Source organism: Exiguobacterium sp. KKT215 (assembly GCF_055635335.1).
Genome location: NZ_CM145756.1, coordinates 92,501 through 145,000 on the forward strand (window position 1 = coordinate 92,501; position 52,500 = coordinate 145,000).

Below are 52,500 nucleotides of genomic sequence, written 5' to 3' on the forward strand. Positions count from 1 at the left end.
AGACACCCTTGGGATACCACCCTTTGCGTATAGAGTCTCTAACTCGCAGCCGTGATCCGGCTGGAGGACCGTGTCAGGTGGGTAGTTTGACTGGGGCGGTCGCCTCCTAAACAGTAACGGAGGCGCCCAAAGGTTCCCTCAGAATGGTTGGAAATCATTCGAAGAGTGCAAAGGCAGAAGGGAGCTTGACTGCGAGACCTACAAGTCGAGCAGGGACGAAAGTCGGGCTTAGTGATCCGGTGGTTCCGCATGGAAGGGCCATCGCTCAACGGATAAAAGCTACCCTGGGGATAACAGGCTGATCTCCCCCAAGAGTCCACATCGACGGGGAGGTTTGGCACCTCGATGTCGGCTCATCGCATCCTGGGGCTGGAGTAGGTCCCAAGGGTTGGGCTGTTCGCCCATTAAAGCGGTACGCGAGCTGGGTTCAGAACGTCGTGAGACAGTTCGGTCCCTATCCGTCGTGGGCGCAGGAAATTTGAGGAGAGCTGTCCTTAGTACGAGAGGACCGGGATGGACGCACCGCTGGTGTACCAGTTGTTCCGCCAGGAGCATCGCTGGGTAGCTACGTGCGGACGGGATAAGTGCTGAAAGCATCTAAGCATGAAGCCCCCTCCGAGATGAGATTTCCCTTTGAGCAATCAAGAAAGACCCCTCAGAGACGATGAGGTAGATAGGTCATGGGTGGAAGCACGGCGACGTGTGGAGCTGAATGATACTAATCGGTCGAGGCTTTGATCTAGTCTAATGGTTTGTGTGAATTGATGAGTCTTCAGTTTTGAGAGAACAATCTCTCTATGTCTGGTGGCGATAGCGAAGCGGCCACACCCGTTCCCATGCCGAACACGGAAGTTAAGCGCTTCAGCGCCGAAAGTAGTTGGGGGTCTCCCCCTGTGAGGATAGGACGTTGCCAGGCCAACGCGAAAGACGATCGAGCATCCGCTCGGTCGTCTTTTTTCTGTTTAAAGCGGTGTCGCAGTTGCGACATCGCTTTTCGTTTGCCTTTTTTTGAATCAATGATAGAATATAGTCAAAAGTCAAAGATGGTCAGAGGGTGGTGGAGATGAGAAACATATCGGATGTAATCGAACAGTATTTAAAACAAGTGCTGAAGGAGAGCCAGGCCGAAGCAATCGAGATTAAACGGCAAGATATTGCCAAGCGTTTCGAATGTGTTCCGTCTCAAATCAACTACGTCATTAATACGCGCTTTACGGTCGAGAAGGGCTATCTTGTCGAAAGTAAGCGTGGGGGCGGGGGATATATTCGCATTCGCCGCGTAATTTTACATGAAAAGCAAGACGTGTTGGTCAGCTTGATGGATATTTTACAAGACCATCCTCGTCTTTCCGAACAGCTTGTCGAGAACATCTTGATTCGCTTATTTGAAGAAGGGATGTTGAGTGAGCGGGAAGTGCGCTTGTTGTATCATTTATTGTCTGATGAAGCGCTTGGGTTACACGCTGACGATCGTCACTTGATTCGAAGACAACAGTTACTCGCATTAATGAAGTTACTTAGTTACCATTGACCGACGGAGGCATAAAGAGATGTTATGCGAACGATGCAAACGGCGACCTGCCATCAATGAGATCCAAGTAGTCGAGAACGGGATACCGGTGACGAGACGACTATGTCGTCAATGTACAGTTGAACTGATGGCAGGTTACGTACCAGCTGTGAAACGGTGCCCGGGCTGTCAATTGACACAAACTGAATTAGCTCATCTTCGAAAAGCGGGCTGTACCACTTGTTATACCGTCTTTCGCGAAGAATTGATTAAAATCACACGTCAGTATCAACAAGGCCATGATGAACATGTAGGTTCGATGCCAGATGCGTTACGGACTCCCGACGAGCGAATCGAAGAGCGACTTGCAAAGTTAGCAGGGGAGTTGGAACGAGCCGTCGAACAAGAAGATTATGAACGCGCAGCCAGGCTGAAAAAAGAGATCAATCAATTGAAAGGGCGAGGTGAGGCGTGATGGAGTCTTATCTTAAACATCCACTTGGTCCTAAAATGAGAGAGCGAGCCAAGTTAGATGATTTGGTCATCTCGACTCGCATTCGTCTAGCGCGCAATTTAAAAGACACCGTCTTTTCTCCTGTATTATCGGAGGAAGGACAGCAACAACTTTGTGAACGGATTGAAGCGTCACTTGGAGGATTGCAAGGTTTTGAGTATTTGCATATGGGTGCTTATGATCAGGTGACCCGACAAGCGCTCGTTGAAAAGCATTTGATTAGCCCTACGATTGCCGCGAAAGAACAAAGTGCCGTCTTTTTAAGTGATGATGAGACGATCAGCGTACTCATCAATGAAGAAGACCATTTACGAATTCAAACTCTACTCCCAGGTTATCAAGTAGAAGAGGCTTTCGAACTGGCAAGACGTGTCGATGCTCTCTGTGGGGAGTCCCTTCCTTACGCATTTGATGAACAGCTAGGTTATTTGACAACATGTCCGAGTAATATCGGGACGGGTTTACGAGCCTCGGTGATGCTTCATCTGCCAGGATTGACGTTGACCGGACGGATAACTCCTATTCTAAAAGAACTTCGGAAGCTCGGATATACGATTCGGGGACGTTACGGGGAAGGCAGTGATGCGGCGGGGCGACTGTTCCAATTATCGAACCAACGCACGTTAGGGAGCCATGAAACCCAACTGTTAACCGACTTCATGGAGATTACGGAACAAGTCATTCAGGCAGAGCGACAAGCCCGCGAAGAGTTATTGGCTCGCAACCAGGACGAGTTAGAAGATCAGTTTTATCGCTCGTATGGGATTTTACGCTATGCAAAACTGCTATCGTCAACAGAAGCTGTCGAACGCCTATCCGATCTTCACTTGGCGAGTGACCTGGGTATTTTATCGGATTGGAGTCCACCTCAGTTTCACGAATTGATTGTAAAGCTTCAATCAGGTTTCCTACAAAAGCATTTCGGGAAAACATTATCTACGAAAGAACGAGATCGCGAACGTGCGACGCTCGTTCGTCGAACGTTAGATCATGGGTTAGTTTGATCCAACTTTAAGGAGGTTTTGTCAATGATGTTTGGTCGATTTACAGAACGAGCTCAGCGCGTATTAGCTTTAGCACAAGAGGAAGCAGTACGGCTTGGCCATCATAATATCGGTACGGAGCACATTTTACTCGGACTTGTTCGCGAGGGAGAAGGGATTGCCGCTAAGGCACTGTTCGCTCTCGGACTTACGTCTGAAAAGATTCAGCAAGAAGTGGAGGCACTCATCGGACGAGGTTCAGAAAACGGATCGACGATTCACTATACGCCACGTGCGAAAAAAGTGATTGAGCTATCGATGGATGAAGCACGGAAACTTGGTCACTCTTATGTCGGGACTGAACACATTCTCCTCGGCGTCATTCGTGAAGGAGAAGGGGTGGCAGCCCGAGTCTTGAACAACCTTGGGATCAGCTTGACGAAGGCGCGTCAGCAAGTGCTCCAGCTCTTAGGAAACACTGAGTCGTCAGCTAATGCATCACAACCAGGTACAAGTGCTGCTACACCGACGCTTGACGGCTTAGCTCGTGACTTGACACAGCAAGCGCGAGAATCCCGTCTTGATCCGGTCATCGGTCGCTCAGGCGAAATTCAACGTGTCATCGAAGTGTTATCACGCCGGACGAAAAACAACCCGGTCCTCATCGGGGAACCAGGGGTCGGGAAGACGGCAGTCGTCGAAGGACTCGCCCAACAGATCATCAACAATGAAGTACCGGAAACACTTCGGAATAAGCGCGTCATGGTGCTCGATATGGGTACACTCGTCGCTGGAACGAAGTACCGCGGTGAATTTGAAGATCGTTTGAAAAAAGTGATGGATGAGATTCGCCAAGCTGGGAACGTCATTCTTTTCATTGACGAGTTGCATACGTTAATTGGTGCTGGGGGTGCAGAAGGCGCCATCGATGCATCGAATATCTTGAAACCGTCACTCGCACGTGGCGAACTTCAATGTATCGGTGCGACGACACTCGATGAGTATCGTAAATATATCGAAAAGGATGCCGCGCTCGAACGTCGCTTCCAACCAATTCAAGTCAATGAACCGACGACGGATGAGGCAGAACAAATTCTCTTCGGGTTACGTGACCGTTACGAAGCGCACCATCGCGTCACAATCACAGATGAAGCGATTCATGAGGCCGTTGTTCTCTCGGACCGCTACATCTCGGACCGCTTCCTTCCAGATAAAGCGATCGACCTCGTCGATGAGGCTGCTTCGAAAGTAAGACTTCGCTCATTCACGGCACCGCCGAACTTGAAAGAACTCGAGGCTCGTCTTGAGTCGATTCGCAAAGAAAAAGATTCGGCTGTACAGAGTCAAGAGTTCGAGAAGGCTGCCTCACTACGCGATACCGAACAGAAACTTCGAGATGAACTCGAACAGCTCAAATCGGAATGGCAGAATAAGCAAGGGAACGAAAAACTCGAAGTAACGAAAGAAGACATCGCGCAAGTCGTCGCCAACTGGACAGGAGTACCTGTGACGAAGATTGCTGAAGAAGAGACAGACCGTCTCCTCAAACTCGAATCAATTCTCCACGGCCGAGTCATCGGTCAAGATGAAGCCGTTAAATCGATTTCGCGGGCGATTCGCCGAGCACGTGCTGGATTGAAAGATCCGAAACGTCCGATTGGTTCGTTCGTCTTCCTCGGACCAACTGGTGTCGGGAAAACCGAGCTGGCTCGTGCTGTAGCTGAAGCGTTGTTCGGTGACGAAGACGCCATCATCCGAATCGACATGTCGGAGTACATGGAGAAACACGCGACGAGTCGTCTCGTTGGATCGCCTCCAGGTTACGTCGGTTATGAAGAGGGCGGTCAATTGACAGAGAAAGTTCGCCGCAAACCATATTCGGTCATCTTGCTTGATGAGATTGAAAAGGCTCACCCTGAAGTGTTCAACATCTTGCTCCAAGTGCTCGATGACGGTCGCTTGACCGACTCGAAAGGGCGTACGGTCGACTTCCGGAACACGGTCATCATCATGACGTCAAACGTCGGTGCGGCAGCGCTCAAACGGAACAAGTACGTCGGGTTCACGGTTGAAGATGACGTGAAGCGTGAATATACGGAAATGAAAGATAAAGTTATGGAAGAGTTGAAGAAGGCGTTCCGTCCTGAGTTCTTGAACCGGATTGACGAAATCACCGTCTTCCACTCGCTCCAAAAAGAACACATCCAAGAAATCGTCAAACTTATGGCCGAGACACTTACAAAACGTCTCGGGGAACAAGGGATTGATTTCAGCTTGACGGAATCGGCGCTCGAGAAAATCGCCGAAGTCGGGTACGATCCGGAATACGGGGCTCGTCCACTCCGCCGTGCGCTCCAGCGTGAGGTTGAGGACCGACTCTCAGAAGCGATGCTCAGTGGCAGCATCACAAAAGGCAGCAAAGTGGCGCTCGATGTACAAGATGGCGAATTCGTCGTCCGTAATGAAGGTGTCGTTCAGTAACTACAAGGCTCCCTCTCTCGTGTGAGGGGGCTTTTTTAGACGGAAAGGAACATCATGGCAAAAATTAAAACGAAGTACGTATGTCAGTCATGCGGATACGAATCCGCAAAATGGATGGGACGTTGCCCAGGTTGTAACGAGTGGAATACGCTCGTCGAAGAATTTGTCGAAGAGAAAAAGGCGAAGCGGGGGGCCGCATTCGTCCATAGCTCCTCGAGACAGTTGAAGCCAGAACGTCTGTCGGACGTCGTATCGCAAGAAGAGACGCGCGTCCATACGAATAGTCAAGAGTTTGACCGTGTGCTTGGGGGCGGGATTGTCCCGGGCTCGCTCGTCCTCGTCGGTGGGGACCCGGGAATCGGGAAGTCGACGATTCTGCTTCAAGTGAGTGCCCATTTGGCACATAGTGGACGGAAAGTGCTCTATATTTCCGGGGAAGAATCGCTCAAACAGACGAAACTCCGAGCCGAACGGCTCGGTCTGCCGACTGAAGACTTATATGTCCTCGCAGAGACGGACATGTTGATGATTGAACGAGTCATCGATGAAGAAGAACCGGGGTTCGTCATCATCGACTCGATTCAAACCGTTTATATGGATGAAATTCAATCAGCGCCAGGTAGTGTCGCTCAAGTCCGAGAATGTACAGCGGCGCTCATGAAAATCGCTAAAACGCGAGGAGTGGCCGTCTTTATCGTCGGTCACGTGACGAAACAAGGTTCGATTGCCGGTCCTCGTCTGCTCGAGCACATGGTGGATGCGGTCCTTTACTTCGAAGGGGAGCGTCACCATACATTCCGAATTTTACGGGCCGTCAAAAATCGGTTCGGTTCGACGAACGAGATTGGCATCTTTGAAATGAAAGAAGGCGGGCTCGAAGAAGTGCTCAATCCGTCTGAAATCTTCCTGGAAGAACGAACTGCTGGCGTCTCGGGCTCCACCGTCGTCGCATCGATGGAAGGGACGCGGACCGTGCTCGTCGAGTTACAGGCGCTCATCTCGCCGACCTCGTTCGGGAACCCGCGCCGGATGGCGACCGGGATTGACCAGAACCGGGTCGCCCTTCTCATGGCTGTGCTCGAGAAGCGTTCGGGTCTCTTGCTCCAAACGCAAGACGCTTATTTGAAGGCGGCCGGGGGCGTTAAATTGGACGAACCGGCCATCGACTTGGCCATTTGTATTTCGATCGCATCAAGCTTCCGGGACCGTCCGACCCGTCCGACGGATGTATGTATCGGCGAAGTCGGATTGACCGGTGAGGTACGGCGGGTGTCACGGATTGAGCAACGTGTCGCTGAAGCGGCCAAGCTTGGTTTCACCCGGGCCATCATTCCGAAAAACAACCTCGGGGGCTGGACAGCCCCGCCTGGTATCGATGTCGTCGGTGTCAGTACTGTCGATGAAGCGCTCCAACTCGCTATCCCGTTCTGACGGGGCGCTTCCGGCAGTTTTTAACGCTTTGTAACGAACGCTTTCAAAAGAACCGTGTTACAATGAAAGTGTTAATTTCTTGAAATTTTAATTCATAATGAAGGAGGTGGAATGAGTGAAGATTGCTGTACGAATCGGATTTATATTGATCGGACTCGTCGTCGGTTGGTTTGGAATTATCGAAGCGATGTTGCTATTAGGCGACCTTGGTGTGAGTGTACCGGCTTGGTTGACGATTCCTTACGTTGCTAGTTTGATTGGTGGACTTATCTTCTTCATTCTTAGTTTGTTCTTGACCGATGGGGTCGTTAAATTTATCCGTTTTATCGAAGAACGGCTTGTCCGTTTGCCGGTCGGCGATATTTTGTTTGGCTCGATCGGATTGATTATTGGTTTGTTGATCGCCTTTTTGATCAGCGTCTCGTTAGAAGTGACGAATATCTTCTTGCTCAGCAAGATTGTGCCGATTTTTGTGACCGCTCTGTTCGGTTACTTCGGCTTTGCCGTCGGTTACCGGAAGCGGAATGAATGGATTAAACTGTTCGTCAAAAGTGAACGAGAGAAGCCGGCCGCGGAACCATTGCGCCGCTCTAACGATAAAATTTTGGATACGAGCGTCATCATCGATGGTCGAATCGCTGATATCTCGAAGACCGGTTTCATCGAAGGGACACTCATCGTGCCGCAGTTCGTCATCGGTGAGCTTCAATATATTGCGGACTCGTCGGATACGCTGAAGCGTAACCGGGGCCGTCGCGGTCTTGATATTTTAAAAGAGTTACAAGACAACGATCGGATCGAAGTGGAAATCTATGATGGGGATTTTGAAGACGTCGCCGAAGTGGATATCAAATTGATCAAGTTGGCCGAATTGAAAAAAGGCATCGTCGTCACGAACGACTACAACTTGAACAAAGTGTGTGAAGTTCGGAACGTCCCAGTATTGAACATTAACGATTTGGCCAACTCGGTCAAACAGATCGTCATTCCAGGAGAAGAGATGGTCGTGACGGTCATTAAAGAAGGAAAAGAACAAAATCAAGGTGTCGCCTATCTCGAAGATGGCACGATGGTCGTCGTTGAAGGTGGGCGCAAGCTGATCTCGAAGACGTTACCCGTTGTCGTCACGAGCGTGCTTCAGACGTCGGCTGGCCGCATGATTTTTGCTCGTCCTGAATAAATAAGTGGAAAAAGAGACGCATCGGCGCTCTCTTTTTTCGCGAAAAGGGGTGAATGGAATGGTACGCTATACGGTTGTCATTCCGGCCGCAGGAAAAGGAAAGCGGATGGGAGCCGATGAGAATAAGTTGATGCTGACGCTGCAAGGAAAACCGATTATCGTCTGGACCGTGTCAGCGTTCGCGAGAGATGCATGGTGCGCGCGCATCGTGCTCGCGGTGCGTCCTGAGGAGCAAGCGTGGTTCGAGCAGCAGTTGCGTCATGTCCAAACCCCGATTACATATGTGACGGGTGGGGAAGAACGACAACAGAGCGTTCGAGCCGGATTGCAAGTCGTCAATCCCGAAGATGTCGTCTTGATTCATGACGGGGCACGGCCATTTGTGCGCCTTGACCAACTTCATGCCATCGCCGAAGCGGCCAAGACGGCAGGGGCGATTCTCGCTGTTCCGGTCAAAGATACGGTGAAACAAGTGACGGACGGACACATCACGCAGACGGTGCCGCGTGAGGCACTATGGTTGGCGCAGACGCCCCAAGCGTTTCCGGCAGGCGCCATTCAAGCCGCCCATGAGCGGGCAGAAGCTGCTCGTTTTATCGGGACGGATGATGCCAGTCTATTCGAATGGACCGGGCAACGGGTGATGATTATCCCGGGGGATTACCACAACATTAAAATGACGACCCCGGAAGATTTATTATTTGGTGAAGCGATTTTAACGAAGGAGGACTATCGATGAGAATCGGACAAGGATTTGATGTACATGCGTTCGCCGAAGGGCGTCCGCTCATTTTAGGGGGAATCGAGATTCCACACGACCGCGGCCTGCTTGGCCACTCGGATGCGGACGTCTTGTTGCATACGATTGCCGATGCAGCGCTCGGAGCGATTGCGGCGGGGGATATCGGCAAGCATTTCCCGGATACGGACCCGGAATTTAAGGACGCGGACTCGAAAGTGTTGTTGCAGCACGTCTGGCAACTCGTCAAAGCGGAAGGCTATGTGCTCGGCAACGTCGATGCGACAGTGATGGCGGAGCGGCCAAAGCTTCGCACGTACATCGACGATATGCGAGCGGTCATCGCCGAGTTGCTCGAGGCAGACATCAGCCAAGTGAACGTCAAAGCGACGACGACTGAAAAGCTAGGCTTCACCGGACGTGAAGAAGGAATTGCCGCCCAGGCGGTCATCCTGCTCAACCGCGCTTGACAAAAGTGGTATACTATTTGGGCAGAAGAGAAGAAAGGTGGAAATATTATGAGTGAAGTGCGCGTACGCTATGCGCCGAGTCCGACGGGTCACCTTCATATTGGGAACGCCCGGACCGCGCTATTTAACTATTTGTATGCTCGCCATGCCGGCGGGAAGATGATTCTCCGAATCGAGGACACGGACCAAAAGCGGAACGTGGAAAACGGTGTCGAGAGTCAGATGAAGTATTTGGAATGGCTCGGAATCGATTGGGATGAAGGTCCAGGTCGCGGCGGCGATCATGGTCCTTACTTCCAAATGGAACGACTCGACCTTTACAATAAATACGTGAACGAGTTGATGGACAACGGACTCGCCTATAAATGCTATATGACGTCTGAAGAACTCGAGGCGGAGCGTGAGGCTCAAATCGCACGCGGCGAGGCACCGCGGTATTCGGGTGCACATCGTAACTTGAGCGACGAAGAGCAAGCTGCGTTCGAAGCCGAAGGACGTAAACCGTCGATTCGGATTCGTGTACCAGAGTCGGTCACATACAAGTGGACCGATGTCGTCAAAGGCGACGTCTCGTTCGAGTCGAAAGACTTCGGCGACTGGGTCATCGTCAAACAGGACGGCATCCCGACGTACAACTTCGCTGTCGTCGTCGACGATCACTTGATGAAAATCAGCCACGTCTTGCGCGGGGATGATCATATCGCCAACACACCGAAACAGATGATGGTCTATGACGCACTCGGTTGGGACTATCCGGCGTTTGGTCATATGACATTGATTTATAACGAGAACCATAAGAAGTTATCGAAGCGTGATGAGTCGATCATTCAGTTTATCGAGCAGTACGCTGATCTCGGATACCTTCCAGGGGCACTCTTTAACTTCATCTCGCTCCTCGGTTGGTCGCCGGTCGGAGAAGAGGAGATCTTCACGAAAGAAGCGTTCATCGAGATGTTTGATGCGGGTCGTTTGTCGAAGAGCCCGGCCGTCTTTGACCAACAGAAGCTTGCTTGGATCAACAGCGTCTATATGAAACAGGCTTCGCTTGACGAAGTGGTGGCACTCAGTTTACCATTCTTACAAGAAGCAGGACGTTTACCGAACGCCTTGTCGATGGAACAAGCCGATTGGGCGACAGCGTTGATCGCCCTCTATAAAGAACAAATGACACACGGTGCTGAAATCGTGACGTTGACGGACCTGTTCTTTAAAGACGAGGTCGAATACGACGAAGAGGCCAATGCGGTCCTCGCTGGAGAAACGGTACCGGCTGTCCTCGCCGAATTCAAGGCTCAACTTGAAGCAATCGAAGACTTCACACCGGAAGCCGTCAAAGCAGCGACGAAAGCGACACAAAAGGCGACTGGCCAAAAAGGAAAGAACTTGTTCATGCCGATCCGGGTCGCGACGACCGGGCAGACGCACGGACCAGAGCTTCCGAACGCCATTTCACTAATTGGCAAAGAGCGTGTCTTGGCACGTCTCACAACATTATTAGCTTAAAGGCAACGATGAGGAAAGTAAGCGGTATGACACTTAACAGAGACTAGAACCTAGGCTGGAAGTTCTAGAAGCGTCCCCCGTCGAAGTGCACCTCGGAGCCGTTCCGGCGATACGTAGTCGGGACCGCGACTCGGCGTTAACGAGACATGAGAGGGGAACTTTCCCAAACAGAGTGGAACCGCGCTTACGGCGTCTCTGTGCCTTGGCACAGGGGCGTCTTTGTTTTTGATATGGAAAAGGAGAACAATTATGGGATTTTGGAAAAGTGTGAGCGCCGATATACGAAACGTGCTCGAACTCGACCCGGCCGCAAGATCAAAAATAGAGGTCGTCTTGACCTATCCAGGGTTACACGCCCTGTGGGCACATCGAATCGCGCACGGTCTATGGACGCGCAAAGTCAAGTTAATGGCGAAGTTAATCGCGCAGACGAGCCGTTGGTTGACGGGAATTGAGATTCATCCCGGTGCGGTCATCGGTGAACGTCTCTTTATCGATCACGGGTTTGGCATCGTCATTGGTGAGACGGCGATTATCGGTAACAATGTAACGATTTATCAGGGCGTGACGCTCGGCGGAACGGGAAAAGAGAAAGGGAAACGTCACCCGACGATCGGGAATGATGTCCTCATCTCTGCCGGGGCGAAAGTGCTCGGCAATATCACGATTGGCGATTGCGTCAAAATCGGGGCGAGTTCTGTCGTTTTAAAAGACGTCCCATCCGACTCGACGGTCGTCGGGATTCCAGGCCGGGTCGTCATCCGGAACGGCGAACGGGTTAAGCAGCATGATCTCGATCACCGCTTCCCCGACCCGGACCGCGAGTGCCAAGAGCGGCTGGAACGTGCCGTCGCTCAGCTAGAAGACAAACTTGCTTCATTAGAGAAACGGATGGAGGAGAATACACATGATTCAGTTTTACAACAGCCTCACGAATAAAAAAGAGCCGTTTGTACCAATCGTACCTGGGAAAGTGTCGATGTATGTATGTGGACCGACCGTTTACAATTACATTCACGTCGGCAATGCTCGTCCAGCGATTGCCTTTGATACGGTCCGCCGCTACTTGACGTATCGAGGCTATGACGTCAAATACGTCCTCAACTTTACAGATGTCGACGATAAAATCATTCGGACCGCCAATGAGCTCGGAGAAGACGTCGGTACGTTGACGAATCGGTATATCGACGCGTATTTGGCAGATACGGGTGCCTTGAACGTATTGCCGGCGGACGTCCATCCACGTGTCACGGACACGATGGAAGAGATTATCACATTCATCCGCGAACTCGAGACGCAAGACTTTGCGTATGAAGCAGGCGGGGACGTCTATTTCCGGACGCGTAAGTTTGAGACGTATGGAAAATTGAGCCAGCAGTCGATTGAAGATTTGCGCGCGGGATCACGTGTCGACGTCGGGGAAAAGAAAGAAGACCCGCTCGATTTCGTCTTGTGGAAAGCCGCGAAACCAGGTGAGCCGGCATGGGAGAGTCCATGGGGACAAGGTCGTCCAGGCTGGCACATCGAGTGTTCAGCGATGGCGAAAAAACACCTTGGCACGACGATCGACATTCACGCCGGGGGCCATGACTTGAAGTTCCCGCACCACGAGAACGAGATTGCCCAATCGGAGGCGTGCAACCATACGAAGTTCGCCAACTATTGGCTGCATAACGGATTCATCAATATCGAGAACGAGAAGATGTCCAAATCGCTCGGCAACTTCCTACTCGTCCATGAGGCGTTGAAAGAAGTCGATGCGATGGTGCTCCGCTTCTTCATGTTGTCGGTCCATTATCGCCATCCGATCAACTACAGTCGTGAGTTGATTGAACAAGCGGCGAACGGATGGGATCGCATCAAGGAAGCATACCAAAACGTCGCGTACCGCCTGTCGGTCACAGCTGGTCTTGAAGAACCGAGTGAAGCGATGGAACGCAAGCTCGCGACAATTAAAACCACGTTCATCGAAGCGATGGATGATGATATTAATACGGCGAACGCGGTGACGGTCTTATTCGACTTGGCGCGTGAAGCCAATATCTACGCAAAGGCGGACCACGTCTCGAAAACGACGTTGGAACACGTGATCGCTCTGTTCGAAGAGTTGACGGGCGTGCTCGGTTTAACGATTGCGAACGAAGTGGAACTGCTTGACGCGGAAATCGATCAATTGATTCAAGAGCGGAACACGGCCCGGGCGGAGCGAAACTTCGCGCGTGCCGATGAGATTCGTGACCTCTTGAAAGACCAGAACATTCAACTCGAAGATACGGCCCAAGGGGTGCGGTGGAAGCGGTTATGAAGCAACAGGCTCCTCAACTGAACGCTCTCGCCCTCGCCTATATGGGGGACGCCGTCTATGAGATGGCGGTACGCAAACGACTGCTCGGACAAGGGATGACGAAGCCGAACGATCTTCACCGCGGCGCCATCCGCTACGTAAATGCGGGCGCCCAGGCTGGGGTCGTGACCCACTGGCTCGAGACAGGCGTCTTGAGCGAAGATGAAACGGCCATCGTCCGCCGCGGGAAGAACGCGAAATCTGGTTCAATCCCAAAGCGGACAGATGTTCATACGTATCGCTACTCGACCGCGTTCGAAGCATTGATTGGTTACACATATCTAATGGAAAGAAGGGATCGTCTTGAAGAACTCATCGAACAAGCGTTCACATGGCTCGAAACCGAGTCATTCGAAACGACATGACGGAGCAAGGGAGCAACGCTCATTCGATCGTCCACGCGGCGAACGGAATGACCGCCCACGTGGTGAACGGAACGACCGTCCGCAACGTCAGAAACTAGAACGTCCGGACTACCAAGAAGTCGATGTGATGGAAGAAGGAATCGATTTTTTATACGGGCGCAACCCGGTCATGGAAGCACTCCGGAGCGGACGTGACATGAACAAGGTCTTCATCATGGAAGGCCAACAGAAAGGGCCACTCGCCCAAATCATCGGGATGGCTAACGAGGCGTCGGTCCAAATCTCATTCGTCCCGAAGACGAAACTCGAGAAGATGGCCGGCAGTGAACATCACCAAGGCGTTGTCGCCGCGGTCGCCGCTTACGAATATAAGTCGGTTGAAGACATGTTCGCACTCGCTGAGTCGAAAGGTGAAACGCCGCTCTTCATCTTGCTCGATGAGCTCGAAGACCCGCACAACCTCGGTTCGATTCTTCGGACGGCGGATGCGGTCGGAGCCCACGGAATCATCATTCCGAAGCGCCGCTCGGTTGGATTGACGCAGACGGTGGCGAAAGCCTCGACGGGTGCGATTGAGTATATCCCGGTCGCACGCGTCACGAACTTGACGCGGACGCTTGAAGAGTTGAAAGAGAAAGGACTATGGGTCGTCGGGACGGACGCGAGCGAGAGCCAAGATTATCGCCGCCTCGATGGGAACATGCCGCTCGTCGTTGTCATCGGTAGTGAGGGCAAAGGGATGAGCCGCCTCGTGCGGGAGTCGTGTGACTTCCTCGTCCATATGCCGATGGTTGGTCATGTCACATCGCTGAACGCCTCGGTCGCGGCCGCGCTTCTATTGTATGAAGTGCACCGCTCACGTAACCCATTGTCATGAGTATCAAGAAACGGGAACTGCTCCTCGTGGATGGGTATAACATCATTGGCGCTTGGCCACACCTTCGCAAACTGCGCGACATCGATTTTGAGAAGGCACGTACCGACTTGATTGAAGCGATGGCCGAGTATCAGGCGGTCACAGGTCGTGAAGTGACGATTGTCTTCGATGCGCATATGCGTTATGGACGAGAGTCGAAAGCGAAACAGAGTCGGATCGCGGTCATCTACACGAAAGAGAACGAGACCGCGGACGAATGGATTGAGCGGCGGGCCCATGAACTCGTCGATGATCGTCTCGTCACGTTATTCGTCGCGACGAACGATTTCACCGAGCAATGGGTCATCTTCGGTCAAGGCGCCCTCCGCGTGCCCGCGGCCGAACTGCTCAAAGATTGGAAACAAGCGCAGCAGTTAATCGACCAAGAGCGGTCGGCGCTTGAGCAGGACCGATCCAACCGAAAAACAATCGACCTCACGCCAGATGTGTGGGCCCGATTGGAAGAAATTCGTCGTCGTAAATGAAGCGGTGACGAAACTCACGGACGAGTTCATGAAATGGACTCGTCTTTGTTTTTAATTTGACATTTTTTTGGAAAGAAATGTTGTATACTATTACATGTATGAGTTACACGAATTGTAATTGACGGAATTTTTAGAATTTTATTTGACGGTCGTTTTAAACGGCGCCTATAATGAGAGCACAAACTTACATAAGTTCATCAATCGCCGGGGGGTAGGAAACATGAACGGATGGCCATACGAGCAGTTTGAAAACATGTCCGACGAAGAGCTCGTCTTTCTTGCGCGTAACGAAGGGGATAGCGACGCTCTTGAGTTTTTGATTGAACGTTACCGATATTTCGTTCGGGCGAAGGCACGGTCTTATTTTTTAATCGGTGCCGACCATGAGGATATCGTCCAAGAAGGGATGATCGGTCTGTATAAAGGGGTTCGGGACTATCGGGACGAACGGCTCGCTTCGTTCAAAAGTTTTGCTGAGATGTGCATCACGCGTCAAATGATCACCGCCATTAAAACGGCGACGCGTCAAAAACATATTCCGCTCAACTCTTACGTCTCGCTCGATAAGCCGATTTTTGACGACGAGTCGGACCGGACGCTTCTTGATGTGATTTTGCCGCCGCATCCGACAGACCCGCAAGATTTGCTCGTCACGCGTGAAGAGCAACTGTTCATGGAAGAAAAGATGGAAGAGCTCCTGAGTGACTTGGAACGAAAAGTGTTACGTCTTTATTTGGACGGCCGTTCGTATCAAGAAATCTCAGACGACCTCGACCGTCACGTGAAGTCGATTGATAACGCGCTACAGCGCGTGAAGAAAAAGTTTGAGCGGCATGTCGACGTCAAAACGCTGACGAGCTAACCGATATTGACCGCAAGCCTCCTATGTGATACTTTTAAGGCAGCGCCTTGTCCGTAGACGCCATTTACAGGAGGCGTTTTTTTTTTCGCTCTTTTTTAGTGGGAGAGCTGTCGAAAGGGGCGCTTATGAATGGCAAAGAAAGTAAGTCTCGCGTGTTCGGATTGCGGGTCGAACGGTTATTCGACCGTCAAGCAAGACGACGTGACGACGCGGCTCGAACTGAAAAAGTTCTGTCGTCGTTGCAATGCACATACGACACATCGAGAATCAAAGTAACGTAGATTGGCATTCAACGTAGGAGGAAGCTATCATGAACTTTTTGCGCGATGTATGGAAAGAGTTAAAGAAAACGAGTTGGCCGACTCGTAAAGAGCTCACAAAATATACCATCACGGTCATCGCGACGGTCGTCGTGGTCGGCCTGTTCGTGTTCGGCGTAGATACTGGTGTCAGTTATCTCGTCAACCTATTGATTAACTAAGGAAAGAGGTGAAAGCCGTGGAGAAACAATGGTTTGTTGTCCAGACGTATTCTGGATTTGAAAACAACGTCAAAGAAAACCTAGAACGTCGAATCGGTTCGATGAACATGGAAGATAAAATTTTCCGCGTCCTCGTTCCGACTGAAACAACGCAAGAAGAAGTCACTCTCAAGAGTGGCGAGAAGAAGATTAAAGAAAAAGAAGTGAAAAGCTTCCCAGGTTACGTCTTCGTCGAAATGATCATGACGGATGATTCATGGTATGTCGTTCGGAACACGCCGAACGTCACCGGCTTCCTCGGTTCGACGGGGGGCGGCGCTAAGCCGATTCCGCTTCAACCGGACGAAGTGACGAACGTATTGTCACAGATGGGTCTCATCGAGAAGAAAGATCGTTACAACTACGAACTCGGCGACCTCGTCCGTGTCAAAGAAGGCGCATTTGAGAACTTTGAAGGTACGATTGATGAAATCGAAACCGAGAAAGAGAAGCTCAAAGTTGTCGTTGACATGTTCGGCCGTGAAACAAAAATTGAACTTGATTTCGAACAAGTTCAGAAAATTAACTAAACCCACTTGCCATTCTCGGGAACGGATGGTACAATCGGAAATGTTTGATGTTGTGCTTTATTTCGGTACAAACTCGACCTAATAGATTGAGTGGGAGGGCGCACAACGTCCAAGAAACCACATTTTAGACTTAAGGAGGTGTGTCTCGTGGCGAAAAAAGTTACTAAACTCGTTAAACTTCAAATCCCAGCTGGTAAAGCTAACCCAGCACCACCAGTAGGACCAGCACTTGGTCAAGCAGGTGTTAACATCATGGGATTCTGTAAAGAGTTCAACGCTCGTACACAAGACCAAGCCGGATTGATTATTCCTGTAGTCATTACGGTATACGAAGATCGTTCGTTTACATTCATTACGAAAACTCCACCAGCTGCAGTTCTTTTGAAGAAAGCTGCTGGTATCGAGAGCGGTTCTGGTGAACCAAACCGTAAGAAGGTAGCAACGGTTAAGCGTGATAAAGTTCGCGAAATCGCTGAACTTAAAATGCCTGACCTTAACGCTTCGTCTGTTGAAACAGCGATGCTTATGGTTGAAGGTACTGCGCGTAGTATGGGTATTGTAATCGAAGACTAATTTATTAGTCTCTGGGATTGTCGGTGAATATTATGCTCACCTTCAATCCCTTCATTATGTGGGAGGAAATTCCGCTAACCACAAGGAGGAAAAGAATCATGGGTAAAAAACACCAAGAAGCAGCTAAGCTTGTTGATCGCATGAAGTCATACGAACTCACTGAGGCCGTAGAACTCGTTCAAAAAACAGCTACTGCTAAATTCGATGAAACAATCGAAGTTGCTGTCCGTCTCGGCGTAGATCCGAAGAAAGCGGACCAACAAATCCGCGGTGCCGTCGTACTTCCACACGGTACTGGTAAAACACAAAAAGTTCTCGTCTTCGCAAAAGGCGAAAAAGTTAAAGAAGCTGAAGCGGCTGGCGCTGACTACGTCGGTGACTCTGAGTTCATCACTAAAATCCAACAAGGATGGTTCGACTTCGATGTTATCGTTGCGACACCTGACATGATGGGCGAAGTTGGTAAACTTGGTCGCGTTCTCGGACCAAAAGGCCTCATGCCTAACCCGAAAACAGGCACAGTTACGTTCGACGTGACGAAAGCAATCGCGGACATCAAAGCTGGTAAAGTAGAGTACCGCGTTGATAAAGCCGGTAACATTCACGTACCAGTTGGTAAGAAATCGTTTGAAGCAACTAAACTTACTGAGAACATCGAGACAATCATCGAGACGCTCATGAAAGTGAAGCCTGCTACTGCAAAAGGAACTTACCTTAAAAACATCGCGCTTTCTTCGACAATGGGTCCTGGGATCCGTGTCGCGACTGCCGACTTCATCAAGTAATCTACTTGAAATAAACTGTTGACAACGTGTGATACCGCTGTTAAAGTAATACACGTTCAACCGAATATGTTGGATTACCGTAGACAGAAGGTGGACATCGGTCCGTAAACCCTTCCGAGGTGTCTTTGCTCGAACTTGAGCCTGTTGTCACAGGTTTACTTTCAAACAATTACGCCCTCGTATGTCTTCATACGAGGGATTTCTTTTTGAAGAGCAGCCTCTCGTCCGGTATAAGAATTGACTAGGAGGTGCAAACACATGGCAAGCGAAAAAATCGTATCTCAGAAATCGGCACTCGTCGATGAAATCGCTGAGAAAATGCAAGCAAGCGTTGGGACAATCGTTGTTGACTACCGTGGACTTACAGTTGAAGAAGTGACTACACTCCGTAAATCACTCCGTGACGCTGGAATCGAGTTCAAAGTATACAAAAACGGTCTCCTTCGCCGCGCAGCAGTTCAGTCGAACTTCGAAGGTCTTGACGAAGTCTTCACTGGCCCTACAGCAATCGCGTTCTCGAACGAAGACGTTGTAGCTCCAGCGAAGATCTTGAACGACTTCTCGAAAGAGCACAAAGCGCTCGAATTGAAAGGCGGAATCATCGAAGGCAAAGTTTCTTCACTTGAAGAAGTTAAAGCCCTTGCAGAACTTCCATCACGCGAAGGTCTTCTCTCGATGCTTCTCAGCGTACTTCAAGCTCCAATCCGTGGGCTCGCAGTCGCAACAAACGCAATCGCAGAACAAAAAGAAGAGCAAACTGCTTAATTTTTGTCTCGTAGCGTAACAAAAACCAATCTTTACAACATCAAAGGAGGAAAACCATAATGGCTTTCAACAAAGAGCAATTCATCGAAGACCTCAAATCAATGACGGTTCTCGAACTTAACGAACTCGTAAAAACAATCGAAGAAGAATTCGGCGTATCAGCAGCAGCTCCAGTAGCAGTTGCAGGTGCAGGCGCAGCAGTAGCTGAAGAGCAAACTGAATTCGACGTAATCCTCACAAACGCTGGCGCTGGTAAAATCAACGTCATCAAAGCGGTACGTGAACTTACAGGCCTCGGTCTTAAAGAAGCGAAAGCACTCGTTGACGGAACTCCAGCTCCAGTCAAAGAAGGCGTTTCTAAAGAAGATGCAGACGCAGTCAAAGCTAAGCTTGAAGAAGCTGGCGCAACTGTCGAAGTTAAGTAATCTAACTTTTACTTCTACAACCTATAGAAGCTCGCTATGGCGAGCTTCTTTTATTTCCTTGAAGAGTGGGTTAGGAGGTTCAATGCATGGGAGATCATTACTATACGAACGACCCTAGTTCGAAAAGTGCCCCTGAGACATGGACGTTTGAGTTGCGAGGGAAGACATATCGCTTCACCTCGGACCGCGGCGTGTTCTCGAAAGGATCGGTCGATTTTGGGTCACGTCTCTTAATCGAATCATTTGAAGTGCCTGATGTTGAAGGACGCATTTTAGATGTGGGCTGCGGCTACGGTCCGATGGGGATCTCGCTTGCCGACGCCTCTGGGCGTGAAGCACTCCTCGTCGACGTGAACGAGCGAGCGCTTGCCTTGTCAGAGCAAAACGCCGCCCAAAATGGGGTGACGATTGAGACGCGACTCAGCCACGCTTATGACGGAGTCGGTGATGAACAGTTCGCCGCAATCGTGACCAATCCGCCGATTCGGGCCGGGAAGCAAGTGGTCCACACGATTTTGCGCGATGCGTATACACACCTTGTCGTAGGTGGAGCGCTCTACGTCGTTATTCAAAAGAAACAAGGAGCGCCTTCTGCCAAGAAGTTGCTTGAAGATGTGTTCGGTCAAGTCGAGACGGTTGCGAAAGAAAAGGGCTATTTCATTTTCCGGGCAATTCGCTCTTGACAAACGGTGAAGTCTTGTTGACTCGCTATAACGTATATGCTAACATTATAAAATGCCATTGGAATGGAATTCGCTTTGAACTGCCGCGTTTGCCGCTTTTTAGACGCGGAAAAGAGGCGACATTCAATGACAATGTTCGATTATTACGCCCGAAAAATTCGATAGAGAATTGGGGGTCTGAGAGGTGAATCAGTTGACTGGTCAACTTGTTCAGTACGGTCGTCACCGTCAGAGAAGAAGCTTTGCCCGTATCAGTGAGGTATTAGAGCTTCCGAATTTGATTGAAATTCAAACTGCTTCTTACGAGTGGTTCTTGCGTGAAGGATTGAAAGAGATGTTTACGGACATTTCGCCAATCTCCGACTTCACCGGAAACCTCGTGCTCGAGTTCATCGACTATTCGCTCAGTGAGCCGAAGTATTCGATCGATGAGTCGAAGGAGCGAGACGTAACTTACTCTGCGCCATTGCGCGTAAAAGTACGTTTGCAAAACAAAGAGACAGGTGAGCTCAAAGAACAAGAAGTGTTCATGGGGGATTTCCCGCTCATGACAGAATCGGGAACGTTTATCATTAACGGTGCAGAACGCGTTATCGTTTCCCAGCTCGTTCGTTCACCAAGCGTTTATTACAACGCGAAACTCGATAAAAACGGTAAGCGTGGCTTCGGAGCGACTGTTATTCCGAACCGTGGTGCATGGCTCGAACTTGAGACAGATGCCAAAGATATCGTTTACGTTCGTATTGACCGTACCCGCAAAATCCCGGTAACGGTGTTGTTGCGTGCCCTCGGTTTCGGTACGGACCAAGAGATTATCGACCTTCTCGGGGATGACGAGTATCTTCGTAACACCCTTGAAAAAGATAATACAGAATCAACAGAAAAAGCGTTAATCGAAATTTACGAGCGTCTCCGCCCTGGTGAACCACCAACGGTTGAGAACGCGAAGTCACTTCTCGTTTCTCGTTTCTTCGACCCAAAACGTTACGACCTTGCAAACGTCGGTCGCTATAAGATGAACAAAAAACTTCATCTTAAAAACCGTCTCTTCGGTCAAAAATTGGCCGAGACGCTCGTTGACCCAGAAACAGGTGAAGTCATCGCCGAAGCTGGAACTGTCCTCGATCGTCGCAACCTTGACCGCGTTCTTCCACACTTGGAGAACGGCCTTGGTTATATGGATGCTGAGCCGACAGGCGGCGTCGCTGAAGGTGAACCGTTCGGTCTTCAATCGATCAAAGTAATCTCACCAGATGACCCAGATGGAGAGCGTATCTTGAACATTATCGGTAACGGCAATATCGACCGTAGCGTGAAACACATCACACCGGCTGATATCATCGCATCGATCAACTACTTCTTTAACTTATTACACGAAGTCGGAACAACAGATGACATTGACCACTTAGGAAACCGTCGTCTTCGTTCAGTCGGAGAACTTCTCCAAAACCAATTCCGGATCGGGCTTTCTCGTATGGAACGTGTCGTTAAAGAACGGATGTCGATTCAAGATCAAAACGCGATCACACCACAGGCGTTAATCAACATTCGCCCAGTTATCGCGTCGCTAAAAGAGTTCTTCGGTAGTTCGCAGTTGTCACAGTTCATGGACCAAACAAACCCGCTCGCAGAGCTCACGCACAAGCGTCGTCTCTCTGCACTTGGACCGGGTGGTTTGACACGTGAGCGTGCCGGTTTCGAAGTTCGAGACGTTCACTATTCGCACTACGGTCGGATGTGTCCAATCGAAACGCCGGAGGGACCAAACATCGGTCTCATCAACTCGCTTTCGTCTTATGCGAAAGTAAACGAGTACGGCTTCATTGAAGCTCCGTACCGTCGAGTCGACCCTGAAACAGGTCTCGTCACGAGCGAGATTCAATATATGACGGCGGATGAAGAAGATCTCTACGTCGTCGCTCAGGCGAACATGCCGCTCACAGAAGAAGGCGGGTTCGCCAACGAACAAGTCCTTTGCCGTTTCCGCGGACAAAACTTGTCAGTTGAGCCGAACCGAGTCGATTACATGGACGTCTCGCCGAAACAGGTTGTTTCTGCCGCGACGGCATGTATCCCGTTCCTTGAGAACGATGACTCGAACCGTGCCCTCATGGGAGCGAACATGCAACGTCAAGCTGTACCACTTCTTCAACCAGATTCACCGATTATCGGTACTGGGATGGAGTACGTGTCAGCGAAAGACTCTGGGGCCGCGATTATCGCGAAATTCCCAGGTGTCGTCGAGCGTGTCACAGCACGCGAAATCTTAGTCCGCCGCACGTCTGACGTGAACGGTTCTGAGGTATCAGGTGACCTTGACCGCTACAAACTTCAAAAGTATGTCCGTTCGAACCAAGGGACATGCTACAACCAGAAGCCGATCATCGCTGCTGGTGACCGTGTCGAAAAAGGAGAAATCCTTGCTGACGGACCGTCGATGGATATGGGTGAGCTCGCGCTCGGTCGTAACGTCGTCGTCGCCTTCATGACATGGGACGGTTACAACTATGAGGATGCAATCATCATGAGTGAACGCCTCGTGAAAGATGATGTGTACACGTCGATTCATATCGAAGAGTACGAATCAGAGTCACGCGACACGAAACTCGGACCTGAGGAAATCACACGTGATATTCCAAACGTCGGTGATGACGCACTTCGCAACTTGGACGACCGTGGGATTATCCGCATCGGTGCGGAAGTCAAGGATGGCGATATCCTCGTCGGTAAAGTTACGCCTAAAGGTGTGACTGAATTGACGGCGGAAGAGCGTCTCTTGCACGCAATCTTCGGTGAGAAGGCACGTGAAGTCCGTGATACGTCACTCCGTGTACCAAACGGCGGCGACGGCATCATCTTGGACGTCAAAGTGTTCGATCGTGAAAACGGTGACGAACTCTCACCAGGCGTGAACCAAATGGTTCGTGTCTACATCGTTCAAAAACGTAAGATTCACGAAGGGGATAAGATGGCGGGACGTCACGGTAACAAAGGTGTTATCTCGCGCATTCTCCCTGAAGAAGACATGCCATACATGCCGGACGGCACACCGATTGACATCATGCTTAACCCACTAGGTGTACCATCACGGATGAACATCGGTCAGGTACTCGAACTCCACCTTGGAATGGCGGCTAAAAAGCTCGGCATCAAAGTGGCGACACCTGTATTCGATGGTGCACGTGAGGAAGACGTATGGGCAACGATTGAAGAAGCTGGAATGGACAAAGACGCCAAGACTCGTCTCTATGACGGTCGTACTGGTGAACCGTTCGATAACCGCGTCTCGGTCGGTGTCATGTATATGATCAAACTCGCGCACATGGTTGATGATAAACTTCACGCTCGTTCGACAGGGCCATACTCGCTCGTCACGCAACAACCGCTCGGTGGTAAAGCACAGTTCGGTGGACAGCGTTTCGGTGAGATGGAAGTATGGGCACTTGAAGCGTACGGCGCAGCCTACACGCTCCAAGAGATCCTTACAATCAAGTCGGATGACACGGTTGGCCGTGTGAAAGCATACGAGGCCATCGTGAAAGGTGAGAGCGTTCCGAAAGCGGGCGTTCCTGAGTCGTTCCGCGTCTTGATCAAAGAGCTCCAAGCGCTCGGTATGGAAGTCAAGATGATGTCTGCGGACGATGAAGAAGTTGAAATGAAAGATGAAGATGACGACAACATCCCGAACGCAACATCGGCGTTAGAACAAGTCGTTCAACCGACTGTTACGGAAGAGGAATAAGGCGAAAAGGGAGGTCGGCCCCTTGGTAGATGTTAATCGATTTGAATATATGAAAATCGGCTTGGCTTCACCCGAGAAGATCCGTTCGTGGTCTTACGGGGAAGTCAAAAAGCCGGAAACGATCAACTATCGTACACTTAAACCAGAGAAGGACGGATTGTTCTGTGAACGAATCTTCGGTCCTACGAAAGACTGGGAATGTTACTGCGGGAAATACAAACGAATCCGTTATAAAGGAGTCATTTGTGACCGTTGTGGCGTTGAAGTGACGAAAGCGAAAGTGCGTCGCGAGCGTATGGGCCATATCGAGCTCGCGGCACCAGTTTCGCACATCTGGTACTTCAAAGGGATTCCAAGCCGAATGGGGCTTGTTCTCGATATGTCACCACGTGCGCTCGAAGAAGTAATCTACTTCGCGTCGTACGTTGTGACGGAGCCAGGTGACACTCCGCTTGAGAAGAAACAACTTCTCTCGGAAAAAGAATACCGTCTCTACCGTGAAAAATACGGCAGTGACTTCAGAGCAGACATGGGTGCAGAAGCAATCCGCACACTCCTTCAAGACGTTCAACTCGAGAAGGAAGTCGGAGAACTCCGCGAAGAATTGAAGACGGTTCAAGGCCAACGTCGTACACGTGCGATTAAACGTCTTGAAGTGCTCGATGCGTTCTTCACGTCAGGTAATGATCCAGATTGGATGATTCTTGAAGTACTTCCTGTCATTCCGCCAGAGCTTCGCCCGATGGTGCAGCTCGACGGTGGACGCTTTGCGACATCTGATTTGAACGATTTGTATCGTCGAGTCATCAACCGAAACAACCGTCTTAAACGTTTGCTCGATCTCGGCGCGCCGAACATCATCGTGCAAAACGAGAAGCGTATGCTTCAAGAAGCGGTTGACGCCCTCATCGACAACGGTCGTCGTGGTCGTCCGGTCACAGGACCAGGTAACCGTCCCCTTAAATCACTTTCACACATGTTGAAAGGGAAACAAGGTCGTTTCCGTCAAAACCTTCTTGGTAAACGGGTCGACTATTCAGGACGTTCGGTTATCGTCGTTGGTCCAAACTTGAAGATGTACCAATGTGGTCTCCCGAAAGAGATGGCCCTTGAACTCTTCAAACCGTTCGTGATGAAAGAACTTGTCGGTCGCGGCATCGCGTCGAACATCAAGAACGCCAAACGTAAGATTGAGAAGATGCAACCAGAAATCTGGGGCGTCCTCGAAGAAGTCATTCGTGAGCATCCGGTTCTCTTGAACCGTGCCCCAACGCTTCACCGCCTAGGGATTCAAGCTTTCGAACCGATTCTCGTCGAAGGTCGAGCGATTCGCCTTCACCCGCTCGTATGTACGGCTTATAACGCCGACTTTGATGGTGACCAAATGGCGGTTCACGTACCACTTTCTGCTGAAGCACAAGCTGAAGCTCGTCTTCTCATGCTCGCAGCGCAAAACATCTTGAACCCGAAAGACGGAAAACCAGTTGTTACACCATCGCAGGATATGGTCCTCGGTAACTACTACATCTCGCTTGAACGCGACGATGCCGTCGGACAAGGGAAAATTTTGTCGAACGTGAACGAAGCGCTCATCGCGTATCAAAATGGCTATGTCCACTTGCATACACGTGTCGCTCTTCCAGCACGTACGCTCAACAACCCGACGTTCACAGATGAGCAAAACGAGAAAATGTTGATCACAACGGTCGGTAAGATGATCTTTAACGAGATCTTGCCGAACACGTTCCCATACTTGAACGAGCCGACGATGGAAAACTTACAGGAAGCAACGCCTGACAAGTACTTCATCGACAAAGGTGCCAACGTGGCAGAAGAAATCGCCTCACGTCCTTTGGTCGAGCCGTTCAAAAAAGGATTCCTTGGAAAAGTCATCGCGGAAGTGTTCCAGAAGTTCGAAACGACTGAAACAAGCCGCATGCTTGACCGGATGAAAGATCTCGGCTTCAAACACTCGACGAAAGCCGGTGTGACGGTCGGAATCGCTGATATCATCGTTCTTCCGGACAAACAAGAAATCCTTGATGAAGCGCAAACTCAAGTCGATCAAATCATGAAGTCATTCCGTCGCGGTCTCATCACTGAAGATGAGCGTTACGAGCGCGTTGTACGCTCTTGGAACGAAGCGAAGGATGAGATTCAATCACGATTGATGAAATCCCTCAATCGCTTGAACCCAATCTTCATGATGTCTGACTCAGGTGCCCGTGGTAACGCGTCCAACTTCACGCAGCTCGCAGGGATGCGTGGTTTGATGGCCGCTCCATCTGGCCGCATCATCGAACTTCCGATCAAATCTTCATTCCGTGAAGGTCTGACGGTACAAGAGTACTTCATCTCGACGCACGGTGCGCGTAAAGGTCTTGCCGATACAGCCCTTAAGACGGCTGACTCAGGTTACTTGACGCGTCGTCTTGTTGACGTAGCCCAAGATGTCATCATCCGTGAAGAAGATTGTGGAACGGACCGCGGAATCCGCGTTGCCGCTCTCCGCGAAGGCACGGAAGAAATCGAAAACTTGTATGACCGCCTCGTCGGCCGTACAGCGTTCGAGACAGTGGCACATCCGGAAACGGGTGAAGTCATGGTCGAGAAGAACCAATTGATTACCGAAGATCTCGCTCGCGACATCGTCGACGCTGGAATCGAACGAGTTGAAATCCGTACAGCCTTTACATGTAACACGTCACACGGCGTATGTAAGAAATGTTACGGCCGCAACTTGGCGACTGGCTCGAACGTTGAAGTCGGCGAAGCTGTCGGAATCATCGCCGCGCAATCAATCGGTGAGCCAGGAACGCAGCTTACAATGCGTACCTTCCACACAGGTGGGGTAGCCGGAGATGATATCACACAAGGTCTTCCACGTATCCAAGAGGTATTCGAGGCTCGTAACCCGAAAGGGCAAGCGGTCATCTCGGAAATCCCTGGTACGGTCATCGACTTCACAGAATCGCGTGACAAGCGTGAACTCACCGTCGAAGGACTCAGTGAGACACGTACGTACACGATTCCGTTCGGAGCACGTCTTCGTGTTCAAATCGGAGATACAGTAGAAGCTGGAGAAGTCTTCACGGAAGGTTCGATCGATCCGAAAGAATTGCTCGCCGTCCGTGGTGTATCTGGTGTTCAAAACTACTTGCTCCAAGAAGTACAAAAAGTTTACCGCATGCAAGGGGTAGAAATCGGCGACAAACACGTCGAAGTCATGGTTCGCCAAATGCTTCGCCGCGTCAAAGTCATCGAGTCTGGTGACACGCCACTTCTCCCTGGTTCGCTCGTCGATATCAGCGTCTTCAAAGAAGCGTGTAAAGATACGCTTCGCGAAGGCAAGAGCCCGGCAACAGCGAAACCGGTCCTTCTCGGAATCACAAAAGCGTCGCTTGAGACAGATTCGTTCCTCTCGGCCGCTTCGTTCCAAGAAACGACTCGTGTATTGACAGACGCTGCCATCAAAGGCAAGCGCGACTATCTCCTCGGACTCAAAGAGAACGTCATCATCGGGAAACTCGTTCCAGCTGGTACTGGGATGCCGGTTTACCGTGATGTTAAACTCAAAGAAGAAGAGACGAAAGCCGTTCTCGAAGACACGACGGTAGAATAAAAACGTCTTGACAGCATGGGTTGGCGGTGCTACTATGATTTAGTGCCGCCAATCGGTTGTTGTCGATGACAACGGTGTCCAGCAGTCGGCAAGCTACTTGGACGTCACCCGATCTTTCTCCGGAAAGGTTTGGCTGCTATTATTGCCACTTTCAAGGTATAACTCACGTTTTTGCGAGGTCATGGAATGCCTACGCCTCGTAAAAGCGTTTCGTTATGACCTTAAATGAACCACCCGGGTCGGTGGGTCTAGAAAATAGCATAATTCAGGAAGGGAGGATCTTCAAAGATGCCTACTATCAACCAGTTAGTCCGTAAAGGACGTAAATCGAAAGTCGTTAAATCTGACTCTCCAGCACTTAACAAAGGTTACAACAGTTTCATCAAGTCACAAACTAACGTGAGCTCGCCACAGAAACGTGGTGTTTGTACACGTGTTGGTACAATGACTCCGAAGAAACCGAACTCGGCATTACGTAAGTATGCTCGTGTTCGTTTGACTAACCAAATCGAAGTGACTGCGTACATTCCAGGTATTGGCCACAACCTTCAAGAGCACAGCGTTGTTCTTATCCGTGGAGGACGTGTAAAAGACTTACCAGGGGTACGTTACCACATCGTTCGTGGTGCGCTTGACACTGCAGGTGTTGACGGACGTATGCAAGGCCGTTCTAAATACGGTACGAAACGTCCGAAAGCTGCGAAGAAGTAATTCTCGCAAAACTAAAAACTACTGAAATTTTGAAAGGAGGGTACTCGGATGCGTAAAAACCGTGCAGAACGTCGTGACGTTATCGCAGATCCGATCTACAACTCGAAATTGGTAACTCGCCTCATTAACCGTGTCATGTTAGACGGTAAAAAAGGTACAGCTCAAACTATCATTTACAACGCATTTGGCCTCATCGCTGAACGCTCAGGCAAAGAGCCTATGGAAGTGTTCGAAGAAGCAATGAACAACATCATGCCTGTACTTGAAGTTAAAGCTCGCCGTGTTGGTGGAGCAAACTACCAAGTTCCTGTTGAAGTTCGTCCAGAGCGCCGTACGACACTTGGTCTTCGTTACCTCGTGAACTACGCTCGTCTCCGCAACGAGAAAACGATGGAGCAACGTATCGCGAATGAAATCATGGATGCAGCCAATAACACTGGTGCGTCTGTTAAGAAACGCGAAGACATGCATAAGATGGCAGAAGCGAACAAAGCGTTTGCTCACTATCGTTGGTAAGTTAAACGTAAAGACCACTCCACGTCACCAAGCGGTGGCTTAATGGAGTGGCTTTCGGGTATAATCATATCGTGTGCCAGCACACGAAAAACACATGCGGAAGGAGAATACCCAGTATGGCAAGAGAATTCTCCCTAAAGAATACTCGTAACATCGGGATCATGGCTCACATCGATGCCGGTAAGACGACAACAACTGAACGTATTCTTTATTACACAGGTCGTATCCACAAGATTGGTGAAACTCATGAAGGAGCTTCACAAATGGACTGGATGGAGCAGGAGCAAGAGCGTGGAATCACGATCACTTCTGCAGCGACAACTGCACAGTGGAATGGCCACCGTGTAAACATCATCGATACACCTGGACACGTAGACTTCACAGTTGAAGTTGAACGTTCACTCCGTGTACTTGATGGCGCTGTTGCGGTACTTGACGCTCAGTCAGGTGTTGAACCACAAACAGAAACTGTATGGCGTCAAGCGACGACTTACGGTGTTCCACGTGTCGTATTCGTCAACAAGATGGATAAAATCGGTGCGGACTTCTTGTACTCGGTGAAAACACTTCACGAACGTTTACACGCAAACGCACATCCAATCCAACTTCCAATCGGTGCGGAAGATGAATTCAAAGGAATCATCGACCTCGTTGAGAAGAAGACATACATGTACACGAACGACCTCGGTACTGACATCGAAGTAACGGATGGCTACCCAGCTGACATGGCTGACGAAGCTGAAGAACTTCGCGGTCAATTGATCGAAGCGGTTGCTGACTACAACGAAGAGTTGATGATGAAATACCTCGAAGGCGAAGAGATCTCAATCGAAGAACTCAAAGCTGGTATCCGTCAAGCAACACTCAGCGTAGAATTCTACCCTGTACTCGTTGGTTCTGCCTTCAAAAACAAAGGTGTTCAATTGATGTTGGACGCTGTTGTTGATTACCTCCCATCACCAGTTGATGTTGAGTCAATCAAAGGTGTTAACCTCGACACAGAAGAAGAAATCACGCGTGAGCCTTCTGACGAAGCTCCGTTCTCGGCACTTGCGTTCAAAGTCATGACGGATCCTTACGTCGGTAAATTGACGTTCTTCCGCGTGTACTCTGGTACAGCACAAGCTGGTTCGTATGTGAAGAACTCGACTAAAGGTAAGCGTGAGCGCCTCGGTCGTATCCTTCAAATGCACGCGAACAGCCGTGAAGAAATCCCAATGGTATTCGCTGGTGACATCGCCGCAGCCGTTGGTCTTAAAGATACTACGACTGGTGATACGCTTTGCTCAGAGAAAGACAACGTCGTTCTCGAGTCAATGACATTCCCAGAACCGGTTATCTCGGTCGCTATCGAGCCTAAATCGAAAGCTGACCAAGACAAGATGGGTCAAGCCCTCGCGAAACTCGCAGAAGAGGATCCAACTTTCCGCACTGAAACAAACCAAGAGACTGGTCAAACGATCATCTCTGGTATGGGTGAGCTTCACCTTGATATCCTCGTTGACCGTATGCGTCGCGAATTTAAAGTAGAAGCTAACGTTGGTGCACCACAAGTTGCTTACCGTGAGACAATCCGTGGCGCTGCGAAGATCGATTCGAAATTCGTACGTCAATCAGGTGGACGCGGTCAGTACGGTCACGTTGTCGTAGAATTCGAGCCGAACGAAGAAGGCGCTGGATTCGCATTCGAGAACAAGATCGTCGGTGGTGTTGTACCACGTGAATACGTCCCAGCTGTTCAGAACGGGATTGAAGAAGCTCTCGAAAACGGTATCCTCGCTGGTTACCCAGTAGTTGACGTTAAAGCTGCCCTCGTCTTCGGATCGTACCACGATGTCGACTCGAACGAGATGGCGTTTAAAGTTGCTGCTTCGATGGCGGTTAAACAACTTAAGGAACAAGCGAAAGCTGTAATCCTTGAGCCAATGATGCGTGTCGAAGTTGTTATCCCAGAAGAATACTTGGGAGACATCATGGGTGACGTCACGTCACGCCGTGGACGCGTAGAAGGTATGGAAGCACGCGGTAACGCTCAAGTCGTTAAAGCAATGGTTCCACTTTCAGAAATGTTTGGATATGCGACATCGCTTCGTTCACGTACGCAAGGACGCGGAACGTACTCGATGCACTTCGATCACTACGAAGAAGTACCGAAGTCAATCGCAGAAGAAATCATCAAAAAAGCGAACGGCTAATAACGGTTGTAACGCTTAATTGATTGTTGTAAGCTAAGGAGGACGTATGTTAAAAGTAGCCTACGTCTTCCTAGTTAAATAAAAAACTAATTGTCTAATAGAGGAGGAATCTAGAATGGGTAAAGAAAAATTCGACCGTTCTAAACCGCACGTTAACGTTGGTACAATCGGCCACGTCGACCACGGTAAAACAACTTTGACTGCAGCGATCTCAGCTGTACTTTCAAAAGCACAAGGTAAAACAGCTACAAAGTTTGACGCAATCGATGGTGCTCCTGAAGAGCGTGAGCGCGGTATCACAATCGCAACAGCTCACATCGAGTACGAAACTGACAAACGCCACTATGCACACGTTGACTGCCCAGGTCACGCTGACTATGTTAAAAACATGATCACTGGTGCTGCACAAATGGACGGCGCGATCCTCGTTGTTTCGGCAACTGATGGCCCAATGCCACAAACACGTGAGCACATCCTTCTTTCACGTCAAGTAGGTGTTCCTTTCATCGTCGTATTCATGAACAAAGTTGACATGGTTGACGACGAAGAACTCCTTGAGCTCGTTGAAATGGAAATCCGTGAACTTCTTTCTGAGTACGACTTCCCAGGCGATGACCTCCCTGTAATCAAAGGTTCTGCACTTGGCGCGCTTAACGGCGAACCACAGTGGGAAGAAAAAATCATGGAACTCATGAACGCAGTTGATGAGTACATCCCTGAGCCAGTTCGTGACACGGACAAAGAATTCATGATGCCAGTTGAGGACGTATTCTCAATCACTGGTCGCGGTACTGTAGCGACTGGTCGTGTTGAGCGTGGTGTTCTCCGCGTCAACGACGAAGTTGAAATCGTTGGTCTTACAGAAGAAACTAAGAAAACTGTATGTACTGGTGTAGAGATGTTCCGTAAGCTTCTCGACTACGCTGAAGCTGGCGACAACATCGGTGCTCTTCTCCGTGGTGTATCACGTGAAGACATCGAGCGTGGACAAGTACTTGCTAAGCCAGGTTCAATCACGCCGCACTCAAAGTTCAAAGCTTCAATCTACGTTCTTTCTAAAGAAGAGGGTGGCCGTCACACGCCATTCTTCGCGAACTACCGTCCGCAGTTCTACTTCCGTACAACTGACGTAACAGGTATCGTTCACCTTCCAGAAGGTACTGAAATGGTAATGCCAGGAGACAACATCGAGTTGACGATCGAATTGATTTCTACAATCGCGATCGAAGACGGAACACGTTTCTCAATCCGTGAGGGTGGCCGTACAGTAGGCGCTGGTTCAGTAACTGAAATCATCGAGTAATCGATTGATACACTGACCTTTCAAGCAGTCCGCATTTTGCGGGCTGCTTTTTTGTTTTATGGCGAGACGTGGTAAGATGGGACATATGTTGCAGGAAGGGGTGACGAGGATGGAAAAACAAGTCGAGACGTTATGCCGCTTGAATGGGATTGCGTGTCGGTTCGGTGGATCGACGTTATTGAAGCATCATGGACTCATCGAAACGGCGAATGACTTGGATGTATTCGTGGAGCCGGATCAATTCGAACGATTGGATCAAGTGTTGAGCCGAGTCGGCGAGAAAGTCGAAACGAAACCGCATGCCGACTACATGACGACATACTTTAGTGAATATGTGTTTGAAGGGGGCGACATCGATGTGATGGCCAGTTTCCGGATGAAGTGTACCGATGGGATTTATACGCATCCTTACATTGAACCGGTCGGCAGCTGGATGCGGCTCGAAGAGTGGGTCGTGCTGTATACGGTCATCGGTCGGGAAGATCAGCTTAATCGACTGGCGGATTATTTTGAGACGCATGAGCTCAACGAAGGGATCGTCCAAGCATGCCTCAAACGAGCCCCCGCCTCGGTCATTGAAGCCGTCACCGAACGCTTCGGAACCTATATGAAACGCTAGGTCGAGTTGGCACGGCGGTTCTCGAAAGAAATAGTTCAACAAAAGAAGGAAAATAGCTTGCAAATGGGTTCGAATCTTGTTACATTAGTGAACGTTGAACAACTCATCAGACATCCGGCACAATTAAAAAATCAAATCTTGCATTTCATATGTAGATTCGATATAATGATTAAGTGTTTGTGCGAGTGGTGAGAGACTTTACAGCAGAAATCGGGTCCAATCGTTGATTTGCAATGATCGGATACCTCTGCTGACACAAGCACGCTGCGATGAAGCGGGAGGTTATGACACGCCAGGCAGCTTTGCCATGGCCGGTGTGGAAATTTCCGCGGAGAACTGTCTATTTTTAAAAATAGGCGACAAAGGAGGGAAACTTACATGGCAAATGAAAAAATCCGTATTCGTTTAAAAGCATACGACCATCGCGTACTCGATCAATCAGCTGAGAAAATCGTTGATACTGCGAAGCGTTCAGGTGCAAAGGTTTCGGGACCAATCCCGCTTCCAACTGACAAATCGATCTACACGATCCTTCGTGCCGTTCACAAGTACAAAGATGCTCGTGAACAGTTCGAAATGCGTACACACAAACGCTTGATCGACATCGTTAACCCAACACCAAAAACGGTTGATGCGCTTATGCGTCTCGAATTACCATCAGGTGTGGACATCGAAATCAAACTTTAATTCTTCATATAGTAGATACTAGCCAGAAGAGACAATAATTATTAAACAGGAGGTGTATCTCATGGCTAAAGGAATCTTAGGAACAAAACTCGGTATGACTCAAATCTTCAACGAAGCAGGCGAAGTCGTACCAGTAACAGTAGTTGCTGTCGAAGGAAACGTCGTTCTTCAACTTAAAACGGTTGAAACAGACGGTTACGAGGCACTTCAACTCGGTTTCGGAGACATCAAAGAATCACGTCAAAACAAACCAGCAAAAGGTCACGCTGCGAAAGCAAGTGCGACACCTAAGCGCTTCATCAAAGAGATTCGTACTTCAGTAGAAGGATACGAAATCGGTCAAGAGATCAAGGCGGACATTTTCGCTGCAGGTGAATTAGTAGACGTAACAGGTACATCGAAAGGTAAAGGATTCCAAGGTGCGATCAAGCGTCACGGACAATCACGTGGACCAATGGCTCACGGTTCGCGCTACCACCGTCGTCCTGGTTCGATGGGTCCTGTAGCTCCTAACCGCGTATTTAAAGGGAAGCTTCTTCCTGGTCAAATGGGTGGCGAGCGTAAAACGATTCAAAACCTTGAAGTTGTCAAAGTTGACGTGGAACGCGGCCTTGTACTCGTTAAAGGCGCAATCCCAGGCGCTCGCAAGTCGAACGTCATCATCAAAACAGCGGTAAAGGGTAACTAATTAACTGCACGGAAAGGAGGAATTACGAATGCCTAAAGTAGCTTTGCTTAACCAAACAGGTTCACAAGTTGGCGAAATCGAATTGGCAGAAGCCATCTTCGGTATCGAGCCAAATGACTCAGTACTTTATGACGCGATCGTTATGCAACAAGCATCACGCCGTCAAGGTACTCACGATACGAAAGGTCGCTCGGAAGTACGCGGTGGCGGCCGTAAACCATGGAAACAAAAGGGAACTGGTCGTGCGCGCCAAGGTTCTATCCGCTCACCACAATGGGTTGGTGGTGGTACAGTCTTCGGTCCAACACCACGTTCATACTCTTACAAGCTTCCTAAAAAAGTTCGTCGTCTTGCACTTCTCTCGGCTTTGTCGTCAAAAGTGAAAAACAACGAAATGATCGTCCTCGAAGGCCTTGCTTTCGATGCACCAAAAACAAAAGATATGGTCGCTGTACTTCTTGGCCTATCAGTAGAACGTAAGGCTCTCGTAGTCACAGCGGACTACAATGAGACTATCGCTCTCGCAGCTCGTAACATCCCAGGAGTGACTGTGATCGAAGCAGCCGGCGTTAACGTTCTTGACCTCGTTGCTAACGACAAAGTCATCTTCACTAAAGATGCGGTTGCGAAGGTAGAGGAGGTGCTTGCATAATGGCTCAAGCATACGATATCATCAAACGTCCTATCATCACTGAGCGTTCTGTTAGCCTCATGGAAGCTAACAAATACGTTTTCGAGATCGACGTTAAAGCGACTAAATCACAAGTGAAGCACGCTATCGAAACAATCTTCAACGTGAAAGTTGCTTCGGTAAACACAATGAACATGAAACCGAAAGCGAAACGTGTCGGTCGTCACTCTGGTTACACATCGCGTCGTAAAAAAGCGATCGTAACTCTTGCTGAAGGCAACACAATCGACTTCCTCGGTTAATTTACTACCTTAGAAGAAAAGGAGGGAATCCTCGATGGCAATTAAAAAGTTTAAGCCGACCACTAACGGTCGCCGTAACATGACATCTCTCGACTTTGCAGAGATCACAACGAATCGCCCTGAAAAATCGTTAACTGAAAAGCTTTCGAAAAAAGGCGGTCGTAACAACCAAGGTCGTTTGACAGTACGTCACCAAGGTGGCGGACACAAACGTAAATACCGTATCATCGATTTCAAACGTAACAAAGATGGCATCGTCGGACGCGTTGCTACGATCGAATACGATCCAAACCGTTCAGCAAACATCGCCCTCATCAACTATGCAGATGGTGAGAAACGTTACATCCTCGCTCCTAAGGGCATCAAAGTAGGCATGGAAATCATGGCTGGCCCAGAAGCGGATATCAAAGTGGGGAACGCTCTTCCACTTATGAACATCCCTGTCGGTACTACTATCCACAACATCGAGCTTAAGCCTGGTAAGGGCGGTCAGCTTGTTCGTGCGGCTGGTGCATCGGCACAAATCCAAGGACGTGACGGCAAGTACGTTATCGTTCGTCTTCAATCAGGTGAATCACGCTTGTTCCTCGGCACTTGCCGCGCGACAGTCGGTTCAGTTGGTAACGAAGAACACGAACTCGTAAACATCGGTAAAGCAGGACGTTCACGTTGGTTAGGCAAACGCCCAACAGTACGTGGTTCTGTAATGAACCCGGTTGATCACCCACACGGTGGTGGTGAAGGTCGTGCGCCAATCGGTCGTTCGGGCCCACTTACTCCTTGGGGTAAACCAGCTCTTGGTCTTAAAACACGTAAGAAAAACAAATCGAGCGACATGTACATCCTTCGTCGCCGTAAGAAATAATTACTACATGATTCTCGGGCGGTTCGAAAGGGCCGTTCCCGAATCATTCCAAAGGGAGGTTCTATCATGGGTCGCAGCTTGAAAAAAGGTCCATTCGCAGATCACCATTTGCTCGCTAAAGTTGACAAACTTAACGAATCTGGTGAGAAGCAAGTCATCAAAACTTGGTCACGTCGCTCGACAATCTTCCCAGAATTCATGGGTCACACGTTCGGTGTACACGATGGTCGTAAACACGTACCAGTATTCGTGACAGAAGACATGGTCGGTCACAAACTTGGTGAATTCGCTCCAACACGTACGTACAAAGGTCACGGATCAGACAAGAAAACGAAACGGTAATTTGAGGGGAGGTCAAATCCATGCAAGCTAAAGCATCAGCTAATATGGTCCGTCTTGCTCCTCGCAAAGCACGTCTCGTTGTAGACTTAATTCGCGGGAAACAAGTCGGCGAAGCGCTCTCTGTCCTTGCTCACACGAACAAGGCAGCGTCGCCAATCGTTGAAAAAGTATTGAAGTCAGCGATTGCAAACGCAGAGCACAACTACGATATGAATATTGAGAACCTTGTAGTGTCGGAAATCTTCGTCAACGAAGGTCCAACACTCAAACGCTTCCGCCCACGTGCGATGGGTCGCGCAAGCCGCATTAACAAACGCACAAGCCACATCCACATCGTGGTAACTGAGAAATAAGGAGGGATATGTAGTGGGTCAAAAGGTAAATCCGCACGGTCTTCGCGTTGGTATTATCAAAGACTGGGATTCGCGTTGGTACGCTGAGAAAGACTACGCAGATCTCCTTCATGAAGACTTCGTTATTCGTGAATACATCGAAAACAAAATGAAGGATGCTAGTGTTTCTAAAGTAGAAATCGAACGCGCTGCAAATCGCGTAAACATTTCACTTCACACTGCGAAACCAGGTATGGTTATCGGTAAAGGTGGTTCGGAAATCGAATCACTCCGTAAAAACATCATCAAGCTTGCTGAAGGCAAACGTGTTCACATCAACGTTGTTGAAGTGAAAAACGCGGACGCTGTCGCTAAACTTGTTGCTGAAAACATCGCTCGTCAATTGGAAGGCCGTGTGTCATTCCGTCGTGCAATGAAACAATCAATCCAACGTTCGATGCGCACTGGCATCAAAGGGATCAAAACAGAAGTTTCTGGTCGTCTTGGTGGCGCTGATATCGCTCGTTCAGAGAAGTACTCGGAAGGAACAGTTCCACTTCACACGCTCCGTGCCGACATCGACTACGGAACAGCTGAAGCTGACACAACTTATGGTAAAATCGGAATTAAAGTCTGGTTGTACCATGGTGAAGTTCTTCCAACAAAAAACAACACAGCTAAAAACGCTGAATAATAAACACTCTTTCAGGAAGGAGGCAACACACTATGTTGTTACCTAAACGCGTGAAATATCGTCGTGTACACCGTGGTAAAATGCGCGGAAATGCAAAACGCGGCACAACAGTTCATTTCGGTGAATTCGGTCTCCAATCGCTCGAAGCGAGCTGGATCACAAACCGTCAAATCGAATCAGCACGTATCGCAATGACACGTTATATGAAACGTGGTGGTAAAGTGTGGATCAAGATCTTCCCACACAAGCCATACACGAAAAAGCCTCTCGAAGTCCGAATGGGTTCGGGTAAAGGTGCTCCAGAAGGCTGGGTAGCTGTAGTTAAGCCTGGCAAAGTTATGTTTGAAATCGCGGGTGTATCTGAGGAAGTAGCACGTGAGGCGCTTCGTCTTGCTGCACACAAACTTCCAGTTAAATGTAAGTTCGTGAAACGTGAAGAAAATGGTGGTGATACGAATGAAAGCAACTGATCTCCGTCAATCAACAACTGAAGAGCTCAACGGTAAAGTAGGCGAGTGGAAAGAAGAACTCTTTAACCTTCGTTTCCAATTGGCTACAGGTCAGCTTGAGAATCCTGCTCGTATCCGTGAAGTACGCAAGTCGATTGCGCGTGCTAAAACGATTCTTCGTGAACGCGAACTCGGCATCAACAACGGCTAATCTAATCGGATTCTTTAAGAGGAGGTAACACTCATGGAACGCAATAAGCGTAAAGTACTCACTGGACGCGTCGTGTCTGACAAAATGGACAAAACGATCGTCGTTGCAGTTGAAACAAAAGTACGTCATAAGCTTTATGGCAAACGTGTAAACTACACGAAGAAATTTAAAGCACACGATGAGAACAATGTCGCTAAAATCGGCGATGTGGTACGCATCGCGGAAACACGTCCGCTTTCTAAAGACAAACGTTTCCGTCTCGTAACAGTAGTAGAAGAGTCAGTAATCATCTAATAACAGTTCGGATCTATAAACATCCGGAGGGAGGTACACTCGCATGATTCAACAAGAATCTCGCTTGAAAGTAGCAGACAACTCTGGCGCGCGTGAACTGTTGACAATTAAAGTCCTCGGTGGTTCAGGTCGTAAGACTGCCAACATCGGTGACATTATCGTCGCAACGGTAAAACAAGCAACACCAGGTGGCGTTGTTAAAAAAGGTGACGTTGTCAGAGCAGTTGTCGTTCGTACAAAACGCGGCGCTCGTCGTAAAGATGGTTCGTACATCCGTTTCGATGAGAACGCAGCAGTCATCATCAAAGATGACAAGAGCCCACGCGGCACTCGGATCTTCGGGCCAGTTGCACGTGAACTTCGTGAAAAAGAATTCATGAAGATCGTTTCGTTGGCACCGGAAGTACTTTAATTTCCAATTTCAATCCTATAAGGAGGTGCGCAAAACGATGCATGTTAAAAAAGGCGATACAGTCCAGGTAATGTCTGGTAAAGATAAAGGCAAGCAAGGGGTTATCCTCAAAGCTATGCCAAGCAAGAACCGCGTAGTCGTAGAAGGTATCAACGTGATTAAAAAACACTCGAAACCATCACAAGCGAATCCACAAGGCGGTATCCTTGAAATCGAAGCACCAATTCACGTCTCGAACGTCATGCCACTCGACCCTAAAACGGGCAAACCAACTCGCGTTGGTTTCAAAGTAGTCGATGGTAAAAAAGTTCGTGTCGCGAAATCGGGCGAAGTACTCGATAAATAAGAAGAACGTGACGAAAGGAGGTCCATTCGACTATGAACCGTTTGCAAGAGAAGTATAAAAGCGACATCGTGAAAGCGATGATGGATAAATTCAACTATGACTCAGTTATGCAAGTCCCACAGGTCGACAAGATCGTCATCAACATGGGTGTAGGTGACGCTGTTTCGAACTCGAAGGCTCTTGACATGGCAGTGGAAGAATTATCAATTCTTTCTGGTCAAAAACCACTCGTAACGAAGGCTAAGAAATCAATCGCTGGTTTCAAACTTCGTGAAGGCATGCCAATCGGTGCGAAGGTTACTCTTCGTGGCGAGCGTATGTACGATTTCCTCGACAAATTGGTAACTGTTTCACTTCCACGTGTACGCGACTTCCGCGGTGTATCGAAGAAAGCATTCGACGGACGCGGTAACTACACGCTTGGTGTGAAAGAGCAACTTATTTTCCCTGAGATCGATTACGATAAAGTAACAAAAGTACGCGGTATGGATATCGTTGTTGTTACAACAGCGAACACAGACGAAGAAGCTCGTGAATTGCTCACACTTCTCGGAATGCCATTCCAAAAATAATCTAAAGGGAGGTCGACAACATGGCTAAAAAGTCAATGGTGAATCGCGAACAAAAACGCGAGAAACTCGTTGCCCAGTACGCTGAGAAACGTGCACAATTGAAAGCTGAAGGCGACTACATCGGACTCAGCAAATTGCCACGTAACTCTTCACCTGTGCGTCTTCATAACCGTTGCCGCATCACAGGTCGTCCACATGGTTACATGGGTAAATTCGGGATCAGCCGTATCAAGTTCCGTGATCTTGCATACAAAGGTCAAATCCCTGGTGTTAAAAAAGCAAGTTGGTAATCCACTAACAGTGTGAAAGGAGGTACATCGCATGGTAATGACAGACCCAATTGCAGATATGCTTACACGTATCCGTAACGCTAACATGGTTCGCCATGAAAAATTAGAGCTTCCAGCTTCTAATATCAAACGTGAGGTTGCAGAGATCCTCAAGCGTGAAGGTTTCATTCGCGATGTTGAATATATCGAGGACGCTAAGCAAGGTACACTTCGTTTGTTCCTTAAGTACGGAGCAAGCAACGAACGTGTTATCACTGGTCTCAAACGCATTTCGAAACCAGGTCTTCGTGTATACGCAAAAGCAGATGAAGTACCAAAAGTACTCGGAGGACTCGGTATCGCAGTTCTTTCGACATCAAAAGGTCTTATGACTGATAAAGAAGCTCGCCAACAACAAGTCGGCGGCGAAGTGCTCGCCTACATCTGGTAAGTCACTTTTCTAACAAGAACGGAGGTGTAATCAATGTCACGTATTGGTAAAAAACCAGTTACGATTCCAGCTGGCGTTACTGTATCGGTTGCAGAAGACAACACGGTCACAGTAAAAGGTGCTAAAGGTGAACTTTCGCTTTCAGCTAACCCAGCCTTGGAAATCAAAGTTGAAGAAAACGAATTGACTGTTGTTCGTCCGGATGACTCGAAAGAGAACCGTACGATCCACGGTACGACACGTGCCCTTATCGCCAACATGGTGGAAGGTGTGTCTAACGGATTCCAGAAAACACTTGAGATCTCAGGGGTTGGTTACCGTGCAGCTAAGCAAGGTAACAAACTCGTCCTCAGCCTCGGTTACTCGCACCCAATCGAGTACGTTGCTGAAGAAGGTATCGAGATTGAAGTTCCTTCAAACACGCAAATCATCGTTAAAGGGATTAACAAAGAGCGCGTCGGTCACGTTGCAGCTCAAATCCGCTCGTACCGTGCTCCAGAACCTTACAAAGGTAAAGGTGTTCGTTACTCTGATGAACGTATTCGCCGTAAAGAAGGTAAGACTGGTAAGTAATTCGTCACGAAATGAACGGAAAGGAGTGGCATAAATGATCACAAAAGCAGACAAAAATGCAGTTCGTAAGAAACGTCATGCTCGTGTACGTCGTACGATCACGGGGACAGCAGCTCGTCCACGTTTGAACGTATTCCGCTCGAGCAAGCACATCTACGTTCAACTCATCGATGATGCAGCACAAACAACGCTTGTGTCAGCATCTTCGAAAGATAAAGCTCTCGATCTTACAAACGGCGGCAACGTTGAAGCAGCGAAAGCTGTTGGTAAACTTGCAGCTGAACGTGCACTCGAGAAAGGTATCGACACTGTTGTGTTCGACCGTGGTGGATACCTCTATCATGGCCGCGTCAAAGCTGTTGCTGAAGCAGCTCGTGAAGCAGGTCTTAAATTCTAACAAAAAGGAGGGGACACTCGATGCGCCAGTTAGACGTTAACATGGAACAACTTGAAGAACGCGTTGTTACCGTAAACCGCGTCGCGAAAGTCGTGAAAGGTGGCCGTCGCTTCCGTTTCGCCGCTCTCGTCGTCGTAGGTGACAAGAATGGTCACGTCGGTTTCGGTACAGGTAAGGCACAAGAGGTGCCAGAAGCGATCCGCAAGGCTATTGAAGCCGCTAAGAAAAACATGGTTCAAGTACCGATGGTTGGTACAACAATTCCACACGAAATCACAGGAGTATTCGGAGCAGGTCGTGTATTCATGAAACCAGCTTCTGAAGGTACTGGGGTTATCGCAGGTGGACCGGTTCGTGCAGTGCTCGAACTTGCAGGTGTAGGTGACATCCTTTCGAAATCGCTTGGATCTAACACACCAATCAACATCGTCCGTGCGACGGTTAAAGGCTTGACAGAGCTTAAAAAAGCAGAGGAAGTTGCTAAACTACGCGGTAAAAGCGTAGAAGAACTTCTTAAATAAGGGAGGGAATTAGACATGGCGAAACTCGCAATCACCCTCACACGCAGCACTATTGGTCGTCCTGAGGATCAGCGTGTAACAGTACGTACACTCGGTCTTCGTAAAATGCATCAGACTGTCGTTGTCCCTGACAACGTAGCGATGCGTGGTATGATCAAAAAGGTGTCGCACCTTGTGACTGTAAACGAAATCAACGAATAATAAAGATCTTACTAAATAAGGAGGTGCCACTATGAAACTCCATGAATTGAAGCCAACTCCAGGTTCGCGTCACGAACGCAACCGTGTCGGTCGCGGTATGGCGACTGGTAACGGTAAAACTTCTGGCCGTGGACATAAAGGTCAAAAAGCTCGTTCGGGCGGTGGCGTTCGTCCAGGATTTGAAGGTGGGCAAAACCCACTTTACCGTCGTCTTCCAAAACGCGGTTTCAACAACCCTACTCGTAAAGAGTATGCAGTTGTTTCCCTAGACACGCTTAACCGTTTCGAAGCAGGTACTGAAGTTACTCCAGAACTCTTAATCGAGACTGGTGTTGTCAGCTCTGCTAAAGACGGAATCAAAGTACTTGCTAACGGCAAGCTTGAAACAAAATTGACTGTAAAAGCCAACAAATTCTCGGGTGCAGCGAAAGAAGCGATCGAAGCAGCTGGCGGTTCAGTTGAGGTGATCTGATGTTTCAGACGATCTCCAATATGTGGCGCGTGAAAGATATTCGACAGCGTATTCTCTTCACACTCGCAATCATCATCATTTTCCGCATCGGGGCCCATATCCCGGTGCCGATGGTGAATACGGATGTGTTGCGTTTTGACTCAGGAGGTCTACTCGACTTCTTGAACTTGTTTGGAGGAAATGCTTTACAGAACTTCTCCCTGTTCGCAATGGGGATCATGCCGTATATTACGGCATCGATCGTTGTGCAGCTCTTACAAATGGACGTCGTTCCGAAGTTTGCCGAATGGGCAAAACAAGGCGAGTCTGGACGTAAAAAGCTAGCGACGGTCACGCGCTATGGGACGATCATCTTAGGGTTTATTCAAGCGACTTCATTGTCGTTTGGATTTAACCGCCTCTATCCAGGTCTCGTCAATGAGACGTGGGGCACGGCAACCTATTTCGTGATCGCGATCGTACTGACTGCCGGTACGGCGTTCTTGATGTTCCTTGGTGAGATGACGACGGAGAAAGGTGTTGGGAATGGTATTTCCATCATTATCTTCGCCGGTATCGTCGCTGGGTTCCCAAGAATCTTCACGCAGATTTATGAGACGAAGCTCCAAAATGCTGGAGATGCGTTATTCATTAACATCGTTTACTTGGTTGTGCTATTGCTCGTTATCCTTGCGGTGACCATGGGGATCATTTATGTTCAACAGGCCGCTCGCAAAATTCCGATTCAATACGCAAAACGCACGGCGAACCGTACCCCTGTGGGCGGACAGTCGACGCACTTGCCAATCAAACTAAACGCTGCCGGTGTCATCCCGGTTATCTTCGCGATTTCCTTCATGGTGACACCACCAACTGTTGCAAGCTTCATTGCTTCTCCGGAAACGACGCAGAAGTTGCAGACCTACTTCGATACGACAGCTCCAATCGGAATGTCAATCTACGTAGCGCTCATCATCGCGTTCGCTTACTTCTATACATTCATTCAGGTCAATCCTGAACAGATGGCAGAAAACCTGCAGAAGCAAGGTGGCTATATTCCTGGGATTCGTCCTGGGGCGCAAACAGAACAGTACATCACGAAGTTGCTCTATCGTTTGACATTCTTCGGAGCGATTTTCCTATCGCTCGTTGCGATCATGCCGACAATCTTCATTAAGCTTGCCGGTCTCCCAACTTCGGTGCAAATCGGAGGAACGAGCTTGTTGATCGTGATCGGGGTAGCCCTCGAAACGATGAAACAAATCGAAAGTCAACTTGTAAAACGACACTACAAAGGCTTTATCCGTTAAAGCGGAAGGAAGGGTACACCCTTCCTTCCTGTCGTGTTTACGACGTGTTGTGAAAATCAAAACTGGAGGCTAACTGAGATGAATCTAGTACTCATGGGCTTACCGGGTGCAGGGAAAGGGACTCAAGCGGCTAAAATCGTCGAAGAGTACCAAATCCCACACATTTCGACAGGCGACATGTTTCGTGCGGCAATCAAAGGCGGAACGCCACTCGGCAAAGAAGCAAAATCGTTCATGGATAAAGGCGAACTCGTACCGGATGAGGTAACAATCGGAATCGTACGTGAGCGTTTGAGTCAAGATGATACGAAAAACGGCTTCCTACTCGATGGATTCCCGCGTACTGTTGCTCAAGCAGAGGCACTCGAAAGTTTGCTTAAAGATTTGGGAAAACAGATTGACCATGTCGTGAATATCGATGTGGATGCGGAAATTCTCGTCCCGCGTTTGACAGGTCGTTGGATCTGCCCGACGTGCGGTGCGACATATCATGTGATCTTCAACCCACCTAAAGTGGAAGGCATCTGTGATGTGGATGGGTCGGCTCTCATGCAACGTGAAGACGATAAAGAGGAAACGGTCCGCCGTCGCCTTGACGTCAACATCGAGCAATCGAAACCACTCATTGACTTTTACGCTGAAAAAGGGTATCTTCGTACATTGGATGGAGATCGTCCAATCGATGTCGTATACGCCGATGTCAAAGCGTTACTCGGTGGTACTGAATGATCATCACGAAGACGCCTCGTGAAATAGCGATTATGCGTGAGGCTGGGCAAATTGTTGCTCGAACACACCAGGTGCTCAAAGAGCACATCAAACCAGGTATTACGACGCTTGAGCTCGACCGGATCGCGGAAGAATACATTCGCAGCCAAGGTGCGACACCGTCGTTCAAAGGCTACAACGGGTTTACCGGTAGCGTTTGTGCTTCAGTGAACGAAGAGCTTGTTCATGGGATTCCCGGAAAGCGGGTATTGAACGATGGAGATATTATCTCAATCGACATCGGTGCCTACTATAACGGATACCATGGAGATTCCGCTTGGACGTATCCAGTGGGAACAATCTCAGCAGAGACGCAGCAGTTACTTGACGTAACTGAAGAAAGTCTGTATAAAGGATTGGAGCACGCTAAGGCTGGGCAGCGTCTGACAGACATTTCGCATGCGATTCAAGCGTATGTGGAATCTCATGATTTCTCTGTCGTCCGCGAATACGTCGGTCATGGTGTCGGACAAAATTTGCATGAAGAACCGCAAATTCCGCACTATGGTCCACCGGGGAAAGGGCCGCGCCTGAAGACTGGAATGACGTTAGCCATTGAACCAATGGTCAATGCTGGTCAACGCTATGTTCGAACACTGGCTGACAACTGGACAGTTGTGACAGTGGACGGTAGCATGTGCGCCCACTTTGAGCACACCATCGCCATCACAGACGATGGATACGAGATTTTAACGAAACTCGATTCCGGTGAATGAGGCTCTATTGCTTCGTGCTGATCCGTAACGGATCCTTCTCTCACAGTACAATGCGATAGATCGTCTGTGCTCCTAAATATCTTCATATAGAAAGGGGAATAAATGATGGCGAAACAAGATGTCATTGAAGTGGAAGGCACTGTTGTCGAACCACTTCCAAACGCAATGTTTAAAGTGGAGTTAGAAAACGGCCACACGGTGCTCGCGCACGTCTCAGGGAAAATTCGGATGCACTATATTCGAATCCTTCCAGGTGACCGCGTAACTGTCGAGTTGTCTCCGTACGACTTGACTCGCGGGCGGATTACGTACCGTTACAAGTAACTCCGATTTTTCCAGGAGGAGGGTATAATCATGAAAGTAAGACCGTCGGTAAAACCGATCTGCGAAAAATGTAAAGTTATTCGTCGTAAGGGTAAAGTAATGGTAATTTGCGAAAACCCGAAACACAAACAAAAACAAGGTTAATCTAAGAGGAGGTGCACACATGGCACGTATTGCTGGTGTAGATATTCCACGCGAAAAACGTATCGTTATTTCGCTCACATACATCTTTGGTATTGGTAAAACAAGAGCACAAGAAATTTTGAAGACTGCAAACGTATCTGAAGATTCACGCACACGTGATTTGACAGAAGACGAAATCAACCGTATCCGTGAAGCAATTGACGGAATCAAAGTTGAAGGTGACCTTCGTCGTGAAGTTTCACTCAACATTAAACGTTTGATCGAAATCGGCGCTTATCGCGGTGTTCGTCACCGTCGTAGTCTCCCTGTTCGCGGACAAAACACGAAGAACAACTCGCGTACTCGTAAAGGCCCACGCCGTACAGTAGCGAACAAGAAGAAGTAAAGGAGGGAATTGAACAATGGCGAAACGTAAGCAAAATGTACGTTCAAAACGTAAAGTCAAAAAACATGTTGAAGTCGGTGTGGTACACATCCGTTCTACTTTCAACAACACAATCATTACAATCACTGACACGCAAGGTAACGCGATCTCATGGGCTACTTCTGGTAACCTTGGATTTAAAGGATCACGTAAATCGACTCCGTTCGCAGCACAATTGGCTGCTGAAACTGCAGCGAAAGTTGCAATGGACAACGGTATGCGTACAGTAGAAGTTAACGTTAAAGGTCCTGGTGCTGGACGTGAAGCGGCTATCCGTGCCCTCCAAGCTACTGGTCTTGAAGTAACTGCAATCCGTGACGTAACACCAGTTCCGCACAACGGTTGCCGCCCTCCAAAACGTCGCCGCGTATAATCGCTTGTGCGTGTGAAGGGCTTACCTAGCACAAACAGCATATACAATGCAGCTCGCGCTGCATGGCAGGATACACTCAAGGAGGGGTTCAGATGATCGAGATTGAAAAACCAAAGATCGAAACGGTCGAAATCAGCGAGGATGCTACGTTTGGTAAATTCGTGGTGGAACCGCTTGAACGTGGATATGGCACTACTCTCGGCAACTCACTACGTCGAATTCTTTTGTCATCGCTCCCTGGTGCAGCGGTAACAGCGGTTCAAATCGATGGCGTACTTCATGAGTTCTCTACGATTGACGGAGTCGTCGAAGACGTCACGCAAATCGTACTTAACCTCAAGAAGTTAGCACTCAAAGTGTACTCGGACGAAGAGAAAACGCTTGAGATTAACGTTTCAAGTGCCGGTGCTGTCACTGCGGCAGACATTACCCATGATAGCGACGTTGAAATCTTGAATCCTGAGCTCCACATCGCGACTCTCGCTGACAACGCGACGCTTCGCATGCGTTTGACTGCTCGCCGTGGTCGTGGTTACGTCCAGGCAGAAGATAACAAACGTGATGATATGCCGATTGGCGTAATTCCAATCGATTCGATCTACACACCGATTCAACGCGTGAACTACGAAGTAGATAAAACACGTGTCGGTCAAGATGCTAGCTTCGATAAGCTTCTATTAGACGTGTGGACAGATGGTTCAATCCGTCCGGAAGAAGCGGTATCGCTCGGGGCGAAAATTTTGACAGAACACTTGAACATCTTTGTTGGCTTGACTGACGAAGCTCTCAATGCAGAAATTATGGTCGAGAAAGAAGAAGACCAAAAAGAAAAAGTACTCGAAATGACGATTGAAGAACTCGATCTCTCAGTTCGTTCGTACAACTGCTTGAAGCGCGCTGGCATCAACACGGTTCAAGAACTCGCAAACAAATCAGAGGAAGAGATGATGAAAGTTCGTAACCTCGGACGTAAATCACTCGAAGAAGTTCAACTCAAGTTGGACGAACTCGGTTTGGGCTTGCGTAAAGAAGACTAAGTTCAAACGAAGGAGGGAAATGTAATGGCTTATTCGAAACTCGGCCGTACAAGCTCGCAACGTAAGGCACTTTTACGTGATCTTGCAACTGACCTTATTATCAACGAGCGCATTCAAACAACTGAACAAAAAGCGAAAGAACTTCGCCCAGTCGTTGAAAAATTGATCACTCTTGGGAAACGTGGCGATCTTCATGCCCGTCGTCAAGTAGCTTCATTCGTTCGCAAAGAGAACGCTGGAGAAAAAGACGCAATCCAAAAATTGTTCGAAGACGTGGCACCACGCTACGCTGAACGTCAAGGTGGATACACACGCATCATGAAAGTCGGCCCACGCCGCGGTGACGGTGCGGAAGTCGTAATCATCGAACTCGTCTAATTCATTAGGCAGTCAACAGGGCATGCGGTGACGTATTGCCCTGTTTCCACATCGGAAAGGAGTCGGCAGATGGAATCTCAAATTATGGTACGCGATATCGTGTTTCGTTACCCGGGACAGACCGAGCCAGCCCTCAATGGGTTGTCACTCGACGTATACAAAGGGGAATGGCTCGCAATCGTTGGCCATAACGGTTCTGGAAAGTCGACTTTGACGAAGTTGTGGAATGGGCTTTTGCTTCCTCAAGAAGGAGAGGTCCGGGTTGAGACACTCGATCCAACGGACGCCACAGACGTGTGGGACGTTCGGAAACGGATCGGTGTCGTCTTCCAAAATCCCGACAACCAGTTTGTCGGGGCGACCGTGCGCGATGATGTGGCATTCTCTCTCGAAAACATGGGACTTCCACGTCAAGAAATGGTTCGTCGAATTGATGACAGTCTAGCGCGCGTTGGATTATCGGAACTAGCGGACCGTGAACCGCATCAGTTATCCGGTGGACAAAAGCAGCGTGTTGCGATTGCTTCGGCTCTCGCAATGCGCCCGCATGTCCTCGTGCTCGATGAAGCTACCTCGATGCTCGACCCGATTGGGCGCAAAGAGGTGATTGAAACGGTGCAACAGCTCGTCTCAGAAGGGATGACCGTTGTCGCCATTACCCACGAGCTCGACGAAGTGTTGTTTGCCGACCGTATCATTGCGTTGTCGAAAGGCAAGATTGCGATGACCGGCACACCCGAAGACGTGTTTCAAAATCCGGAGGCGTTACGAGCCATTCAGCTCGACGTACCGTTTATTGTCCGGATGCAACTCGAACTGAAGGAACGGGGCATACCACTCGATCGTCTGATGCTACAACATTCGGAGTTGGTGAACCATCTATGCCGATTAGCATTGAAGAAGTGACTTACCAATATCAATTGAATACTCCGTTTGAACGAACCGCGCTGCGCGATGTGAATGTGATGATTCCGTCGGGGGCGCTTGTTGCGTTTCTTGGCCATACCGGCTCTGGAAAATCAACGCTCGTTCAACATATGAACGGCCTGTTGCGGCCGACAAAAGGTCGTGTCGTCGTCGATGACATCGAAGTCCGTGCAATCACGAAGCGTCGCGATAAAAAGCAAAGCTTACTCCCGCTTCGGCGCCGCGTTGGGCTCGTCTTTCAATATCCGGAACATCAATTATTTGAAGAGACGGTCGAACGCGACGTCATGTTCGGTCCACGTAACTTCGGGGCGTCTGAAGACGAAGCGAAAGAACGGGCTCATGTCGCCTTACGCCTTGTGGGGCTCGATGAAGCTCTTTGGAGCCGTTCACCGTTCGATCTCTCGGGCGGACAGATGCGCCGTGTCGCCATCGCCGGAGTACTCGCGAGCCGTCCGGACGTTCTCGTCGTGGATGAACCGACGGCAGGGCTCGATCCGCTCGGCCGTCGCGAGATGCTGGCGTTATTCAAACGATTAAAACAAGAACTTGATTTGACACTCATCCTTGTCTCGCACGATATGGATGACGTGTTGGCCTATGCGGAACGTGTCGTCGTCATGGAACGCGGACAGGTCGCCTTTGACGGAGATCCGTTCGACTTATTCAAAGACGAGGCGCTTGTCGAGACGCTCCAGCTCGAGATTCCACACGTGCTCCGTTTCGCCAATGAACTCGCCCCTGTGTTTGGGGTTGCCACACCGTCTCTCCGAACAGAGACCGAATTGGCGGACTGGATCGCGCTCGAGCTAGGAAGGGGGGGAGCGACTTGATTATCGGACAGTACATTCCCGGACATTCGTGGCTCCACACACTCGACGCGCGAGCCAAGACGTTGTTTATCCTCGCCTTCATTCCCGTCGTCTTTTTGGCGGATAACTTGTGGACGAATGTATTCTTGCTGGCCTTCACGTTGTTCGCCGTGCGATTGTCTCAACTGTCGTGGCGGTATTTATGGAACGGACTGAAGATGATTCTATTCCTGATTCTATTTACGCTGTTGTTGCAGTTGTTCTTTAATCGCGAGGGAACCGAGTTGATTTCATTCGGACCGTTCGCCATTTATTCGGAAGGTGTCCGCATGGGCTTAATCGTCTCGCTCCGTTTCTTCTATCTCGTCATGTTGACGACGCTCGTGACGCTGACGACGACGCCGATGGAACTGACCGACTCGATTGAGGCCGGGCTCCGTCCGTTAGAGCGGTTCCGGGTACCAGCCCATGAGATCGCCCTCATGTTGTCCATCTCGCTCCGGTTCTTGCCGACGTTGGCCGACGAGACGGATCGGATCATGAAGGCCCAACAGGCGCGAGGGGTCGATTTGAAGAGCGGTCCAATCATGGATCGCCTCAAGGCGGTCGTCCCGCTCATGATCCCTTTATTCGTATCTGCGTTTAAACGTGCTGAGGACCTCGCTACGGCGATGGAAGCTCGAGGGTACCGTGGGGGTGAAGGGCGGACACGGTTGCGTGAGATGACGTGGCATCGCCGTGATACGGCGTTACTCCTCATCTTCGTCATCGTGACACTCATTCTAATCGGATTGCGAGGGATTGGATGAAGCGAATCAAACTGACGGTAGCGTATGACGGGACGAACTATGCAGGCTATCAGGTACAACCGAATGGAAACACGATTCAAGCCGAAGTGGAGGCCGTCTTGGCGCGGATGCATAGCCGAGCCGTGAAAGTCGTGGCCTCAGGGCGTACGGATGCTCGGGTCCACGCGAGAGGGCAAGTCTTGCACTTCGATACGCACCTCTCGATGCCGGTCGACCGGTTCGTTAAAGCGTTGAATGCGATGTTACCGGATGATATCCTCGTCCAAGCGGCTGAAGAAGTCGATGCTTCGTTTCACGCACGCTACGGGGCGAAACGGAAAGAGTATCGCTATTTCTTCCGTTCCGACGCCGATCCGTTCCGACGCAACCATGCCGTGACGGTCACGTATACGCTCGATCATGAGCGGATGCGCCAGGCGCTTCGTCTATTAGTCGGGACCCACGACTTCACGTCCTTCTCGGTGACGAAGGCGGAAGTGGAGGACCGCGTCAGAACAATTTATGAAGCGGAGCTCGTTGAAGCAGGCGATGAGATGTACTTCCGATTCGTCGGCTCGGGCTTTCTCTATAACCAAGTTCGGATTATGGTAGGTACGTTGCTTGAGGTCGGGCGAGGGAAATATGAGCCGGCAGATGTGAGTCGAATGCTCGCTTCTAAAGACCGGCGTAGCGCTGGGATTACAGCCCCACCGCACGGTCTATATTTGTGGAATGTGAATTATGAAAAAGTAGATTGACATTCCCCCTATAAAATCGTATTATATTCATTGGCATTTCATTTTCACATTGAGAGATGAACCACAATCTTAGCCCCGTAAACTAGGATTATGATAAAGCATCAAACAAGCACTAAAAAAATTAAGTAAACAGACATTTTAGGAGGTATTCCACATGCGCACGACATTCATGGCAAAAGCATCTGAAGTAGAACGCAAATGGCTCCTTATCGACGCAGAAGGCAAAACACTTGGTCGTTTGACTAGTGAAGTAGCATCACTTCTTCGCGGTAAGCACAAGCCGACTTTCACACCACACGTTGATTGCGGAGACCACGTCATCATCATCAACGCTGAGAAAATCCACTTGACTGGTAACAAATTGAACGACAAGATTTACTACCGTCATTCAGGTCATCCAGGCGGTTTGAAATCACAAACTGCAAAAGAGCTTCTCGCAAAACGTCCAGAGCGTATGCTTGAACTCGCAATCAAAGGGATGCTTCCAAAAGGATCACTTGGACGTCAATCATTCAACAAACTCCACGTTTACGCTGGAGCTGAGCACAACCACGCAGCACAAAAACCAGAAGTTTACGAACTTCGCGGTTAATCGGGACACAGGGAGGAACTAAACGATGGCAGATGTACGTTACTACGGAACAGGCCGCCGCAAACACTCGGTGGCTCGCGTTCACCTCGTTGCAGGTGACGGCAAAGTTGTTGTAAATGGCCGTGATATTTCAGAATACTTCGGTCATGAGACTTTGATCATGATGGCAAAATCACCACTCGTATTGACTGAAACAGAAGGTAAATACGATGTAATCGTTAACGTTAACGGTGGTGGATTCACAGGACAAGCTGGAGCGATTCGCCACGGCGTATCACGTGCGCTTCTTCAAGCGGACCCAGAATTCCGTCCAAGCCTCAAAGAAAAAGGCTTCTTGACTCGTGACGCTCGCATGAAAGAACGTAAAAAATACGGTCTTAAAGCTGCACGTCGCGCACCACAATTCTCGAAGCGTTAATCTTCGAACAATTTGGTTCAAACTCTCTGTCCATTGGGGCGGAGAGTTTTTTTGTTGCTCATGAAATTGTTGCATTCCGTTCCCTCAAGAAAACGCTTTTTTTGATATACTGTTAGCGAGACAGAAATTAGGGGGAAACCACATGCTTACAGTAGAACAAGTTCGTGAAGAATTGGCGGGGTTGATCGATCCAACAATCAACCGTACGCTTGGAGATACAGCTGGCGTGAAGGATATTCGCATTAAAGAAGATTATGTCAGTGTTAAAGTC

At 49.3% G+C, this 52,500-nt stretch carries 67 protein-coding genes, 2 rRNA genes and 2 other annotated features (2 of these 71 only partly in view); all 69 genes read left to right on the forward strand.

Going from position 1 to position 52,500, the window contains the following annotated elements:
* Window positions 1-742, forward strand: a 23S ribosomal RNA gene (locus tag ACZ2GZ_RS00475); it begins 2,172 nt to the left of the window's first position.
* Window positions 743-800: 58 nt separating this feature from the next.
* A 5S ribosomal RNA gene (gene rrf / locus ACZ2GZ_RS00480) occupies window positions 801-916 on the forward strand.
* A 147-nt stretch (window positions 917-1,063) separates the two neighbouring features.
* Entirely contained in the window at window positions 1,064-1,531 is a 468-nt protein-coding gene (locus tag ACZ2GZ_RS00485; protein WP_021066575.1) for a CtsR family transcriptional regulator, read from the forward strand.
* Window positions 1,532-1,550: 19 nt separating this feature from the next.
* The gene (locus ACZ2GZ_RS00490; RefSeq protein WP_029594416.1) at window positions 1,551-1,985 is read left to right on the forward strand and encodes a UvrB/UvrC motif-containing protein; all 435 of its coding nucleotides are present in this window, start codon (window positions 1,551-1,553) and stop codon (window positions 1,983-1,985) included.
* On the forward strand, window positions 1,985-3,028 hold the full coding sequence (locus ACZ2GZ_RS00495) for a protein arginine kinase (RefSeq protein ID WP_021066577.1): 1,044 nt from the start codon (window positions 1,985-1,987) through the stop codon (window positions 3,026-3,028). The genes ACZ2GZ_RS00490 and ACZ2GZ_RS00495 overlap by 1 nt, the downstream gene beginning before the upstream one ends.
* Before the next feature lie 24 nt (window positions 3,029-3,052).
* Window positions 3,053-5,488 (forward strand): ATP-dependent protease ATP-binding subunit ClpC, encoded by a 2,436-nt coding sequence (gene clpC, locus ACZ2GZ_RS00500; RefSeq protein WP_029594418.1) that lies wholly within the window; start codon window positions 3,053-3,055, stop codon window positions 5,486-5,488.
* A 54-nt stretch (window positions 5,489-5,542) separates the two neighbouring features.
* Window positions 5,543-6,919 (forward strand): DNA repair protein RadA, encoded by a 1,377-nt coding sequence (gene radA / locus ACZ2GZ_RS00505; RefSeq protein WP_021066579.1) that lies wholly within the window; start codon window positions 5,543-5,545, stop codon window positions 6,917-6,919.
* A 115-nt stretch (window positions 6,920-7,034) separates the two neighbouring features.
* Window positions 7,035-8,099 carry a PIN/TRAM domain-containing protein gene (locus ACZ2GZ_RS00510; RefSeq protein WP_021066580.1) on the forward strand — a complete coding sequence of 355 codons (1,065 nt, stop codon included), beginning with the start codon at window positions 7,035-7,037 and terminating at the stop codon, window positions 8,097-8,099.
* A gap of 58 nt (window positions 8,100-8,157) precedes the next feature.
* Window positions 8,158-8,838, forward strand: coding sequence for a 2-C-methyl-D-erythritol 4-phosphate cytidylyltransferase (gene ispD, locus ACZ2GZ_RS00515; RefSeq protein WP_029594420.1), 681 nt, complete (start codon window positions 8,158-8,160; stop codon window positions 8,836-8,838).
* The gene (gene ispF / locus ACZ2GZ_RS00520; protein ID WP_021066582.1) at window positions 8,835-9,308 is read left to right on the forward strand and encodes a 2-C-methyl-D-erythritol 2,4-cyclodiphosphate synthase; all 474 of its coding nucleotides are present in this window, start codon (window positions 8,835-8,837) and stop codon (window positions 9,306-9,308) included. The genes ispD and ispF overlap by 4 nt, the downstream gene beginning before the upstream one ends.
* Window positions 9,309-9,353: 45 nt before the next feature.
* Window positions 9,354-10,811 carry a glutamate--tRNA ligase gene (gene gltX / locus ACZ2GZ_RS00525; protein WP_214716280.1) on the forward strand — a complete coding sequence of 486 codons (1,458 nt, stop codon included), beginning with the start codon at window positions 9,354-9,356 and terminating at the stop codon, window positions 10,809-10,811.
* Window positions 10,808-11,011 (forward strand) — a binding site (T-box leader). It overlaps the preceding gene by 4 nt.
* A gap of 49 nt (window positions 11,012-11,060) precedes the next feature.
* Window positions 11,061-11,750 carry a serine O-acetyltransferase gene (gene cysE, locus ACZ2GZ_RS00530; protein WP_021066584.1) on the forward strand — a complete coding sequence of 230 codons (690 nt, stop codon included), beginning with the start codon at window positions 11,061-11,063 and terminating at the stop codon, window positions 11,748-11,750.
* Entirely contained in the window at window positions 11,719-13,116 is a 1,398-nt protein-coding gene (gene cysS, locus ACZ2GZ_RS00535) for a cysteine--tRNA ligase (protein ID WP_021066585.1), read from the forward strand. The genes cysE and cysS overlap by 32 nt, the downstream gene beginning before the upstream one ends.
* Complete coding sequence (locus ACZ2GZ_RS00540) at window positions 13,113-13,520, forward strand: Mini-ribonuclease 3 (protein ID WP_128124039.1); 408 nt, start codon at window positions 13,113-13,115, stop codon at window positions 13,518-13,520. The genes cysS and ACZ2GZ_RS00540 overlap by 4 nt, the downstream gene beginning before the upstream one ends.
* Before the next feature lie 127 nt (window positions 13,521-13,647).
* Window positions 13,648-14,397: a 23S rRNA (guanosine(2251)-2'-O)-methyltransferase RlmB gene (rlmB, locus tag ACZ2GZ_RS00545; protein ID WP_029594424.1), complete on the forward strand. Its 750-nt coding sequence runs from the start codon at window positions 13,648-13,650 to the stop codon at window positions 14,395-14,397.
* Window positions 14,394-14,921 (forward strand): NYN domain-containing protein, encoded by a 528-nt coding sequence (locus ACZ2GZ_RS00550; protein ID WP_021066588.1) that lies wholly within the window; start codon window positions 14,394-14,396, stop codon window positions 14,919-14,921. The genes rlmB and ACZ2GZ_RS00550 overlap by 4 nt, the downstream gene beginning before the upstream one ends.
* Before the next feature lie 220 nt (window positions 14,922-15,141).
* Window positions 15,142-15,783: an RNA polymerase sporulation sigma factor SigH gene (sigH, locus tag ACZ2GZ_RS00555; protein ID WP_021066589.1), complete on the forward strand. Its 642-nt coding sequence runs from the start codon at window positions 15,142-15,144 to the stop codon at window positions 15,781-15,783.
* A gap of 129 nt (window positions 15,784-15,912) precedes the next feature.
* Window positions 15,913-16,059 (forward strand): 50S ribosomal protein L33, encoded by a 147-nt coding sequence (gene rpmG, locus ACZ2GZ_RS00560; RefSeq protein ID WP_021066590.1) that lies wholly within the window; start codon window positions 15,913-15,915, stop codon window positions 16,057-16,059.
* A 34-nt stretch (window positions 16,060-16,093) separates the two neighbouring features.
* Window positions 16,094-16,264, forward strand: a complete 171-nt coding sequence (gene secE, locus ACZ2GZ_RS00565) for a preprotein translocase subunit SecE (protein WP_021066591.1) — start codon at window positions 16,094-16,096, stop codon at window positions 16,262-16,264.
* Window positions 16,265-16,281: 17 nt separating this feature from the next.
* Complete coding sequence (nusG, locus tag ACZ2GZ_RS00570) at window positions 16,282-16,833, forward strand: transcription termination/antitermination protein NusG (RefSeq protein WP_021066592.1); 552 nt, start codon at window positions 16,282-16,284, stop codon at window positions 16,831-16,833.
* A gap of 147 nt (window positions 16,834-16,980) precedes the next feature.
* Entirely contained in the window at window positions 16,981-17,406 is a 426-nt protein-coding gene (gene rplK / locus ACZ2GZ_RS00575) for a 50S ribosomal protein L11 (protein WP_021066593.1), read from the forward strand.
* 98 nt (window positions 17,407-17,504) lie between these two features.
* Window positions 17,505-18,191, forward strand: a complete 687-nt coding sequence (rplA, locus tag ACZ2GZ_RS00580) for a 50S ribosomal protein L1 (protein WP_021066594.1) — start codon at window positions 17,505-17,507, stop codon at window positions 18,189-18,191.
* A gap of 59 nt (window positions 18,192-18,250) precedes the next feature.
* Window positions 18,251-18,404, forward strand: a sequence feature (ribosomal protein L10 leader region).
* Window positions 18,405-18,449: 45 nt separating this feature from the next.
* Entirely contained in the window at window positions 18,450-18,956 is a 507-nt protein-coding gene (gene rplJ, locus ACZ2GZ_RS00585; protein WP_021066595.1) for a 50S ribosomal protein L10, read from the forward strand.
* 59 nt (window positions 18,957-19,015) lie between these two features.
* Window positions 19,016-19,381: a 50S ribosomal protein L7/L12 gene (gene rplL, locus ACZ2GZ_RS00590; protein ID WP_021066596.1), complete on the forward strand. Its 366-nt coding sequence runs from the start codon at window positions 19,016-19,018 to the stop codon at window positions 19,379-19,381.
* An 86-nt stretch (window positions 19,382-19,467) separates the two neighbouring features.
* Window positions 19,468-20,064 (forward strand): class I SAM-dependent methyltransferase, encoded by a 597-nt coding sequence (locus ACZ2GZ_RS00595; RefSeq protein ID WP_029594426.1) that lies wholly within the window; start codon window positions 19,468-19,470, stop codon window positions 20,062-20,064.
* A gap of 193 nt (window positions 20,065-20,257) precedes the next feature.
* On the forward strand, window positions 20,258-23,806 hold the full coding sequence (gene rpoB, locus ACZ2GZ_RS00600) for a DNA-directed RNA polymerase subunit beta (protein ID WP_058765118.1): 3,549 nt from the start codon (window positions 20,258-20,260) through the stop codon (window positions 23,804-23,806).
* Window positions 23,807-23,828: 22 nt separating this feature from the next.
* Complete coding sequence (gene rpoC / locus ACZ2GZ_RS00605; protein WP_021066599.1) at window positions 23,829-27,428, forward strand: DNA-directed RNA polymerase subunit beta'; 3,600 nt, start codon at window positions 23,829-23,831, stop codon at window positions 27,426-27,428.
* 288 nt (window positions 27,429-27,716) lie between these two features.
* Window positions 27,717-28,139: a 30S ribosomal protein S12 gene (gene rpsL / locus ACZ2GZ_RS00610; RefSeq protein ID WP_012727683.1), complete on the forward strand. Its 423-nt coding sequence runs from the start codon at window positions 27,717-27,719 to the stop codon at window positions 28,137-28,139.
* Window positions 28,140-28,187: 48 nt separating this feature from the next.
* Window positions 28,188-28,655 (forward strand): 30S ribosomal protein S7, encoded by a 468-nt coding sequence (gene rpsG / locus ACZ2GZ_RS00615; RefSeq protein WP_021066600.1) that lies wholly within the window; start codon window positions 28,188-28,190, stop codon window positions 28,653-28,655.
* A gap of 116 nt (window positions 28,656-28,771) precedes the next feature.
* Window positions 28,772-30,850 carry an elongation factor G gene (gene fusA / locus ACZ2GZ_RS00620; RefSeq protein ID WP_029594429.1) on the forward strand — a complete coding sequence of 693 codons (2,079 nt, stop codon included), beginning with the start codon at window positions 28,772-28,774 and terminating at the stop codon, window positions 30,848-30,850.
* A 115-nt stretch (window positions 30,851-30,965) separates the two neighbouring features.
* Window positions 30,966-32,153 (forward strand): elongation factor Tu, encoded by a 1,188-nt coding sequence (gene tuf / locus ACZ2GZ_RS00625; protein WP_021066602.1) that lies wholly within the window; start codon window positions 30,966-30,968, stop codon window positions 32,151-32,153.
* A gap of 109 nt (window positions 32,154-32,262) precedes the next feature.
* Window positions 32,263-32,772: a hypothetical protein gene (locus ACZ2GZ_RS00630; protein WP_214716276.1), complete on the forward strand. Its 510-nt coding sequence runs from the start codon at window positions 32,263-32,265 to the stop codon at window positions 32,770-32,772.
* A 378-nt stretch (window positions 32,773-33,150) separates the two neighbouring features.
* Window positions 33,151-33,459: a 30S ribosomal protein S10 gene (rpsJ, locus tag ACZ2GZ_RS00635; protein WP_021066604.1), complete on the forward strand. Its 309-nt coding sequence runs from the start codon at window positions 33,151-33,153 to the stop codon at window positions 33,457-33,459.
* A gap of 61 nt (window positions 33,460-33,520) precedes the next feature.
* Window positions 33,521-34,147: a 50S ribosomal protein L3 gene (rplC, locus tag ACZ2GZ_RS00640; RefSeq protein ID WP_021066605.1), complete on the forward strand. Its 627-nt coding sequence runs from the start codon at window positions 33,521-33,523 to the stop codon at window positions 34,145-34,147.
* 28 nt (window positions 34,148-34,175) lie between these two features.
* Entirely contained in the window at window positions 34,176-34,799 is a 624-nt protein-coding gene (gene rplD, locus ACZ2GZ_RS00645) for a 50S ribosomal protein L4 (RefSeq protein ID WP_021066606.1), read from the forward strand.
* The gene (rplW, locus tag ACZ2GZ_RS00650) at window positions 34,799-35,080 is read left to right on the forward strand and encodes a 50S ribosomal protein L23 (protein ID WP_021066607.1); all 282 of its coding nucleotides are present in this window, start codon (window positions 34,799-34,801) and stop codon (window positions 35,078-35,080) included. Before rplD ends, rplW begins: the two co-directional genes overlap by 1 nt.
* A 34-nt stretch (window positions 35,081-35,114) precedes the next feature.
* The gene (rplB, locus tag ACZ2GZ_RS00655) at window positions 35,115-35,945 is read left to right on the forward strand and encodes a 50S ribosomal protein L2 (protein WP_021066608.1); all 831 of its coding nucleotides are present in this window, start codon (window positions 35,115-35,117) and stop codon (window positions 35,943-35,945) included.
* 66 nt (window positions 35,946-36,011) lie between these two features.
* Window positions 36,012-36,287 (forward strand): 30S ribosomal protein S19, encoded by a 276-nt coding sequence (gene rpsS, locus ACZ2GZ_RS00660; protein ID WP_012727673.1) that lies wholly within the window; start codon window positions 36,012-36,014, stop codon window positions 36,285-36,287.
* 20 nt (window positions 36,288-36,307) lie between these two features.
* Complete coding sequence (gene rplV, locus ACZ2GZ_RS00665; protein WP_021066609.1) at window positions 36,308-36,640, forward strand: 50S ribosomal protein L22; 333 nt, start codon at window positions 36,308-36,310, stop codon at window positions 36,638-36,640.
* Window positions 36,641-36,653: 13 nt separating this feature from the next.
* The gene (gene rpsC / locus ACZ2GZ_RS00670) at window positions 36,654-37,313 is read left to right on the forward strand and encodes a 30S ribosomal protein S3 (RefSeq protein WP_021066610.1); all 660 of its coding nucleotides are present in this window, start codon (window positions 36,654-36,656) and stop codon (window positions 37,311-37,313) included.
* A 32-nt stretch (window positions 37,314-37,345) separates the two neighbouring features.
* On the forward strand, window positions 37,346-37,783 hold the full coding sequence (gene rplP / locus ACZ2GZ_RS00675) for a 50S ribosomal protein L16 (RefSeq protein ID WP_016508922.1): 438 nt from the start codon (window positions 37,346-37,348) through the stop codon (window positions 37,781-37,783).
* Entirely contained in the window at window positions 37,770-37,973 is a 204-nt protein-coding gene (gene rpmC / locus ACZ2GZ_RS00680) for a 50S ribosomal protein L29 (RefSeq protein WP_012727669.1), read from the forward strand. Before rplP ends, rpmC begins: the two co-directional genes overlap by 14 nt.
* A 33-nt stretch (window positions 37,974-38,006) precedes the next feature.
* Window positions 38,007-38,267, forward strand: coding sequence for a 30S ribosomal protein S17 (gene rpsQ, locus ACZ2GZ_RS00685; protein ID WP_021066611.1), 261 nt, complete (start codon window positions 38,007-38,009; stop codon window positions 38,265-38,267).
* Between the two features lie 43 nt (window positions 38,268-38,310).
* Window positions 38,311-38,679: a 50S ribosomal protein L14 gene (gene rplN, locus ACZ2GZ_RS00690; protein ID WP_012727667.1), complete on the forward strand. Its 369-nt coding sequence runs from the start codon at window positions 38,311-38,313 to the stop codon at window positions 38,677-38,679.
* Window positions 38,680-38,716: 37 nt separating this feature from the next.
* Complete coding sequence (rplX, locus tag ACZ2GZ_RS00695) at window positions 38,717-39,025, forward strand: 50S ribosomal protein L24 (protein ID WP_021066612.1); 309 nt, start codon at window positions 38,717-38,719, stop codon at window positions 39,023-39,025.
* Between the two features lie 32 nt (window positions 39,026-39,057).
* A complete protein-coding gene (rplE, locus tag ACZ2GZ_RS00700; protein WP_016508927.1) occupies window positions 39,058-39,597 on the forward strand; it encodes a 50S ribosomal protein L5 in 540 nt (179 codons plus the stop codon).
* A gap of 20 nt (window positions 39,598-39,617) precedes the next feature.
* Window positions 39,618-39,887: a 30S ribosomal protein S14 gene (rpsN, locus tag ACZ2GZ_RS00705; protein WP_021066613.1), complete on the forward strand. Its 270-nt coding sequence runs from the start codon at window positions 39,618-39,620 to the stop codon at window positions 39,885-39,887.
* A gap of 31 nt (window positions 39,888-39,918) precedes the next feature.
* Window positions 39,919-40,317 (forward strand): 30S ribosomal protein S8, encoded by a 399-nt coding sequence (gene rpsH / locus ACZ2GZ_RS00710; RefSeq protein WP_021066614.1) that lies wholly within the window; start codon window positions 39,919-39,921, stop codon window positions 40,315-40,317.
* 33 nt (window positions 40,318-40,350) lie between these two features.
* Window positions 40,351-40,890 carry a 50S ribosomal protein L6 gene (gene rplF / locus ACZ2GZ_RS00715; RefSeq protein ID WP_021066615.1) on the forward strand — a complete coding sequence of 180 codons (540 nt, stop codon included), beginning with the start codon at window positions 40,351-40,353 and terminating at the stop codon, window positions 40,888-40,890.
* Window positions 40,891-40,924: 34 nt separating this feature from the next.
* On the forward strand, window positions 40,925-41,287 hold the full coding sequence (gene rplR / locus ACZ2GZ_RS00720; protein ID WP_012727661.1) for a 50S ribosomal protein L18: 363 nt from the start codon (window positions 40,925-40,927) through the stop codon (window positions 41,285-41,287).
* Window positions 41,288-41,307: 20 nt separating this feature from the next.
* Window positions 41,308-41,808 (forward strand): 30S ribosomal protein S5, encoded by a 501-nt coding sequence (gene rpsE / locus ACZ2GZ_RS00725; protein WP_021066616.1) that lies wholly within the window; start codon window positions 41,308-41,310, stop codon window positions 41,806-41,808.
* 15 nt (window positions 41,809-41,823) lie between these two features.
* Window positions 41,824-42,009 (forward strand): 50S ribosomal protein L30, encoded by a 186-nt coding sequence (gene rpmD, locus ACZ2GZ_RS00730; protein WP_021066617.1) that lies wholly within the window; start codon window positions 41,824-41,826, stop codon window positions 42,007-42,009.
* Window positions 42,010-42,040: 31 nt separating this feature from the next.
* A complete protein-coding gene (gene rplO, locus ACZ2GZ_RS00735; RefSeq protein ID WP_021066618.1) occupies window positions 42,041-42,481 on the forward strand; it encodes a 50S ribosomal protein L15 in 441 nt (146 codons plus the stop codon).
* The gene (gene secY, locus ACZ2GZ_RS00740) at window positions 42,481-43,770 is read left to right on the forward strand and encodes a preprotein translocase subunit SecY (RefSeq protein WP_021066619.1); all 1,290 of its coding nucleotides are present in this window, start codon (window positions 42,481-42,483) and stop codon (window positions 43,768-43,770) included. Before rplO ends, secY begins: the two co-directional genes overlap by 1 nt.
* A gap of 78 nt (window positions 43,771-43,848) precedes the next feature.
* On the forward strand, window positions 43,849-44,499 hold the full coding sequence (locus tag ACZ2GZ_RS00745; protein WP_029594431.1) for an adenylate kinase: 651 nt from the start codon (window positions 43,849-43,851) through the stop codon (window positions 44,497-44,499).
* Complete coding sequence (gene map / locus ACZ2GZ_RS00750; RefSeq protein ID WP_021066621.1) at window positions 44,496-45,254, forward strand: type I methionyl aminopeptidase; 759 nt, start codon at window positions 44,496-44,498, stop codon at window positions 45,252-45,254. The genes ACZ2GZ_RS00745 and map overlap by 4 nt, the downstream gene beginning before the upstream one ends.
* A 105-nt stretch (window positions 45,255-45,359) precedes the next feature.
* Entirely contained in the window at window positions 45,360-45,578 is a 219-nt protein-coding gene (gene infA, locus ACZ2GZ_RS00755) for a translation initiation factor IF-1 (protein ID WP_021066622.1), read from the forward strand.
* A gap of 30 nt (window positions 45,579-45,608) precedes the next feature.
* Window positions 45,609-45,722, forward strand: a complete 114-nt coding sequence (rpmJ, locus tag ACZ2GZ_RS00760; protein ID WP_003156543.1) for a 50S ribosomal protein L36 — start codon at window positions 45,609-45,611, stop codon at window positions 45,720-45,722.
* 19 nt (window positions 45,723-45,741) lie between these two features.
* On the forward strand, window positions 45,742-46,107 hold the full coding sequence (gene rpsM / locus ACZ2GZ_RS00765) for a 30S ribosomal protein S13 (protein ID WP_021066623.1): 366 nt from the start codon (window positions 45,742-45,744) through the stop codon (window positions 46,105-46,107).
* A 16-nt stretch (window positions 46,108-46,123) separates the two neighbouring features.
* Window positions 46,124-46,519: a 30S ribosomal protein S11 gene (rpsK, locus tag ACZ2GZ_RS00770; protein ID WP_021066624.1), complete on the forward strand. Its 396-nt coding sequence runs from the start codon at window positions 46,124-46,126 to the stop codon at window positions 46,517-46,519.
* A 92-nt stretch (window positions 46,520-46,611) separates the two neighbouring features.
* Entirely contained in the window at window positions 46,612-47,556 is a 945-nt protein-coding gene (locus tag ACZ2GZ_RS00775; protein ID WP_021066625.1) for a DNA-directed RNA polymerase subunit alpha, read from the forward strand.
* A 24-nt stretch (window positions 47,557-47,580) separates the two neighbouring features.
* Entirely contained in the window at window positions 47,581-47,934 is a 354-nt protein-coding gene (gene rplQ / locus ACZ2GZ_RS00780) for a 50S ribosomal protein L17 (protein ID WP_012727650.1), read from the forward strand.
* Between the two features lie 69 nt (window positions 47,935-48,003).
* Entirely contained in the window at window positions 48,004-48,840 is an 837-nt protein-coding gene (locus tag ACZ2GZ_RS00785; RefSeq protein WP_021066626.1) for an energy-coupling factor transporter ATPase, read from the forward strand.
* Complete coding sequence (locus ACZ2GZ_RS00790; protein ID WP_214716274.1) at window positions 48,816-49,694, forward strand: energy-coupling factor transporter ATPase; 879 nt, start codon at window positions 48,816-48,818, stop codon at window positions 49,692-49,694. The genes ACZ2GZ_RS00785 and ACZ2GZ_RS00790 overlap by 25 nt, the downstream gene beginning before the upstream one ends.
* Window positions 49,691-50,482 (forward strand): energy-coupling factor transporter transmembrane component T family protein, encoded by a 792-nt coding sequence (locus tag ACZ2GZ_RS00795; RefSeq protein WP_058765108.1) that lies wholly within the window; start codon window positions 49,691-49,693, stop codon window positions 50,480-50,482. The genes ACZ2GZ_RS00790 and ACZ2GZ_RS00795 overlap by 4 nt, the downstream gene beginning before the upstream one ends.
* On the forward strand, window positions 50,479-51,219 hold the full coding sequence (gene truA, locus ACZ2GZ_RS00800) for a tRNA pseudouridine(38-40) synthase TruA (RefSeq protein WP_214716271.1): 741 nt from the start codon (window positions 50,479-50,481) through the stop codon (window positions 51,217-51,219). The genes ACZ2GZ_RS00795 and truA overlap by 4 nt, the downstream gene beginning before the upstream one ends.
* A 154-nt stretch (window positions 51,220-51,373) precedes the next feature.
* Window positions 51,374-51,811, forward strand: a complete 438-nt coding sequence (gene rplM / locus ACZ2GZ_RS00805) for a 50S ribosomal protein L13 (RefSeq protein ID WP_021066630.1) — start codon at window positions 51,374-51,376, stop codon at window positions 51,809-51,811.
* A 25-nt stretch (window positions 51,812-51,836) separates the two neighbouring features.
* A complete protein-coding gene (gene rpsI / locus ACZ2GZ_RS00810; protein WP_021066631.1) occupies window positions 51,837-52,229 on the forward strand; it encodes a 30S ribosomal protein S9 in 393 nt (130 codons plus the stop codon).
* Window positions 52,230-52,371: 142 nt separating this feature from the next.
* On the forward strand, window positions 52,372-52,500 hold the beginning of the coding sequence (locus ACZ2GZ_RS00815) for an Mrp/NBP35 family ATP-binding protein (protein ID WP_021066632.1). The gene runs 903 nt beyond the window's last position; only the first 129 of its 1,032 coding nucleotides appear in the window; its start codon is at window positions 52,372-52,374; the stop codon falls past the right edge of the window.

Bases quoted from the DNA above. Each gene is read 5' to 3' on its own strand.
- cysS (WP_021066585.1), top strand. From the start codon at position 11,719: ATGATTCAGTTTTACAACAGCCTCACGAATAAAAAAGAGCCGTTTGTA.
- ACZ2GZ_RS00595 (WP_029594426.1), top strand. From the start codon at position 19,468: ATGGGAGATCATTACTATACGAACGACCCTAGTTCGAAAAGTGCCCCT.
- rplV (WP_021066609.1), top strand. From the start codon at position 36,308: ATGCAAGCTAAAGCATCAGCTAATATGGTCCGTCTTGCTCCTCGCAAA.
- rplA (WP_021066594.1), top strand. From the start codon at position 17,505: ATGGGTAAAAAACACCAAGAAGCAGCTAAGCTTGTTGATCGCATGAAG.
- rpsS (WP_012727673.1), top strand. From the start codon at position 36,012: ATGGGTCGCAGCTTGAAAAAAGGTCCATTCGCAGATCACCATTTGCTC.
- rplX (WP_021066612.1), top strand. From the start codon at position 38,717: ATGCATGTTAAAAAAGGCGATACAGTCCAGGTAATGTCTGGTAAAGAT.
- ispF (WP_021066582.1), top strand. From the start codon at position 8,835: ATGAGAATCGGACAAGGATTTGATGTACATGCGTTCGCCGAAGGGCGT.
- ACZ2GZ_RS00490 (WP_029594416.1), top strand. From the start codon at position 1,551: ATGTTATGCGAACGATGCAAACGGCGACCTGCCATCAATGAGATCCAA.
- ACZ2GZ_RS00630 (WP_214716276.1), top strand. From the start codon at position 32,263: ATGGAAAAACAAGTCGAGACGTTATGCCGCTTGAATGGGATTGCGTGT.
- rplC (WP_021066605.1), top strand. From the start codon at position 33,521: ATGGCTAAAGGAATCTTAGGAACAAAACTCGGTATGACTCAAATCTTC.
- ACZ2GZ_RS00775 (WP_021066625.1), top strand. From the start codon at position 46,612: ATGATCGAGATTGAAAAACCAAAGATCGAAACGGTCGAAATCAGCGAG.
- ACZ2GZ_RS00485 (WP_021066575.1), top strand. From the start codon at position 1,064: ATGAGAAACATATCGGATGTAATCGAACAGTATTTAAAACAAGTGCTG.
- rpsG (WP_021066600.1), top strand. From the start codon at position 28,188: ATGCGTAAAAACCGTGCAGAACGTCGTGACGTTATCGCAGATCCGATC.
- rlmB (WP_029594424.1), top strand. From the start codon at position 13,648: ATGGAAGAAGGAATCGATTTTTTATACGGGCGCAACCCGGTCATGGAA.
- ispD (WP_029594420.1), top strand. From the start codon at position 8,158: ATGGTACGCTATACGGTTGTCATTCCGGCCGCAGGAAAAGGAAAGCGG.
- rpmC (WP_012727669.1), top strand. From the start codon at position 37,770: ATGAAAGCAACTGATCTCCGTCAATCAACAACTGAAGAGCTCAACGGT.
- radA (WP_021066579.1), top strand. From the start codon at position 5,543: ATGGCAAAAATTAAAACGAAGTACGTATGTCAGTCATGCGGATACGAA.
- rpsK (WP_021066624.1), top strand. From the start codon at position 46,124: ATGGCGAAACGTAAGCAAAATGTACGTTCAAAACGTAAAGTCAAAAAA.
- rpsI (WP_021066631.1), top strand. From the start codon at position 51,837: ATGGCAGATGTACGTTACTACGGAACAGGCCGCCGCAAACACTCGGTG.
- rplB (WP_021066608.1), top strand. From the start codon at position 35,115: ATGGCAATTAAAAAGTTTAAGCCGACCACTAACGGTCGCCGTAACATG.
- map (WP_021066621.1), top strand. From the start codon at position 44,496: ATGATCATCACGAAGACGCCTCGTGAAATAGCGATTATGCGTGAGGCT.
- secE (WP_021066591.1), top strand. From the start codon at position 16,094: ATGAACTTTTTGCGCGATGTATGGAAAGAGTTAAAGAAAACGAGTTGG.
- rpsQ (WP_021066611.1), top strand. From the start codon at position 38,007: ATGGAACGCAATAAGCGTAAAGTACTCACTGGACGCGTCGTGTCTGAC.
- rpmD (WP_021066617.1), top strand. From the start codon at position 41,824: ATGGCGAAACTCGCAATCACCCTCACACGCAGCACTATTGGTCGTCCT.
- ACZ2GZ_RS00540 (WP_128124039.1), top strand. From the start codon at position 13,113: ATGAAGCAACAGGCTCCTCAACTGAACGCTCTCGCCCTCGCCTATATG.
- rplW (WP_021066607.1), top strand. From the start codon at position 34,799: ATGGCTCAAGCATACGATATCATCAAACGTCCTATCATCACTGAGCGT.
- rplJ (WP_021066595.1), top strand. From the start codon at position 18,450: ATGGCAAGCGAAAAAATCGTATCTCAGAAATCGGCACTCGTCGATGAA.
- clpC (WP_029594418.1), top strand. From the start codon at position 3,053: ATGATGTTTGGTCGATTTACAGAACGAGCTCAGCGCGTATTAGCTTTA.
- rplE (WP_016508927.1), top strand. From the start codon at position 39,058: ATGAACCGTTTGCAAGAGAAGTATAAAAGCGACATCGTGAAAGCGATG.
- ACZ2GZ_RS00785 (WP_021066626.1), top strand. From the start codon at position 48,004: ATGGAATCTCAAATTATGGTACGCGATATCGTGTTTCGTTACCCGGGA.
- ACZ2GZ_RS00550 (WP_021066588.1), top strand. From the start codon at position 14,394: ATGAGTATCAAGAAACGGGAACTGCTCCTCGTGGATGGGTATAACATC.
- secY (WP_021066619.1), top strand. From the start codon at position 42,481: ATGTTTCAGACGATCTCCAATATGTGGCGCGTGAAAGATATTCGACAG.
- rpsL (WP_012727683.1), top strand. From the start codon at position 27,717: ATGCCTACTATCAACCAGTTAGTCCGTAAAGGACGTAAATCGAAAGTC.
- ACZ2GZ_RS00495 (WP_021066577.1), top strand. From the start codon at position 1,985: ATGGAGTCTTATCTTAAACATCCACTTGGTCCTAAAATGAGAGAGCGA.
- rplM (WP_021066630.1), top strand. From the start codon at position 51,374: ATGCGCACGACATTCATGGCAAAAGCATCTGAAGTAGAACGCAAATGG.
- truA (WP_214716271.1), top strand. From the start codon at position 50,479: ATGAAGCGAATCAAACTGACGGTAGCGTATGACGGGACGAACTATGCA.
- ACZ2GZ_RS00790 (WP_214716274.1), top strand. From the start codon at position 48,816: ATGCCGATTAGCATTGAAGAAGTGACTTACCAATATCAATTGAATACT.
- cysE (WP_021066584.1), top strand. From the start codon at position 11,061: ATGGGATTTTGGAAAAGTGTGAGCGCCGATATACGAAACGTGCTCGAA.
- ACZ2GZ_RS00745 (WP_029594431.1), top strand. From the start codon at position 43,849: ATGAATCTAGTACTCATGGGCTTACCGGGTGCAGGGAAAGGGACTCAA.
- rplL (WP_021066596.1), top strand. From the start codon at position 19,016: ATGGCTTTCAACAAAGAGCAATTCATCGAAGACCTCAAATCAATGACG.
- rpmJ (WP_003156543.1), top strand. From the start codon at position 45,609: ATGAAAGTAAGACCGTCGGTAAAACCGATCTGCGAAAAATGTAAAGTT.
- rplD (WP_021066606.1), top strand. From the start codon at position 34,176: ATGCCTAAAGTAGCTTTGCTTAACCAAACAGGTTCACAAGTTGGCGAA.
- rplO (WP_021066618.1), top strand. From the start codon at position 42,041: ATGAAACTCCATGAATTGAAGCCAACTCCAGGTTCGCGTCACGAACGC.
- rpsN (WP_021066613.1), top strand. From the start codon at position 39,618: ATGGCTAAAAAGTCAATGGTGAATCGCGAACAAAAACGCGAGAAACTC.
- rpsM (WP_021066623.1), top strand. From the start codon at position 45,742: ATGGCACGTATTGCTGGTGTAGATATTCCACGCGAAAAACGTATCGTT.
- rplR (WP_012727661.1), top strand. From the start codon at position 40,925: ATGATCACAAAAGCAGACAAAAATGCAGTTCGTAAGAAACGTCATGCT.
- rplQ (WP_012727650.1), top strand. From the start codon at position 47,581: ATGGCTTATTCGAAACTCGGCCGTACAAGCTCGCAACGTAAGGCACTT.
- rpsJ (WP_021066604.1), top strand. From the start codon at position 33,151: ATGGCAAATGAAAAAATCCGTATTCGTTTAAAAGCATACGACCATCGC.
- rplN (WP_012727667.1), top strand. From the start codon at position 38,311: ATGATTCAACAAGAATCTCGCTTGAAAGTAGCAGACAACTCTGGCGCG.
- rplP (WP_016508922.1), top strand. From the start codon at position 37,346: ATGTTGTTACCTAAACGCGTGAAATATCGTCGTGTACACCGTGGTAAA.
- rpsH (WP_021066614.1), top strand. From the start codon at position 39,919: ATGGTAATGACAGACCCAATTGCAGATATGCTTACACGTATCCGTAAC.
- tuf (WP_021066602.1), top strand. From the start codon at position 30,966: ATGGGTAAAGAAAAATTCGACCGTTCTAAACCGCACGTTAACGTTGGT.
- sigH (WP_021066589.1), top strand. From the start codon at position 15,142: ATGAACGGATGGCCATACGAGCAGTTTGAAAACATGTCCGACGAAGAG.
- fusA (WP_029594429.1), top strand. From the start codon at position 28,772: ATGGCAAGAGAATTCTCCCTAAAGAATACTCGTAACATCGGGATCATG.
- infA (WP_021066622.1), top strand. From the start codon at position 45,360: ATGGCGAAACAAGATGTCATTGAAGTGGAAGGCACTGTTGTCGAACCA.
- rpmG (WP_021066590.1), top strand. From the start codon at position 15,913: ATGGCAAAGAAAGTAAGTCTCGCGTGTTCGGATTGCGGGTCGAACGGT.
- rplF (WP_021066615.1), top strand. From the start codon at position 40,351: ATGTCACGTATTGGTAAAAAACCAGTTACGATTCCAGCTGGCGTTACT.
- rpsE (WP_021066616.1), top strand. From the start codon at position 41,308: ATGCGCCAGTTAGACGTTAACATGGAACAACTTGAAGAACGCGTTGTT.